Below are 54,960 nucleotides of genomic sequence, written 5' to 3'. Positions count from 1 at the left end.
GGCCGCGCCATCCTTGCCGCCCGGCGTCGCAAGGGCCGCGAGAAGCTGTCGGCCTGACGGCTCGCTGCGCCCGATTCGTCCGCCCGCCGGTGACCTTCGCCGGCGGGCGATAGGCGTCTTCAGTGCTATCCCCAAGCTCCCGGATGCGGCGGGGCGAGGACTTCGCCGCTGCGGTCAAGCGCGGCCAGCGTGCCGGTCGCCCCACTTTGGTGGCTCATCTGAGGGTTTCTGGTGAAGAAGAACCTCTGGTGGGTTTCGTGGTCAGTCGTGCGGTCGGCGGGGCTGTCGTGCGCAACAGGGTCAAGCGCCGCCTTCGACACCTGATGCGCGAGCGTCTCGACCGCCTCCCGCGAGGTAGCCTGCTGGTGATACGCGCCAACCCACCGGCGGCGTCAGCGCCAAGCGAGGTTCTCGCCGGAGAACTCGACACCGCGCTGAATCGTTTGCTGAAGAGGCGCGAGTCCGCGACGGATGGACACAGATGACGGAGCAGCCGCAGGGCGAGCCGAGCCTCCCGGCCCGGGTCCTAATCGCCCCGATCCGGTTCTATCGGGCCTTCATCAGCCCGATGCTGGGTCCGCGCTGCCGTTTCTACCCCTCATGCAGTGCCTATGGACTCGAGGCGATAGCCGTACACGGTGCTCTTCGGGGCATCTGGCTGACCGTCCGGCGCATCGGGCGTTGTCATCCGTTCAACCCCGGAGGACTGGATCCGGTCCCTCCACGCCCGGTCCGGTCACACGAAACGCAAGGGAGCTAGCTCGGTGGATTTCGCCTGGCTGAACTGGCTGTACACAGCCATCGCGCAAGTCATCACCTGGATTCACCAGGCTTACAGCACCTTCATCAACCCCGCAAGCGGCTTGAACTGGGCGCTGACCATCATCACGCTCACCGTCATCATGCGGATCCTGATCTTCCCGCTCTTCCTCAAGCAGATGCGCTCGTCGAAGAAGATGCAGGAGCTCGCGCCGAAGGTGCAAGAGCTGCGCAAGCGCTACAAGAACGACAAGCAGCGCATGAACCAGGAAGTCATGGCGCTGTACCAGGGAGCGGGCGCCAACCCCCTCGGCGGCTGCCTGCCGATCCTGGCCCAGTTCCCGATCTTCATCTCGATGTTCACGGTGCTCCAGGCGATCGCCAACGGCACGGCGACCAAGTACGGCATGACCCAGGCCGTCGTCGACAGCGCCAAGCAGGCGCACATCTTCAGCGCCGGCATCTCGGAGACCTTCTTCTCCGCCCAGGCTGTCACGAGCAAGGTCATCATCGGCGTCTTCGTCGCGGTCAGCTCGCTGACCACCTTCCTCACCGTCCGGCAGAGCGTCACCCGCTCCATGCAGCAGATGCCGGACAACCCCATGGCGCAGCAGCAGAAGATCCTGATGTACATCTCGCCGCTGTTCGCCTTCTTCAGCCTGAACTTCCCGCTCGGTCTGATCCTCTACTGGGTCACCACCAACCTGTGGACGCTCGGTCAGCAGCACTGGTTCTACAGCCGGCACCCGATGCCGGAGTTCGATGCCAAGGGCAACGTGATCCCCGAGAAGCCCAAGCCCGGACTGCTCGCCAGGTTCCGGAAGACCCCTCCCGTGGAGGTGGCTCCCGAACCGGAGCCCGAGCAGCCTAAGATCGTGCGGAACCAGCCCAGCCGGCAGTCTCGCAGCAAGCGCACCGGCAGCAAGAAGTCTTGATCATAAAGGAGACGCTCGCCATGACCGAGGCTGAGCAGGAGAAGGCTGCACCCGACATCAACGCCCTGGAGCAGGAGGGCGAGATCGCCGCCGACTACGTCGAGGGGCTGCTGGACATCGCCGACATCGACGGCGACATCGACATGGACGTCGAGGGCGACCGCGCGCTCGTCTCCGTCGTCGGGGTCAAGGGCGATGACTTGGTCGGGCCTGGGGGAGAGGTCCTGGAGGCCCTGCAGGAGCTGACCCGGCTGGCGGTGCATCGGCAGACGGGGGAGCGGTCGCGGCTGATGCTGGACGTCGCCGGGTACCGCGAGAAGCGCCGGGCGGAGCTCAGCAAGCTTGGCAACGAGATCGCGGCTCAGGTCAAGCGGAATGGCGAGCCTAAGTCGCTGCAGCCTATGACGCCGTTCGAGCGGAAGATCGTGCATGACGCGGTGGCGGCGGCTGGGCTGCGCAGCGAGTCCGAGGGGGAGGAACCGCTGCGCTTCGTAGTGGTTCTACCCGTTTAACCGGTTTCCGCCTCTAAAAGGCCGTCTGTCCCCCTGTGGACACGACGGCCTTTCCCTTGCCCTACGTCTCCTATCCACCCTTTTCTCGGGTACGGCTCCGCCTCCTCGGGGCTACAGCACCGCCTTCTCCCGCGTCCGACTCCGCCACGCCGTACCCCCCGTCCCGTGTTCCTCCGCCACCCGGCCTACCACCCTCCTTCCGGACCCGCCCATTCGACCTGCCACCCGCTACTCGCCCTCCAGCCGGCGCTCGGTGCTCGGCGCTCGGCCCCGCATCCTTGCCAGCGGTATGCGGCCCCGGTCGTGCAATCCGAGATTCCCGGCGACCACCCACATACCTGTGCCCACACAACCCTCGTGATGCCGTGGGCCGCGACGGGATCACGAGGCGGTAGGTGAGAACGCCGGGCGGTGCTGGGCGGTCCGCGACGTCGCACCCCTCTATGACCCCTAGCCTTGTATCCATCGACATCGGCGTTATTGGAAGGGCCACCAACCAGTGAGCGAAGAGCTACCGGCTCCGCCCGACATCGCACGGGAAGTCTTCACCGGAGAGGCATGGGATCGGGCGAGTGCTTTCGCTGAGATTCTGGCCGGGCCCGGTGTGGTGCGTGGGCTGCTCGGTCCGCGGGAGGTGCCGCGGATCTGGGATAGGCACCTGCTGAATTGCGCGGTGGTGGCGGAAGCCGTACCGGAGGATGTCAGGTTGGTGGACATCGGGTCGGGGGCGGGATTGCCCGGTTTGGTGCTGGCGATCGTGCGGCCGGACATCCGGGTGACGCTGCTGGAGCCGCTGCTGCGCCGTACCGTCTTCCTGGAGGAGAGCGTCGAGGCGCTCAAGCTGGACAACGTCGAGGTGTTGCGCGGGCGGGCGGAGGAGCTGGCCGGAAAGCGTGAGTTCGACGTGGCGAGCGCGCGGGCGGTGGCGCCCCTTGATCGGCTCTTGAAATGGGCGATGCCGCTTCTTCGTGAAGGCGGTGAGCTCATTGCCATGAAGGGGGAGCGCGCCGCCGAGGAACTTGCCGAAGCCAACGCGCAGTTGCAGGCGAGCGGGGCCCGAACGGCTGAGCTTGTGACCGTTGGGCACGGTAAGGTCGAGCCGCCTGCAACATTGGTTCGGGTGGTAGCAGGTCGCACGCCGGAACGTGGTAGGCGTCGACGAAGGAGGTGACCGTTGTGCCAGTGGCCGCATGTGGCCTTGGCTGGCCCGCCGTCCCTTCTTCGGACAGCCCAGCGGGGGTTGGTTGGCCCGAAATGGGCGTGTCGCGACAGCGAATTCCCGACACGACCGTGCCTCTGGTTGAAAGGATGGCCATCGTGACCCAGACCCCCCTTAACCCCGGTGATTCGCCGTTGGTACGAGAGGCGCTCAGCTCAGTGGTTTCACGTGAAACATCTGCTGTCCAATCGGCCCCCGCCGCGGGTGAGGCGCCCGGCGATGCCCGAGGCGCCTGGCCAAGACCGTCCAAAACCCGCGTGATCGCCGTGGCCAACCAGAAGGGTGGAGTCGGCAAAACGACCACATCGGTCAACATCGCCGCCGCCCTCTCCATGAACGGCCAGCGCGTCCTAGTCGTCGACCTCGACCCCCAGGGCAACGCCTCCACGGCCCTGGCCACCGAGCACCGGGGCGACATCCCCGACGTGTACCAGGTTCTGGTGGACGACCTCCCGATGGCGGACATCGTCAAGGAAGTGCCGGAAATGCCCGGCCTATACTGCGCCCCCGCCACCATCGACCTCGCCGGCGCCGAGATCGAACTCGTCTCACTCGTCGCCCGCGAAGCCCGCCTCCGCCGCGCCCTGGCCGCGTACGACGCCCTCGAGTTCGACTACATCATCATCGACTGCCCGCCGTCACTCGGCCTCCTGACCGTCAACGCGCTCGTGGCGGCGGACGAGGTGATGATCCCGATCCAGTGCGAGTACTACGCCCTGGAGGGCCTCGGCCAGTTGCTCCGCAACGTCGACCTCATCAAGGCCCACCTCAACCCGACGCTCAACCTCTCCACCATCCTCCTGACGATGTACGACGGCCGCACCCGCCTGGCTTCACAGGTGGCGGACGAGGTCCGCGCCCACTTCGGCGAAACGGTCCTCAACACCGTCATCCCACGCAGCGTCCGATTGTCCGAGGCGCCCAGCTATGGCCAGTCCGTCATGACGTACGACCCGGGCTCCAGCGGCGCGATGGCCTACATGGACGCCAGCCGCGAGATCGCCTACCGCGCCAGCAAGGTCTGAGCCCCCACCACGCCGCACGACCCCCCACGCCGCACGACCCCCTCGCTCGATCCTCCACGCACCATTCCCCGCGCACTCGCCCACGGCACCCCCCACCCCGCGCCACCCGAACCCGCGCCACCCCCCCGCACCCCCGGCCCGATATCGCTCCCGCTCCACGCCGCCCAACCCGCGGTCACTCCCACTCTCGCCGGCCTTCGGGCGCCGGTGCCCTCTCACCCACGACGGCCCTCTCTGCCGCGCAGCCTGGCTTGCCGTGCGCGCTCCGCCCATCGTGCACGCCCTATCCCCATCTCCCTACGGCGTCGGGACGTAAAGAGCCCGCTGGAGGGCGCGAGACGCATGCAGAGGACCGACCACGCCCATAAGGGCAAGTGAGTGTAGGGGAGTGAGCAGGATGCGTGAGGGGGTAGTGAGCGGGGGCGGACAGGGGAGTGGTGGAGGGAAATCTGGGGGCTTCGGGAGTAAATGCGGTGAAGCGCGTGTGGCGACGGGACACCGTGTGGCGTTCGCACCGGTAACCTCTCGTGGTGTGACCGGAAACGGCCGGGACGGTGAGGAGACGCAGTGAGTCAGCAGCGGCGGGGATTGGGCAAGGGGCTCGGGGCGCTGATCCCGACCGGTCCCATCGTTGACGGCACCGGAGCTGTGGCGGCCGACAACGGGACGGCTCCGGAGTCTGGTCCGAGGCCGATCGCGGGCGCGTACTTCAAGGAGATCGCTCTTACCGCCATCGTCCGCAACCCGCGTCAGCCGCGCGAGGTCTTCGACGAGGAGCGTCTGGAAGAGCTGGCCGCCTCCATCAAGGAGGTCGGACTTCTCCAGCCGATCGTGGTCCGTTCGGTCGGTGGTGGCCGTTACGAGCTGATCATGGGAGAACGGCGCTGGCGCGCATCCAAGCTGGCCGGTTTGGAGTTCGTCCCCGCCATCGTCCGGAACACCCAGGACAACGAGCTTCTCCGTGACGCCCTCATCGAGAACCTTCAGCGCGAGCAGCTGAACGCACTCGAAGAGGCCGCCGCCTACCAGCAGCTCCTGGACGACTTCCAGGCCACGCACGAACAGCTGGCCCAGAAGGTCGGCCGCTCCCGCTCCCACATCACCAACACCCTGCGCCTCCTGAACCTCCCGCCGGACGTTCAGCTGAAGGTCGCCGCCGGCACGGTCAGCGCGGGCCACGCGCGTGCTCTTCTCGGACTGGACAGCGCCGACGAACAGATCCAGCTGGCCAAGCGAATCGTGGCGGAGCTGCTGTCGGTCCGCGCGGTTGAAGAGATCGTCGCCCTGGGCGGTTCCAAGGGATCCGGCAAGGCTCCCCGTGAACGCCAGCCCAACAAGCCGACCGCCCCCGGCCTGACGCACCTGGCCGACCGCCTCTCCGATCACTTCGAGACCAAGGTCAAGGTGGACCTCGGGCGTCGGAAGGGGCGCATCGTGGTCGAGTTCGCCACGATCGACGACCTGGAGCGCATCATCGGCACGATGGCACCAGAAGCCGCCCGCGCCATCCGCGACCACGAGTCCTAACAGCCCCTCGCAATTCCCGGCCTCCACCTCGCGGCCAAGAACCAGCACGGCCAAGAACCAGCACGGCCAAGAACCAGCGCGACCAAGGGGTAGCGCGGGCAAGGACTTGCGTGAGCCGCCGATCGGCGCGCTCTCCGGGGTTGCGCGCCGACGCTCATGAAGATGTCGCCGCCGTCTGCGTGTGCCTGGGTCCGCTTGGGTCCGCCTGCCTCTGCCCGAGGCTAAGCAACGACGGGCCGCGAGGGCACATCCTCGCCGCCTTCACGCGCAATACGGAGAGCGTCTGTAGTTGGCGGCCTGCTGTGTTGGCGCGCTGTTTCACGTGAAACTACGAGCGAGGCTGGCGCTGAGTGGGCCGATGCCACTGAGCGAGCCGCATCCCTGGAAGGTGTTCTGCGAGGCCCTTGTGGCAGAACGCCGCCAGAGGGGGAGGCAAGACTTGGCGCTGGGGGGGTTGGTTTCACGTGAAACACGTCGAGGGGTCGACGCCTTACGAGGGCGTTTCACGTGAAACATGGAGTGGAGGACCGGCGCTGTTTCACGTGAAACGGAGAGCGGTAGAGGCGTCGCGTTGGCTGAGGGAGCGCCGGAGGCTAGCGGGAGACGGCTTTGCGGATGGCAGTTAGGAAGTCGTCCACGTGATCTGGTGTCGTGTCGAAGGCGGTCATCCAGCGAACGAGGTCGAGGTTCTCGTCCCAGTACTCGAAGCGGAAGCGCTCCTTGAGTGTCCGTACGGCGTCGCGGGGGAGTGTGGCGAAGACGGCGTTCGACTCTACGGGGAAGGCGATGCCGATCTCCGGGAGATCCCTGACGCCGTCGGCCAGGCGATGGGCCATCGTGTTCGCGTGGGTGGCGTTCCGGTGCCAGAGGTCGTCGGTCAAGAGAGCGGTTAGCTGGGCGGAGATGAAGCGCATCTTCGAGGCCAGTTGCAGGGACTGCCTTCGGAGGTACGGGACCGCCTTGCTCAGCGAAGGGTCGAGAAGGATGATCGCCTCGGCGGCCATCGCGCCGTTCTTGGTGCCGCCGAAGCTGAAGATGTCCACACCGGCGTCCGTGGTGATCGTGCGGAGGTCGCAGCCGAGGTGGGCGGCGGCGTTGGACAGGCGGGCGCCGTCTACGTGGAGGCGCAGGTTCGCGCTGTGTGCGGTTTCGGCCAGGGCGGCGATTTCGTCGGGGGTGTAGCACGTGCCCAGTTCGGTCACCTGGGAGATGGAGACGACTGTCGGCTGGACCTCGTGGTGGGCGCCGAGTACGTGGAGGCGGTCGGTGATGTCGTCCGGGCGGAGCTTGCCGTCGACTGTGGGTACGGGGGTTAGCTTGACGCCGAGGAGGCGTTCGGCGGCGCCGGTCTCGTGGGTGGCGATGTGGGCGCTCTCGGGACAGATGATGCTGTCGTACCGGCCCAGGGACAACGCCAGGCCGATCAGGTTGGCGCCCGCTCCGTTCAGCACGGCGAAGCCGTTCGCCTGCTCGCCGAAGATGTGTTTGATCTGACGCTCGAAGGCGGAGGTCCAGTCGTCGCCACCGTAGGCGGGGGCGTCGCCCGCGTTGGCGGCTGCCATCGCCTCCAGGACGGCCGGGTGGACGCCCGCGTGGTTGTCGCTGGCGAAACTCTTGGGGTAGGTCGTGTCGATCAGCACACGGCAAGGCTACTCAGACGGTCCTGGTGGGCTCGGCGCGCGTACCTGCGCGTGAGGGTTGACATCTGCGCTCCGGGGGTCGGCGCTTGTGCTCGCCGCTCCGGGGAGGTCCGCGTGGACTCCCTGGCTACGGTCGCCGGGCGTGGACGCGGGAGAGTACGGAGGTGACAGCCAGCGGGAGGCCACGGGGTACTTGGGCGCACTGCGCGGGGGAGCGGGACGGGCTGTCGCTGGGACTGGGAGAGCGAGCGCGAGCAGAACGGCTGGCAGAACGCCGGGGCGAAACGCGAGCAGGAAGGTGGGGCGAGTATGTCGGGGGAGGTGTGCTGCCTGTCGGGGTGGGGGTGTGTCGCGAAGGTTAGGTGGAGGAGTGGCGGGTGGCGGCTACTTCCAGGAGGCCGCGGCATAGGGTGCCGAGGTCGCGGCCGGCGGATTCGACGGCCATGGGGAGGAGGGAGGTCTCGGTCATGCCGGGGGCGACGTTCACTTCGAGGAAGTGGGGGGCGCCGGTGGCGTCGACGATCAGGTCGGTGCGGGAGATGTCGCGCAGGCCCAGGGCGGTGTGAGCGGTGACGGCGGTTTTCGCGCAGGCGGCGGCTGCCGCTTCTGACAGACGGGCCGGGGCGAAGAACTCGGTGTGGCCGGCGGTGTAGCGGGCGGCGTAATCGTAGACGCCCTCGTCTGGGACGATCTCTACGGCAGGGAGTGCCACCGGGCCGTCGCCGAGGTCCACCACGGAGACGGCCACTTCCACGCCTTCGATGCACCGCTCGATGAGCGCGGTGTCGCCGTAGGCGAAGCAGCCGACCATCGCCGCCGGCAATTCCTCGGCGGTACGCACGATCGAGGCGCCCAGCGCGGAACCGCCCCTTGCGGGCTTGACGAACAGGGGCAGACCGAGGCGGTCGACGATGCGTCCCAGGACTACCGAGGCGCCCAGGTCGTGGAAGGTCTCCTTGGGCAGCGTGATGGAGTCGGGGGTGCGCAGGCCGACGGAACGTACCACCGCTTTGGCCGTCGGCTTGTCGAACGCCACCCGGCACGCGTCAGGATCGGCGCCTACGTAAGGGACGTTCAGCAGTTCCAGGACAGAACGGATCGCGCCGTCCTCGCCGGCCCCGCCGTGCAGCGTGACGAACACTGCGTCCGGGCGGTCCGCCAGCACCGTCGGCACCAGCGAGGCATCGGTGTCACGGGTCTCGACGTCGACACCCGCCGCCCGCAGCACCTCACTCACCCGGCGACCGGAGCGCAGGGACACCTCCCGCTCATAGGAGAGCCCACCGGCCAGCACGAGCACGTGACCCAGTTCGCCCATCTCTTTCCCCTCTGCCGAAAAGCACGCCGTCCAACCGTACCGGTTCGGCTCCGCCATTCGTTTCCCTGCGACGGCGGGCCATCGCCTCTTTTCTGACGTGTTCGGCAGCTCGATCTCGTGTCAGCAGCACGCGCAGGGGCTCGCCGGGGCAGGGAGGGCGGGGGAGATGCGGCGCCAGGAGCGGGCAGCGAACAAATTCGACGAGACAGTCAGCGCTGCGGCAGAGGCGCTCAGGGGGAGACGCGGAGGGAGGAGGTGCGCAGGGAGGAGGCACGGGGAGCGGTGAGGAAGAGGCGCGCCGGGGGTGGCGGCAGGAAGGAAGACGGCAAGGACGGGAAGGGGGAGGGCGGCGTTGAGGTGGGAGGGTGGTGGAACCGAGGTGGGCGTGCGGAAGGGACAGCGCGGGGCCGAGCGCCTGGAAAAGGGTGGCTCGGCCCCGGTGACGTCAGGCGAGGTCCGGGCCCGGGGTGTCTACTCCGGGGTGGCCGGGTGGTGAGGTGGTGCCGAAGGTGTCGCGGAGCTGGAGTTCGCCTTCGATGACGCCGGCCAGCCGTCGCACCCCCTCCCGGATCCGATCCGGCTCCGGGTAGCAGTACGACAGCCGCATCTGACGGCTCCCGCTGCCATCGGAGAAGAAGCCGGTCCCGGGAACGAACGCCACCCGCTCCGCCACCGCCCTAGGCAGAATCGCCTTCGAGTCGAGGCCTTCGGGCAGGCTGGCCCAGACGAAGAAGCCGCCCGCGGGCCGGGTCCACGTGACGCCTGCGGGCATGAGGTCGGTCAGCGCGTTCAGGAGGGCGTCGCGGCGTTCGCGGTAGAGCTCCTTGAACGTCTTGATCTGCTCGCGCCACGGCTGGGTGGCCAGGTACTGCCCCACGGCGAGCTGGGTGAAGGAGGAGTGGGACAGAACGGCCGACTCCATGGCGAGGACCAGCTTGTCGCGGATGGCATGCGGAGCCAGGGCCCAGCCCACCCGGAAACCCGGGGCCAGCGTTTTGGAGAACGAGCCCAGGTACACGACCCCGTCGGGGTTGTCGGCGCGCAGGGCGCGCATGGGCTCGCCGTCGAAGCCGAGCAGTCCGTACGGGTTGTCCTCGACGATCAGCACCCCGGCGCGCTGGCAGATGTCGAGCACCTGCTGGCGGCGGGCGGCGTTGAGCGTGACGCCGCCGGGGTTGTGGAAGGTCGGGATCGTGTAGAGGAACTTGATCGTGTTGCCGGCGGCCTGGAGCGCGTAGATGGTCTGGGCCAGGGATTCGGGCACGAGCCCCTGATCATCCATGGTGATATGGACGACTTTCGCCTGGTATGCGCTGAATGTGCCCAGGGCGCCCACATACGAGGGCCCCTCGGCCAGCACCACGTCACCCGGGTCGATGAAGATGCGGGTGATCAGATCGAGGGCCTGCTGGGAGCCGACCGTGACGACCACGTCGTCCGCACCGGCCTCGATCCCCTCCAGGCGCATGACCTCGCAGATCTGCTCGCGCAGATGCGGATCGCCCTGGCCGGAGCCGTACTGGAGCGCGACCGGGCCACGCCTGGTGACCAGGTCGGAGACCAGCTCGCCGACCATGTCGAGCGGGAGGGCCGTGACGTACGGCATGCCGCCGGCCAGCGAGACCACCTCGGGCCTCGATGCGACGGCGAAAAGAGCTCGGATCTCGGAGGCGACCATCCCGGTAGCTCGCGCGGCGTACCGATCGACGTAGGCGTCGATGCGCGACCCTTGGGTCGCGGGCGTCTGACCGTGATCCGTCTCTTCTGTCACGGTCCACCTCCTAGGTGTCAAATGGAGCCGAGAGACCAGAGTACGTGACTGGCCACGATCGCCGTGCACCCGCTCCCCGCTTCGTCACTGGGCTACGATGCCAGCTGGGGACGCGGAATTCGCGCGTTTTTCCGGGTCAACGATTGGGGCCGTAGTTGTCGCGTCGGCTGGTCAACATCACCCTGGACAATCTCGACGATCTGCCGCGCCGTTGCCGGCGGTGTGTTTTCTGGGAGCTTGACCCGGTCAGCGGCGAGCGCGCGGCCGACGCGGGCGACCCCGGGCTTGAGAAAGAAGCGTGGATTTCCGGAACGCTCCTGGAGTGGGGCAGCTGCGGGAAGATTCTTTATGTCGACGGGGTTCCGGCGGGGTTCGTGCTCTACAGCCCGCCGCTCTACAGCCCGCGCTCCGTGGCCTTCCCCACCTCGCCGGTCAGCGCGGACGCGGTGTTGCTGATGACGGCCCACATCATTCCGGAGTTCTCCGGGGGCGGGCTGGGGCGCATGCTGATCCAGGGCGTCGCCAAGGACCTCACCCGGCGCGGGGTCAAGGCCATCGAGGCGTTCGGCGACCTGAAGTGGGAGAAGCCGGGCTGCGTGGTGCCCGCCGAGTATCTGCTTTCGGTCGGCTTCAAAACGGTACGGCCGCATCTCCGCTTTCCGCGGTTGCGGCTTGAGCTCAAGACTGCCGTCTCGTGGCGTGAGGACGTCGAGGTGGCGCTGGAGAGGCTCCTCGGGTCAATGAGCCCGGAAAGAGCATTGCGTCCCGTCTGAGGGCGTTCTAGGGCCCCGACAGACGCAGGCCCGGGAAACCAGGTCTCCCGGGCCGCGAAAACCGGCTAGATGATGCCGTCGAGCTCGCGCATCAGCATCGCCTTGGGCTTGGCGCCGATGATCTGCTTGACCACCTCACCGCCCTTGTAGACGTTCAGGGTCGGGATCTGCAGCACGCCGTAGTTGCGCGGGACCTCGGGGTTCTCGTCGATGTTCAGCTTGACGATCTCCAGCTTGTCGCCGTGCTCCTTGGCGATCTCCTCGAGGATGGGCGCGACCTGACGGCAAGGCCCGCACCACTCGGCCCAGAAGTCGACCAGCACCGGCTTGTCGCTCTTGAGGACTTCGGCCTCGAAGGTGGCGTCGGTTACAGCCTTCACGATTGCGCTCCTTAGTTCTCGTGGGTGGCCAGCCAGCGCTCGGAGTCCAGGGACGCCGAGCAACCGGTGCCGGCCGCGGTGATGGCCTGGCGGTAGATGTGGTCGACGACGTCGCCCGCGGCGAAGACGCCTTCGACGTTGGTCTCGGTCGTCGGCGCGGAGACCTGGACGTATCCGTCCTCGTCGAGGTCGATCTGGCCCTTGACCAGGTCGGTGCGCGGGTCGTGGCCGATCGCGAGGAACAGCGCGTCGGTCGCCAGCTCGCTCTCCTCGCCGGTCTTGACGTTGCGCAGCTTGACGGCTTCGACCTTGTCGGCGCCGAGCACGTCCACGACCTCGGTGTCCCAGATGAAGCGGATCTTGTCGTTGGCGAACGCGCGCTCCTGCATGATCTTGCTGGCGCGCAGCTCATCCCGACGGTGGACGACCGTGACCATCCGCCCGAACCGGGTCAGGAACGTGGCCTCCTCCATGGCGGTGTCACCGCCGCCGACGACCACGATGTCCTTCTGCCGGAAGAAGAACCCGTCACAGGTGGCGCACCACGACACGCCGCGTCCGGACAACCGCTTCTCGTTCTCCAGGCCGAGCTCGCGGTAACCGGAGCCCATCGCCAGGATGACCGACTTGGCGTAGTACGTGTCGGTGTAGGTCTTGATGACCTTGGGGTTGGCTTCGAGGTCGACCTCGATCACGTCGTCGGCGACCAGCTCGGCGCCGAAGCGTTCGGCCTGCTTGCGCAGGTTGTCCATGAGGTCGGGGCCCATGATGCCGTCAGGGAAGCCCGGGAAGTTCTCCACGTCGGTGGTGTTCATGAGCGCACCGCCCGCGGTGACGGACCCCTCGAAGACCAGCGGCTTGAGTTCGGCGCGTGCGGAGTAGACGGCCGCGGTGTATCCAGCGGGGCCGGACCCGATGATGATCACGTTACGGACGTCGCTCAACGCTCTCACGCCTTCCTCGTCTGCTGTTGCCTGTGGCGTCAACAGATCCTAGGCCCGCGTGATTCCCTTCCCTGCCCACAAAACGAAAGAGCCCACCGAAGTGGGCTCTGACGTGGGATTTCGCTTACCAGCGGCCGACTGTCGGCTTGCGAAGGTTCTTGCAGTTGAACGGGTCCACAACGTCGAGCCTGAGCTTGTTCTTCGGCTGGTTCTTCCAGGAGGCGACGATCAGCGCCTCCTGACCGTTGTACTGGCCCTGGTCGACCGCGAAGACCTTCAGCTTGGTGCGCGAGGAGACCTGGTTGACGCACTTGGAGACGCCGGTCGGCGTCTCACCGCCGCCCAGTACCTCGGCGTTGCCCATGAAACCCACCATCGGCTGGCGCAGGTTCTGGTCGCTGTAGTTGTGGTTGCTGTCGGTCAGCGCGTAGCCACGGCTCCTGATCTCGTTGCGCGTGGGCTCGGGGCTAGAAGGTTGCGCGGCCTGCAGGCCGCTGCTGCCGTTCCCGCCCGAAGCCGTGAGCATCCCACTAGACAGTACGGCGGTGCCGACCACCACAGCGGCCGCGGCCGAGGCGACCGCGGGCAGAGCCCACCGGCGCCGCCTGGAGGCCCTTTGCCGAGCAGGGACGATCGTGCCGTCATCGGCGACCACCCCGAGGCGAACCGGCGTCTCAGCGGCCGTTTCCCACGGCGCGTCCCGCATGAGCTCGTCCCAGTCGGGCGCTTCCGCCAGGCCGACTCCGCCTCTGGAGGCCTCGGCCGCCAGCGCCTTGTCGATGCGTAGCGCGACTCCCATCGGCATCGCCGGTGTGGGGGTCGCCGCGAGCACCTCGCGAACCGCCGCCAAGTCCGCCAGCTGCGCCCCGCAGGGGGTGCACACCGCGAGGTGTTCGCGTACTTGGCGCGCCGTGCCGACGTCTAGAAGACCCTCGGCCAGCTCGGCCAGGATCTCGAGGTCGTAGTGCGTATCACCCGTCACGAAGTTCTGCTCCCTTCGCGGATGAGACGCGACCGAGGTCCGAACGGTTCCGCAGATGCGAAAGAATTGGGGCAAGTTTCGCGCGTCCCCGCGCACAGCGGCTTTTCACCGTCCCGCTGGGGACTTCGAGCACTTGAGCTGCGTCTTCGACTGAATAGCCCATCATGTCGACCAGCACAAGAGCAGCTCGCTGATCGGCGGGCAGGAGTTTGAGAGCAGCCGAAACCTCCATGGAAACTTCACGTTCGAGTGTCTGGTCGGGCATCGGTGTGTCACGTTCGGCGGCTTCGATGAGCTCGTCGTCGGCGACCGGCCGGACCGATTTGCGGCGCATCCGGTCGAGGCACGCGTTGACCACGATGCGGTGGAGCCAGGTGGTGACCGCGGCCTCGCCGCGGAAGGTTGCGGCCTTGCGGTATGCGGAGACGAAGGCGTCCTGGACGGCGTCGGCCGCTTCGTCCGGGTCGCCCAGGGTGCGGAGGGCAACCGCCCACATGCGGTCCCGGTGCCTCTTGACTATCTCGCTGAACGCATGTGGATCCCCGTCGATGTGCGCGGCGAGCAGCTCCGCATCGGAATGCTCTGCGCCTGAGGGTGTCTCGGGTGGGGAGTTCACAAGGGGGTTCCTGATTATGCTGATCCGGGAGAATGCACTACTACGTCATAGATGGTGCCATGAAACCCGCCATCGTCCGCAGGAAGACGCGTAAACCAGATCAAAACGTACTGGCCGCTTGCGGGCTGCTCAGGCGTCAGAGTGATCTTTCCTGAGCCGTCCTTGTGACGTGCCACGGTCTTCAGCGAACCCAGCTCGCGCGAGTCGCCCACCTTCAGCTCGACGTCGCTGCCCGAGGCCCCGGACAGCGTGGCCACCACGTCGCTCACCTGGACCGGCTTGCCCATGTCGAGCAGCAGGCCGACGCCGTCCTTGAGCCCGCCGAGGTCGGCGTCGTTGTAGTTCTCGGTCTTCCAGAACGTGCTGGGCTTGCCGTCGATGGCCGCCGAGGCCCGGTCCGGCTTCTCCGAGCCGTCGCCGAGCGGGTCGAAGCCGTCGGCCTTGGCCGGCTTGACCGGCTGGATCTCGGCCGCGGCCGTCTTCGACGTGCTCGGCTCGCCGCCGCCCGCCTCGGGCTCTGACGGGCTGCCGAGGCTGCGGCCGATCGTCCACGCGCCCACGCCGACCGCCGCGATGACCAGGAGCACGACCACGGTCATCAGCAGCCGGTTGAGCATGCTGCCGCCGCCGTTCTGCGGGCGGTTGGAGATCACGGTCTGCTGGGGCGGAGGTTCGCGCCGGGTGTCCAGGCCCTCGGAACGGGAGGTCGTGGTGACCGACGGCGCGGGCGAGGCGTACGAGATGGAGATGGGCATGGGCCGCGGGACGCCGGACAGTTCCTCGGCGACCTCGGCCGGTGTGGTCAGCGCCGGATGGCCCTTGCGCGACTCGGGCAGCACCGCCCGGACGGTGATCGTGTCGAGGTAGCCGGGCAGGCCCGCGGTGACCTGCCGGGGCGTGGCGAAGTGGCCGTCGATCATGGGCGCTGCGGGCAGCCCGCCCTCGTCCTCGTCGCCCGGCCAGTGCCCGGTCAGACCGGCGTACAGCAGCCGGCCGAGGCCCTCGGCGTCCTCGTGGGCCGGATGGTCGGCGGTGAGCCCGGCCAGCGCGGCGTCGACCGCCACGCCGAGCACCTTGACCGTGTTGCCGGTGGTCCACACCAGGTGGGCGGGGCGCAGGCAGAGGTGGTAGAGGTCGGCCTCGTGCGCGTGGGCCAGGGCCTCGGCCGCCTCGGCGACCAGGCCGGCGGCGCGCTCCGGGTCCAGCGGCCCGGCGGCCAGCAGGTCCGACAGCGACTCGCCGGTCACCCACTCGCTCACCACGTACGCGTGGTCGTCGTCCTGGGCGGCGTCGAAGACCTGCGTCAGCCGGGGATCGGTGAGGCGGCTGGCGGCGCGGGCGGCGGTGACGACCTCGTGGACACGCGGGAAGTCGGGGGCGAAGGTCAGAACGGCCACGGGACGGGCGAGGATCTCGTCGATGGCTTTCCACAAGGTTGCACCGTCGGACTCGCTCACGCGGTCCTCCAGCCGGAAACGCTCAGCGAGGCGCGTGCCCGGTTCGACCGCCGACGTGCTCACTGACCTTCTCCGCTCCGCCGATCGGGCGAGTCCGTGCCTCGACACACCTTCGTGGAGGAATCCCACGTAGGCACGCTATGTCGGGTGGATCCGCCCACGCCCCTCCTGCTGCCATTCGCGCGTGTCCGCACCATCGTAGTGCCGCGCCGTGTACGCCCGCGTTCTTTACCGGCCTACCCGTCCCGCGACCATTCCAACGATTGAGTTGACCTCGGGGATGCGCATCTTATGGGCAATGGCCAAGTAGAGCAGCCCGCCGAGACCGCCGCCGACCGCCAGGATGATCAGAGAGTTGAGGAAGGCGAGCTCGCCGAACACCTGCTGGCTGACCCAGACCGAGGCGAGCGCGAGCACCGCGGTGGGCATCGCGGCCAGATACATGCGGGTCAGCGCGGTGCCGATGGTCCAGCCGCCCAGCCCGGCCGCGCGCCGCGAGGCCATCATCCAGGCGACCACCGCACCCAGCGCGTACGCGCACGCGTAGGCGAACGCGAGTCCCATCACCACGTAGGCCGGCGGCAGCAGCGCGTTGGCCACCAGCATCAGCACGGCGCCCGCGGCGGTGGTCCCGGCCCCGATGAAGACCGGCGTGCGGGTGTCGCCGAAGCTGTAGAAGACCCGGAGCAGGAGCTGGAAGACGGCGAAGGGCATGAGGGCCAGGCCGTACACCTGAAGGACGTTGCCGATGTAGACGGCGTCGGCGACGGCGGTCTCGCCGTGGGCGTAGATCGGCACGGTGATCGCGGGACCGAGCACCATGAGCAGGAGCGAGGCCGGAACCATCACGCACGAGATCAGCCGCACCCCGGAGCCGAACTCCGAGCGCAGGTCGTCCATGCGCCCGTCGGTGACCGCGCGGCTCATCTTGGGCAGCATCGCGGTGATCACCGAGACGCCGATGATGCCGTAGGGCAGCTGGAAGAGCTGGAAGGCGTAGGTGTACGGGCTGACGCCGTGGTTGGGCACCGCGTCGCCGGCGGCGCTGGCCAGGTTGGTGATCAGCATGAAGCCGAGCTGGGTGATGACGACGTAGCCGATCGTCCAGCCGCCCGCCTTGGCCATCTCGCCGAGCCGGGCGTTGCGTACGTCGAGGCGGGGCCGGAACTGGAAGCGCGCCCGCTTGAGCGCGATGACCAGGACGGTCGCCTGCGCGACGATGCCGGCGGTGGTGCCCAGGCCGAGCAGCGCGAGCTGGCCGTCGCTGACGGTCGCCAGGTTGTCGCCGCCGGAGTAGGCGAGGAACACGCCGATGACCACGATGTTGTTGAGCACCGGCGCCCACATCGGGGCGGCGAAGCGGTCACGGGTGTTGAGGATGGCGCCGGCCACCGCGCCGAGGCCGAAGAAGGCGAGCTGCGGCAGGATCAGCCGGGCCAGCAGGACCGCGACCTCGTACTGCCGGGATCCGGGCCGCCAGTTGGTGTAGAGGTCGATGAGCAGGGGGGCGGCCAGCACCGCGAGCGCCGCCACCACGATGAGCGCGAGCGTGGCCAGCGTCAGCAGCCGCTGCTCGAAGGCCCGCCCGCCGTCGGCGTCGCGCTGCTGCGCCTGCACGATCATCGGCACGATGACGCTGCTCAGCACGCCCAGCAGGAGCAGGTCGAGGATGGAGTACGGGATGGCGTAGGCGACGTTGTAGGCGTCGCCGAGCAGCGCGGTGCCGACCGCCGATGCCAGCACCATCGTGCGGACGAAGCCGGTGACGCGCGAGACCATCGTGCCGGCGGCCATGATCGCGCTCGCCCTCATCAGGCGGCTCATACCTTCTCACTCTCCCGGGCCTGCGCCGCTCGCGCCGGACGCTTCTGCGAGCGCCGCCGCAGGATGCGGGTGACCACGGCGGCGAGCATGACCGACAACGCGCCCCCCACGATGACGAGGGCGATGCCGGTGTAGCCGGTGGTCCTGATGGTCAGCTTGACGGGATCACCGTACGCCACGCCGTCGGCCGTCTCCAGCTGAACGGTGATGGTCGCGTCGCCGCTGGTCTTGACCGTCATGGGCACCGGCACGGTGCCGATCTCGCCCTTGCCTATCGTCATGCGTTTCTTGACGTACTTGGGGTCGATCTGCAGCAGCTCGAGGTTGTTGGAGGACACGTCGACCATCAGCGTGACCGACGTGCTCAGCCCGTTGCGCACGCTGATGGGCACCTGGCCGTCGACGCCGGCCAGCGTGCGCGGCTGGTCGCGGCTGGCCCCGCTGATCGTGATGAGGCCGAGCCGGTCGTCGAGCGACGAGACGACCTGCTTGGTGGCCGACCGTCCGGCCCGCGTGCTGTTGCGCCAGGCGGAGGAGGTCAGGCGGAGCACGGCGTTCTCGAACCCGGCCGAGCGCTTGTCGGTGGTGATCCGGGTGGCAAGATCGGCCTCGGCGGCGGCCTCCTTGACCGGTTCGAGGTACTTCTGGCTGAGCTCTTCCTTGCGGTCCTGCTCGGTGTAGACGAGTCCGGTACGCGGCGTCTGCACCTTGGCCGGCTTGATCGAGCCGAGCTCACCGGAGGCCAGCCACGGCAGCCGGGCCGCGGTCTTGAGCAGCGCCGAGACGAACGCCGGGTCCGGGGACCAGCGCCGCGACGGCGCCACGACCAGGTTCCTCGGCCTGACCTGGCCGGGCTCGGCGGCGATCATCGCCGTCTCGGCGATGAAACGCTGCTTGTTGAGTACGGCGGTGCGCCCGGCGGCCGAGTCGAGCTCGAACATGCGGCTCAGCTCCTCGTCCGGCAGGAGCGCGGTGACCGGGCCCGAGACGCTGTCGAGCGTGGTGGCCGCGTCGAGCGTGGTCGTGGCCGGCGTCTGGGGCGGCACGTTGGCCGGGTTGAGCAGGACGGTGCCGACCTTGCTGACCGACAGCAGGTCGAGGGCGTCGTCGTCGAGCTTGCCCGCCACCGGCCAGTTGGCCGAGGTGGGGATGTCGCGCTTGAAGTGCCGGGCGGCGGCCACGTCGGCGGCGGCGATCGCCGTGTTCACGCCGTTGTCGGGGCCGTGGTGGGCCAGCGCGGCCACGTCGGGGTCGCCGTACGGGATCGCCACGACGGGCGCGCCGGTCAGCGAGGTGCGCAGGGAGTCCAGCCACGGCGCGGCGGCCGGGTCGGCGGGCTGCTTCTTGCCGTTCTTGAGCGTGTAGCCCTTGGTCATCGCCTGGACGTCGTCGAGCAGGCCGGGCTCGACGAACCAGGTGACGTACTTCGGCGCCGTCTTGGCGAGGGCGGCGAGGTCGGCCAGGCGCCCGCCGGGCTTGAGCGCGGCGGCGAGCTTGTCGTCGGTGAACGTGGCGTCGTCGGAGCGGTGCGGCGCGTCGACGATCGGCAGCGCCACCGACAGCCGGTTGCGCGGCAGCTTGGGCGTGGTCGGCGGCATGTAGGTGAGGAAGGTGTGGGCCTTGGCCAGCGGCTGCCAGGACGCCGCGACCGGCACGACCTCGACCGTGATCGGGTAGACGCCGAAGGCGTTCATGCCGAGTTGCATGGGCGTGACCGTGAGACTCCAGTCGACGCTCGCGCCGGCGCCGATCGCCGGGATGTTCATGAGGGAGGTCGGTGAACGCCGGGGCAGCTGGTCCGCCTGGTCCTCGGCGAACGCCTTGATCGAGGCGCGGTCGGTGATGCGCTGGCTGGTGTAGCGCACGCCCACCTGCACGCCGGTCAGGGCGGCCCCTGTGCCGTTGCGGAGCGTGCCCGACAGCCTGATCTGGTCCGTGGGCTTGGTCGGCAGCTCGGGCGTGATCGCCTTGACGGTGAGGGTCAGCTCCTGTCTGGCCGTCATGGCGGCAGCCGTACCCGGCGTTGTCGCGACCACGGGGGCGAGCAACGCGGCGGAGAGGACTGCGAGAAGCGTGGCCTTTCCGATCACGCGTCAGTCCGGGGTGGAGTACGGCGCACGCCCGCAATGGTACGGGCTCAGTGCCGTAGCGCGACCGTCTGGCGGGAACCTCTGGGCCTTGGCGCCCGGAGGTCCATGGACTTGCCAGACATGAGTGACAGCAGGTCGTACGCGCGCAAGGTGAGGGCCGTGTGGCGTTCACCCGTGGCGAGGAAGACGGACTGATGATCGGGCTTGATGCGGTCGTCGATGAGGACGGCGAGGGTGGGCGGCAGCAGCAGCGGGCAGACCAGCCCGGCGGCGTAGTCGGTAACCTCGTTGACCACGAAGGCCGGGGCAGGGTGTACTTTCCTGGCCCCGAGCAGTCCCCCGACCACTCCAGGCCTGGGCGGTGCGGCGACGGTGGACACGACGGCGACGGCCTCCCGGCCCAGCCTGGTGACCGCCTCGAACATCGTCACGGCCACGCAGCGAGAAGGGGCTGCGGAGATCGTCTCGGGCAGCTCGTCCGCGCATGTCATGGGGCGCGGAAGGCGTACGATCTCATGATGGACCTGGTGTGCGAGGAGCCAGCGGTGGATCGCGAGGGCGTCCTTCATAGATGAGCTCCTAGCCTCGTTCCATGGCCCCCGACGGTCTCTGACCGACGGTAACCCGGACCTGGTGTGGCTCGGGGGATATGTTCCGTAATGCGTGAAGGACCTACCCAGCTTGCCGGACTCAAATCAGCACTTTCACAAGATCGCCCCGGTCGCCGACGAGCTCGGCGAGCTGTTCGCCGCCCGAGGGCACGAGCTGGCCCTGGTGGGCGGCTCGGTGCGCGACATCCTCCTCGGGCGCATCGGCAACGACCTCGACCTGACGACGGAGGCCCGGCCGGAGCGGGTGCTCGAACTCGTCAAGGACTGGGCCGACTCCGTCTGGACCATCGGGATCGACTTCGGCACGGTCGGCGTCCGCAAGGGCAACTGGCTGCTGGAGATCACCACCTACCGGAGCGAGTCCTACGACCCCAAGTCGCGCAAGCCCGAGGTCGTCTACGGCGACACGCTGGAGGCCGACCTGGAGCGCCGTGACTTCGCGATCAACGCGATGGCGGTGCGGCTGCCCGACCACGAGTTCGTCGACCCCTACGGCGGCGTCTCCGACCTGACCGCGAAGCTCCTGCGCACGCCGGGCACGCCCGAGCAGTCCTTCGACGACGACCCGCTGCGCATGCTGCGCGCCGCCCGCTTCGCCTCCCAGCTGGGGTTCACGGTGGCGCCCGAGGCGCTCAGGGCGATGACCGAGATGGCCGAGCGGATCGAGATCGTCTCCGCCGAACGCATCCGCGAAGAGCTCGACAAGCTGGTCTGCGGCGCGTACCCGCGTGAGGGGCTGGGGCTTCTGGTCGAGACGGGTCTGGCCGCGCACGTGCTGCCCGAGCTGCCCATGCTCCGCCTGGAGATCGACGAGCACCACCGGCACAAGGACGTCTACGAGCACTCGCTGACCGTCCTCGACCAGGCCATCGCCCAGGAGGAGGACGGCAAGGCCGACCGCATCCTGCGCTGGGCGGCGCTCCTGCACGACGTGGGCAAGCCCAAGACCAGGCGGCACGAGGCCGGCGGCCGGGTCTCTTTCCACCACCACGAGCTCGTCGGCGCGCAGATGACCAAGAAGCGCATGACCGAGCTCAGGTTCCCCAAGGACGTGGTGGCAGACGTGGCCCGCCTGGTCGAGCTCCACCTGCGTTTCCACGGCTACGGCTCGGGGGAGTGGACCGACAGTGCCGTACGCCGCTACGTACGCGACGCCGGTCACCTGCTCGACCGCCTCCACAAGCTGACCAGGGCTGACTGCACGACCCGCAACAAGCGGAAGGCGGCCCTCCTCTCGCGTACCTACGACCAGCTCGAAGAGCGCATCGCCCGGCTGGCCGACGAGGAGGAGCTGGCCAAGATCCGGCCGGAGCTCGACGGCAACGAGATCCAGCGGGTCCTCGGCATCGGCCCGGGTCCGATGGTGGGCAAGGCCTACAAGTTTCTGCTCGACCTCCGCCTCGACCGGGGCGTGCTCGGCAAGGAGGCGGCCACGGAGGCGTTGCTGACGTGGCTTCGGGAGCAGCAGAAGGGCTAGTGCCCGGCGCGTCCTCTCCTCAGTGCGCGGAGGGGACGCGCGACGGCGCCGTGACCAGCCGGTAGATCAGCGCGCTGACCAGGTAGCCGACGGCGATGATGCCGACGGCCAGGTACGACTTGCCGTTGGCGGGCAGGATCGCCGCCGAGAGCCCGGCGGCCAGCACGAACATGCCGTTGAACAACATGTCGTAGAGGGAGAAGGCCCGGCCCAGGTAGGCGTCCTCGACGTCGCGCTGGACGGAGGTGTCGGCGCAGATCTTGACGCTCTGCCCGGCCAGGCCCAGGACGAAGCCGGAGATCCACAGGCCCCACTCCTGGAAGGGCGTCACCAGGATCGCGGACAGGACGCCGGCTGTGACCAGCATCAGCGGCACCCAGCGCTCGACCGGCATACGTTCGGTGGCCAGGGGCGTGACGATCACCGCCAGGGCGTAGCCGACGGCGGAGGTGGCCACGACCACGCCGATGCCCTTCAGGGCCGCCTCGGAGTCGCCGTTGGTGAAGTAGTAGCGGTAGAGGATGATGCCGAGCGCGGTGGCCATGCCGTACATGAAGCGGTGCGCGGCCATGGCGCCCATCGCCGCGGCGGCCCTGCGGCGGTGCGCGAGGTGCTTGGCGCCCTCCACCAGGCCCTTGAGGACGTTGCGCACGGCCTCCTTGACCTGCGGCCGGTTGGGGTCGAAGTCGGGGCCGAGCAGGTCGCGGCGCATGGTCCTGGCGACCAGGGCGCTCAGGCTGAACAGCACGCCCGAGGTGACCAGCACGAGGGCGACGCCGGAGTCACCCGGTCCGAACACGCCGCGCATCAGCGTGGCGACGCCGACGCCGACGAAGGTGATGACCGTGCCGGAGGTCGGCGTGACCGCGTTGGCCGCCATCAGCTGGTCCCTGGGCACCACGTGTGGCAGGGAGGCGCCCAGCGCGGCCAGGAAGAAGCGGTTGACGCCGAGCACGCCCAGCGCGGCCGCGTAGAAGAACTCGTCGGGGGTGTCGAGGGCGACGAGGGCGGCGGCGATCAGCAGCAGCACCCCGCGGACCACCGGCGCGATCACCAGGATCTGGCGCCGCGACCACCTGTCGATGAAGACGCCGACGAACGGCCCCAGGATGCTGTACGGCAGGAACAGGACCGCCATGCCCGCCGCCACCTGCAGCGCGGTGGTCTGCTTCTCGGGGCTGAAGAAGGCGAATCCGGCCACGCCGAACTGGAAGATGCCGTCGGAGAATTGGGAGACCAGGCGGGTGCCGAACAACCGTCGGTAGTCCCGGCCCTGCAGGACCACACGGAGATCGGCGACAAATGACACGCAGCCAGCCTAGCCGCCGGCGGCTGCCGCGCTGCTTCTGGTTCTGCCCGTTCTCCGGGGAGACAGGTTCCCGTACGCTTCGTTCTGTGACGACTGAGGAACACGTGGTGTTGGTCGACGGCGAGGGAAACGCGATCGGCGCCGCCCCCAAAACGTCGGTACACGGCCGGGACACCCCTCTCCACCTGGCCTTCTCCAGCTACGTCTTCGACCCGGCCGGCCGGGTCCTGCTGACCAGGCGGGCCGGGCACAAGCTGACGTGGCCGGGAGTCTGGACCAACAGCTGCTGCGGCCACCCGCTGCCCGGCGAGGCCGTCGAGCACGCGGTGCTGCGCAGGCTCTCCTACGAGCTGGGCCTGGACGCCGAGCGTGCCGACCTGATGCTGCCGGCATTCTCCTACCGGGCGGTCATGCCCAACGGCGTCGTGGAGCACGAGCTGTGCCCGGTCTACCGGGTCACGGTGAAGGGGCCGGTCGACGCCAACCCCGACGAGGTGGGCGAGGTCCTGTGGATGCCGTGGAAGGAGTTCGCCGTGGGCGTGGGCAACGGCCTGCTGGCGATCTCGCCGTGGTGCAAGGAGCAGGTTCCGCTGCTCACGGCCCTGGGTGACGATCCGCTGGCGTGGGAGACGGCGCCGGAGGACGGGCTGCCTCCGGCCGCTCGGGTGGCTGGGCGCCGGCACGGCGCCCAGCCGTGACCTATCGGGACACCTCGCCGCGGATGAACTTCTCGACGTAGTCGCGCGCCTCGTCGTCGCTGTGCTGGACGGGCGGGGACTTCATGAAGTACGAGGAGGCGCTCAGGATCGGGCCGCCGATGCCCCGGTCAAGGGCGATCTTGGCGGCGCGGACGGCGTCGATGATGATGCCGGCCGAGTTGGGGGAGTCCCAGACCTCGAGCTTGTACTCCAGGTTCAGCGGCGTGTCGCCGAACGAGCGGCCCTCCAGGCGGACGTAGGCCCACTTGCGGTCGTCGAGCCACGGCACGTGGTCGGACGGGCCGATGTGCACGTCGGCCTTGCCCATCTCGTGCGGGATCTGCGAGGTGACCGACTGCGTCTTGGAGATCTTCTTGGACTGGAGGCGCTTGCGCTCCAGCATGTTCATGAAGTCCATGTTGCCGCCGAAGTTGAGCTGGTACGTGCGCAGCAGCTCGACCCCGCGGTCCTCGAAGAGCTTGGCCATGACGCGGTGCGTGATGGTGGCGCCGACCTGCGACTTGATGTCGTCGCCGATGATCGGGACGCCCGCCTCCTCGAACTTCTCCGCCCACTCGGGGTCGGAGGCGATGAAGACCGGCAGCGCGTTGACGAAGGCGACCTTGGCGTCGATGGCGCACTGCGCGTAGAAGCGGTCGGCCTCCTCCGAGCCGACCGGGAGGTAGGAGACGAGGACGTCCACCCGGTTCTCCTTGAGGACCTTCACGACGTCCACCGGAGCCTCGTCGGACTCCTCGATGATCTCGCGGTAGAACTCGCCGAGACCGTCGAAGGTGTGGCCCCTCTGCACGATCACACCCGTGGGCGGCACATCCGTAATCTTGATCGTGTTGTTCTCACTGGCCACGATCGCCTCGGACAGGTCGCGCCCGACCTTCTTGGCGTCCACGTCGAAGGCGGCGACGAACTCGACGTCACCGACGTGGTACTCGCCGAACTTGACGTGCATCAGGCCGGGGACCCTGGCGTCCGGGTCGGCGTCCTTGTAATAGTGCACGCCCTGGACCAGCGATGCCGCGCAGTTGCCGACACCGACAACGGCCACGCGAACCGAACCCATCGCACTCGCTCCCTTACTCATCTGTGTTATTTCTCGCGGGCTCCGAGGCCCGTCTCTCTGTCGCGATCAGCTCATTCAGCCAACGCACCTCGCGCTCGACTGATTCCAGACCGTGACGCTGCAACTCCAGGGTGTAAGCATCGAGCCTTTCCCTGGTACGCGCGAGCGCGGTGCGGACGGCGTCGAGTCGTTCCTCGAGCCGGCTGCGGCGGCCTTCGAGGATGCGCAGGCGCACCTCGGCCTCGGTATGGCGGAAGAAGGCGAAGTGGATGCCGAAGCTCTCGTCCTCCCACGCGGACGGCCCGGCCTGGGTGAGCAGCTCCTGGAGCCGCTCCTTGCCTTCGGCGGTGAGCTTGTAGACGATCTTCGATCTGCCGCTCACCCGAGTGGGTTGCTCTTCCACGATAAGACCCTGCTCCAGGAGCGACCTCAAGCAGGGGTACAGCGAACCGTAGGAGAACGCACGGAACATGCCGAGCAGCTCGTTGAGCCGTTTGCGCAGCTCGTAGCCATGAAGCGGCGTCTCGTGCAGCGACCCGAGCACGGCCAGTTCCAGCACTCTGCCCTGTCCGCTGACCATTGGAACCGCCCTCCTCTCGCGTCGATGTATCGGCTCGATACATCTTGAGGATACGTCGCTCCGCTATATGGCCGCAATTAATGACTTTCCCAAGGCGTTGGGAGGAATCGGTAAAAAGCCGTAGTCTGGCGCGCATGTGGTCACAGCGAAGGGTGGTGGATTACGGCCTCGCCAAGCGGGCCTTGGTCCGCTCGGTGCGCTCAGGGCGCACTGTGCCCCGTGACGTCTGTGACGCACAGCCGTACCTCCTCCGCGCGGCACGCCACCTAGGCGAGCCCACCGAACGCACCTGCCCGGTGTGCGAGAGGGAGAACGTCACCAACGTGACCTATGTCTATGGGGATTCCCTGGGTCGCCATGCTGGTCAAGCAAAGGCCACGTCAGAACTCGTCGACATGGCCCATGATTACGACGAGTTCAGGGTGTACGTCGTCGAGGTCTGCCAAGGTTGTTCCTGGAACCACCTGGCGGTCTCGTACGTCCTCGGCAACGGACCGCCTGACCTCGTCGGCCAACCGTGAGACCGAGGGCGGCGAGCAGCCTCACGCCCACCCGCCGTGCCATCCGACGACGATGCGAGGACGTGTGAGTTACAGCAGCAACGAGGGGACAGGACGCCAAGGAAGGCGCCGTCGCTCAAGCTCACCCCGTTCAGCTGCCTCTCAGGGGCAGACCCCCCAGACCGGTTCCTGGGGTACGGCGCAGCCGCCACGTCGTCCGGAGGCAGCCTACGAGCAGACCGGTGCGATGGCCGCGCAGCAGGGGCAGGGGCCGGGCTTCGACCCGCCGCAGCCCCGCCGCGCCCAGCCCGGTCAGCCCGGTCAGCCCGGACAGCAGGGCCAACCGGGTCAGCAGGGCCGGCCCGGTCCGCGCCCCGGACAGCCTGGACAACCCGGGCAACCGGGGCAGCCTGGTGCGTACCCGGGACAGCCCGGCGCGCACCCGGAGCAGGCCGGCACGGGACCGCAGCGCACCTCGCGCCGTCGCCCGCAGGAGCAGCAGGACACCGTCGTGAGCCAGGCGCCGCGCCGTGGACGCGGACGCGGCGGCCCGGAAGGCCCGCCGCCGCCCGCCGGGCCCGGCAGGGGCGACGGTGAGGGCCGCAACTGGCGCCGGTTCCTGCCGAGCTGGAAGATCGTCGTGGTCGGCATCGTGGTCGTGGCCGCCGGCGTGTTCGGCATGATCATGGTGGGCTACTCCCTCACGCCCATGCCCACGCAGGCACAGGTGCAGGACGGCGTCGACGACCAGGCCAGCATCATCCGCGACGCCAACAACAAGGTGATCGCCAGGCTCGGCACCAAGCGCAAAGAGGTGCAGATCCAGCAGGTCCCGCGGCACGTCCAGGACGCGGTGATCGCGGCGGAGAACAGCTCCTTCCGCGACGACGCCGGCATCTCCTTCTCCGGCATGGTCCGCTCGCTGTGGAGCACGGCCACCGGCCAGCAGGTCCAGGGCGCCTCGACCATCACCCAGCAGATGGCCCGCAACTACTACGACGGCCTGTCCCAGGAGCGCTCGCTTGAGCGCAAGGTCAAGGAGATCTTCGTCGCGGTCAAGCTGAACAAGTCGCTGCCGAAGGAACAGATCCTCTCCCAGTACCTCAACACCATCTACTTCGGCCGCGGGGCCTACGGCATCGGCGCCGCCGCCGAGGCCTTCTTCAAGAAGGACGTCAAGGACCTCACCCCCGAGCAGGGCGCCTACCTCGCCGGCCGCATCCAGAACCCCTCCTCCTTCGACCAGTCGGAGAAGTCGGGAGACAAGGGCCCCACCCAGTTCCGGTACAAGTACGTGCTCGAGCAGCTGGGCAAGCTCGACCCGGCCAACTACGGCAACCTGCTCAGCAAGTCGCCCACCGCGCCGAAGCTCACCAGCAGCCGCGAGAAGGACTACTTCAAGGGCGTCGAGGGCTACATGATCATGGCCGTGGTCAACGAGCTCGAACGTGACCACGGCATCGACATGGACGACCTGAAGACCGGCGGCTACAGGATCACGACCACCCTCGACACGGGCCTGATGGAGGCCGCGAAGAAGGCGGTCAACCAGCACACGGCGAACGCACCCGACGAGGTCATGTCCACCATGGCCGCGGTGGACCCGCGCGACGGCCGGATCAAGGCCTTCTACGGCGGTGACGACTACGCCAACGACCAGTGGATCGACGCGTTCATGTCGGTGAAGCAGGCAGCCTCCGCCTTCAAGCCCTATGTGCTGGCGGCCTGGCTGGACCAGGGCTACAGCCTGCGCAGCTACCTGCCCGCCAAGGGACCGATCACGCTTGAGGGCACCAAGCCCATCGACAACGACCACGCGTCGAAGGCGTCGGCGGTCGACGTCGTCAACGCCACCGCGAGCTCGGTCAACACCGCTTTCGCGAAGATGGGGGAGAAGGTCGGCCTCGACGCCGTCATCGACATCGCCTCCCGCGCCGGCATCAACAAGGAGCGCCTGGTGTCGACCAAGGAACGCCAGATGTACCAGCTCACGATCGGTTCGAGCGGGGTGACGGCGGTCGAGCAGGCCGGGGGCTACTCGATCTTCGCCAACGCCGGCATGCACTTCAAGAACCACGTCATCATGAAGGTCGTCAACCGGGACGGCCAGACCCTCTGGGACGACAAGAAGCGGATCAACCCCGTCAAGGTGATCACCCCTGAGGCCGCGGCGGACGCGACCGTGGCGCTCCAGGCCGTGGTCAAGAGCGGTACCGGCAGGAACGCCGCCCTCTACAACCGCCCGGTCGCCGGCAAGACCGGCACCAACAACGACAACAAGGACGTCTGGTTCGTCGGATTCACCCCGCAGATCTCCACCGCCGTGGGCATCTTCCGCCAGCAGTGCGTGACCAAGTCGGGAAAGATCGTCCGGCCGAGGTTCGACAACTGCCCGTGGTACCGGGGCAAGGACCCGGCCAAGGAGAAGAAGTACACGCCGCAGAAGCCGTACAGCACGGCGGCCGAGGCGCCGCTTCCGAGCGGATACCAGGGTGCCACGTACCCGGCCGCCATCTGGAAGACCTTCATGACCGAGGCCACCAAGAACGACAAGGTCGAGCAGTTCCCGCCGCGCGCGGACACCGGTGTGCCGGAGAACCTGGCGCCCAAGCCCACCCCGACGCCCACCCGCACGATCGACCCGGAGAACCCGTTCGAGGACCCGACCGACTGCCCGCTCCTCGACCCGGCCTGTGAGGACGACGGCAACGTCAACGTCGACCCCAACGAGCAGGGTTTCCCCGAGGGTGACGACGGCATGATGGGCGGCGGCGCGACGGTTCCCGATCCGATGCCGAGCCGCCGCGAGGACGGATGAAGCCGCCTGTCCACATAAGGGCGGCTTCGTACCTGCCCCTGGGGTTGTTCGCCGCCCTGGGGGCGACGCTGGCGTACCTGTTCAGGCTGCCGTGCCGTACCGGCGGGTGGAACGACCAGGTCACCACCTACACCAGCTTCTGCTACACCGACATCTACCCGCTCTACTTCGACCGGCAACTGTCGACCGAGAACCCCTACTTCGCCCAGGTCCCGTTCGACAAGCAGGTCGAGTACCCGGTCGTGCTGGGCGAGGTCATGCAGGTCATCGCCTGGCTGGTCAGGTCCGCGGAGGGCGTGGCCGCGCAGGGCGTGCGCTTCTACGACATCACCGTCGTCCTGCTCGGCGTCTGCCTGGTGATCGGCGTGCTGCTGATGGCCGCGGTGGCCGGCCCGACCCGTCGCTGGGACGCCCTCTGGTACGCGCTCGCGCCGTCGGTGATCCTGGCCGCCTACATCAACTGGGACCTGGTGGCCGGGGCCCTCTCGATGGGCATGCTGCTGGCCTGGGCCAGGAAACGGCAGGTCCTGGCCGGAGTTCTGCTCGGGCTGGCGATCGCCACCAAGTTCTACCCGCTGATGTTCCTGGGCGCGCTCTTCCTGCTCACGGTGCGCACCGCGCGATGGCGGCCGTTCATCGTCACGGTGGCCGGGGCGGTGACCGCCTGGCTCCTGGTCAACCTGCCGTTCATGATCTTCGCCTGGGACGGCTGGCGCCGCTTCTACGTCTTCTCCCAGGAACGCGGCGTCGACTGGGGCTCGCCCTGGCTGTTCTTCCAGAACAAGGGCTGGCCCGTGCTCGGCACCGCCGACGTCAGCCTGCTCGGCACCGCCTCGCTGGCCGTGCTCTGCCTCGGCATCGCCGTGCTCACGCTGGCCGCACCGCGCCGTCCCCGGCTGGCGCAGATCTGCTTCCTGGCGCTGGCCGCGTTCATGATGACGAACAAGGTGTGGTCGCCGCAGTTCGTGCTGTGGCTGGTGCCGTTCGCCGTGCTGGCCAGGCCCAACTGGAAGCCGCTGGCCCTGTGGCAGGTGGCCGAGGTCTGGTACTTCTTCGCCATCTGGCTCTACCTGCTCGCCCAGCCGCCGCTGGACCGGGCCGACCTGGGCATCGGTGACGACACGTACTTCACCGCGGTGTGGGGCCGTGTGATCACCATCGGCATCATGATGGCCTTCGTCGTGCGCGACATCCTCCGTCCCGACAAGGACGTGGTACGGCAGGGCGGCGTCGACGACCAGATCGGTGGCGTCTTCGACGAGGCCCGCGACCGCTACACCCTGCTGCCCGCCTCTCGATGATCACTCGTTCGGCCGATCGTGACGCGCTGCTGCTGTGGCTCGGCTCGCGCGCCGGACTGCTCGTGGCGACGCTGCTCGGCATCTCCCTTCAGGACTATCTGGGCAAGTGGCGGGCCTGGGACGCCGGGTTGTTCGTCATCATCGCCGAGCACGGCTACGACGGCGTACCCGGCCGGCCGCCGGACGCGGGGCTGCCCGCGTTCTTCCCCGGGCTGCCGATGGCGCTGCGGCTGGTGCACCTGGTCGTACCCGACTGGGCGCTGGCCGGGCTGCTGATCTCGCTGGTCGCGGGGGCGGTGGCGACGATCTTCCTGGCCCGGCTCGCGGTCTTCGAGGGCGGTACCGGCTGGGTGGCCGTGCTGGCGCTGCTGCTCTTCCCGACCGCCGTCTTCCTGGCCGCCGGTTACAGCGAGTCGCTCTTCCTGGCGTTCGCGGTGCCGGCGTGGCTGGCCGCCAGGCAGCGGCGCTGGCCGCTGGCCGTCGTGCTGGCCGCGGGCGCCTCGTGTGTGCGGATCACCGGGTTGTTCCTGGCGCTTGCCCTGTGGGTGGAGTTCGCCTCGTCGCGGCCCTCGCTCCGGCTGGCGCCTTGGCTGGCCGTACCGTTTCTGCCGTTGGTGGGGTATTCGTACTTCCACTACACGCGCTCGGGCGACTGGTTCGCGTGGAAGCACGCGCAGGAGGCCGGCTGGGGCCGGGAGATGGTGTGGCCCTGGGAGTCGTTCGCCAAGACGTGGGGCGCGGCCATGGGCGAGGACGAGTTCGCGGTCGCGTTCCGGATGGAGATCGCCGGGGTCGCCGTGGCCGTGCTGGGGCTGGTGTGGCTGCTCGCCCTGCGGCGCTGGAGCGAGGTCGTCTACTGCGGGTTGCAGGCCGGGGCGCTGATGACCTCGGCCTACTACCTGTCGATCCCGCGTTCGCTGCTGCTGTGGTTTCCCCTGTGGGTGGCGATCGCCCGGTTGCGGCACCGGTGGGTGATCGCCGCGTACGCCATGGTGTCGGGGCCGCTGATGGTGCTGAACGTCGTGCGGTTCCTCACGGGCGCGTGGGCGGGCTGACGCCCTTACCCACTTCCGCGGCTCGGTAATCCAGGGAAGTTATCCACAGGCTGTGTATCAGAGGTTCTTGCGGAGGAAGGCGATGTCGTCCGCCTGGCCCGCCGCGGGGGTCTCGACGATGACCGGCGCGCCGGCGGCCCGGCAGACCGCGAGGATCAGCTCAGGGTCGATCTTCCCCTCGCCGATGTTGGCGTGCCGGTCGGCGCCGGAGTCGAAGTCGTCGCGCGAGTCGTTGCAGTGGACCAGGTCGATGCGGCCGGTGATGGCCTTGACCCGGTCGACCAGGTCGACGAGCTCCTCGCCGCCGGCGTGGGCGTGGCAGGTGTCGAGGCAGAACCCCACGTCGAAGCCGTCGAGCGCCTCCCACAGCCGGGCGATGCGCTCCAGCTTGCGGGCCATCGCGTTGCCGCCGCCCGCGGTGTTCTCGATGAGGACGGGGATGCGCCGCTCCTCCAGGCGCTCGAACACCTTGCGCCAGTTGTCGAAGCCGACCTGGGGGTCGTCGCTGTTGTTGACGTGGCCGCCGTGCACGATCAGGCCCTTGGCGCCCAGGTCGGCGGCGGCCGTCAGATGCTGGGTGAGCAGCTTGCGGCTGGGAATCCTGATCTTGTTGTTGGTGGTGGCCACGTTGACCAGGTACGGGGCGTGGATGTAGATCTCCACACCCTCGACCGGCTTGTCCGGCAGCACCGGGCCCTTGTAGCCCTGGGGATCGCCGAGGAAGAACTGCACCACCTCGGCGCCGACCTCGGCGGCGTGGGCGGCGGGATCGTCCTGGTCGACATGAGCACCGATGAGCACCATGGCTTGAGGGTAGCCGTTTGGCCCGACGTTCTCAGGGCAGTCGCCAGGAGCCCCCCGACCACCTGAGGAGCGTGATGGCGCTGTATCGCAGAGGCGTGAGCCTGATATTCCTGATCTACGTACTCGTCGGCATCTACGTTGCGTGGATCCACGACTACATCACCCCGGCCCTGCTCAAAGACCTGGCCGAGGCGCTGCTGGCCATATTCCTGTGGTTCCTGATCCTGCTCGGTGTCGATCTGCACCTGGGCGGGTGAGTCTGCGGGGCCTTCGCGGCCCCTCAGACCATTTCTAGGGAAGGAAGCCGCCCCGGGCGATGCCGAGCGCCACGCCGACGAACGCCGCGACGATACCGATGATGTTGAGAACCCGCTCGCCCGTGGTCACCGAGACGTACTGCGAGTACAGGCCCATGCCGAATCCGAGCGCGCCGGCCCACGAGGCCACCCAGTGCCCGCCGGTGAAGAACGTCGCCACGAACGCCACGAGGCCGACGACCAGCGTCGCGACGGCCAGGGCGTTCTCACGCGGATGCGCGTGTCCATCACTGTTGAGGGCGAGCATGGAGCGTTCGCTGTCGGACGGTTCCAGCATGTGTGGCACGGTCACCACCCCCTTGTCCTTACAGGCCTTCCCATCCGTGAGCGGCTGGTAACCTGGTCAGGCTGCGTTGTGATTGACCTTTGGCGCCGAAAGGGGCGCCTGGGCAGAAACGTCAGCGTCCTCCTGTCACGACAGATCGTCGTGACCGCAAGAGTCCAGAGGAGGTTGGAGTCCCGCATGCGTCGTTACGAAGTAATGGTCATCCTGGACCCTTCGCTCGATGAGCGTACGGTGGCACCGTCCCTCGACCAGTTCCTCACCGTCGTCCGCAACGACGGCGGCACCGTGGAGAAGGTCGACGTCTGGGGCCGTCGCCGCCTCGCCTACGACATCGACAAGAAGTCGGAAGGCATCTACGCCGTCATCGACCTGTCCGCGGAGCCCGCGACGGTCAAGGAGCTCGACCGGCAGATGAACCTCAACGAGGGCATCATGCGCACCAAGGTTCTCCGCCCCGACGTGCACTAACCAAGCTTGTCTCCCGGCTTTTGTCGGGCGGCAGCCGTACTCTGAGCCGGTAACCCAAGAAGTTCAGGAAGGCTCCTAGCCATGGCAGCAGGCGACACCGTCATCACCATCGTCGGCAACCTTGTCGACGACCCGGAGCTGCGCTTCACCCCTACGGGTCAAGCCGTGGCTCGTTTCCGAGTCGCGTCCACTCCGCGGTTCATGGACCGCCAGACCAATGAGTGGAAGGACGGCGAAAGCCTCTTCCTGACCTGCAACGTGTGGCGTCAGGCGGCCGAGAACGCCGCCGAGTCGCTGCAGCGCGGCATGCGGGTCATCGTTCAGGGGCGGCTCAAGCAGCGGTCTTACGAGACCAAGGAAGGCGAGAAGCGCACGGTTTACGAGGTCGAGGTCGACGAGGTCGGCCCGTCCCTGCGCAACGCGACCGCCAAGGTCAACCGCACCTCCCGTCAGGGTGGCGGCGGTGGCGGCGGCTTCGGCGGCGGTCCCGCCGACGACCCGTGGGCCTCCGCGTCCCCGGCCCCGTCCCAGGGCGGCGGTTTCGGCGGCGGCGGTGGCGGCGGTCAGCAGCAGCAGGGCGGCGGCGGCTTCGGCGGCGGCGGCAACGACTTCAGCGACGAACCGCCTTTCTAATCACCAGTCCACAAGCCCGAGTCCATTCCCGCATCACAGCGGGGCTCTGAAAGGAGCACCACGATGGCTAAGCCGGCACTGCGCAAGCCCAAGAAGAAGGTTTGCCTGTTCTGCCACGACAAGATCTCCTACGTCGACTACAAGGACACGGCGCTGCTGCGGAAGTTCATCTCCGACCGCGGCAAGATCCGTGCCCGCCGGGTGACGGGCAACTGCACCCAGCACCAGCGCGACGTGGCGACCGCGATCAAGAACGCGCGTGAGGTGGCTCTGCTGCCTTACACGAGCACCGCGCGCTAAGGGAGGTTTCGTCGATATGAAGCTCATCCTCACCAACGAGGTCTCCGGCCTCGGCGCCCCCGGCGACGTCGTCGAGGTCAAGGACGGCTACGGCCGTAACTACCTGATCCCGCGCGGCTTCGCGATCCGCTGGTCGCGTGGCGGCGAGAAGCAGATCGAGTCCATCAAGAAGGCTCGTGACGCCCGCGAGATCCGCGACCTCGGCACCGCCAAGGAGGTCGCCGGCCAGCTCGGTGCCCTCAAGGTCAAGCTGGCCACCCGCGCCGGCGACAGCGGCCGCCTGTTCGGCTCGGTCACCACGGGCGACGTCGCCGACGCGGTCAAGGCCGCCGGCGGCCCGATCCTCGACCGCCGCCGCATCGAGATCGTCAACCCGATCAAGAGCCTCGGCAGCCACAAGGTCAGCGTCAAGCTGCACCCGGAGGTCTCCGCCTCCATCGACGTGGAGGTCATCGCCGGCTGACGGCCCCACGTTCCGCTCAGGCCCTCTTCCGCTTCTGTGGTCGAGGGCCTTTGGCGTCTCTTTCTGCTACAACGCCCGTGCCTCTTTCCGTCACAGCGTCCCTGTCCGTTACGGCTCCGCCCTCCCCACGCCACCCGCCGACGTCGGCGGGCGCCGATCGTGGGGGTCGCTTCTCACGTCGGACGTGGTCCCCACCGCAACGGCCCACCTTGCCCACCCGACACCCGGACATCACACCCCGTGCTAGCCCTCCGCCGTCGGCCACGTGGCGTCTGTCCGGGGCGCGGGGCTGGGCGGGTGGTGCCGGGCTTGGGGGGTGTTCTGGGGCGGGTGGTTGTTGTGTTTTCGGGGCGGATTGAGGGGTGGGGTTCCGGGTTGTCGGGACGCTTCCTGGGCGGTGATCGGGGTGGGCTATCGGGGGTGGTTGGGTTACGGGGTGTAAGGGCTGGTCGTGGCTTATTTCCTAGCTGAACTTAGTAGAATGTGGAACGTTCTTCCCCGTGTTCCCTGGAGGCTCAGCCATGGTCCGTCCCTCGATGCTGTTCGCGCTCGGAGCGCTCGCGGCCGCCGTAGTCGCCTGTGCCCCCGCAGACAACACCACGGGCGCCTCCGCCGCCCCCTCGGCCTCCACCGCCTGCACCAAGGACCAGCTCAAGCTCATCACCGCCGGCAAGCTGACCATCGGCACCGACAAGCCCGCCTACGACCCGTGGTTCAAGGACGACGACCCGGCCAACGGGCAGGGGTTTGAGAGCGCGGTGGCGTTCGCCGTAGCCGGTGAGCTGGGGTTTGACCGTGACGAGGTGCAGTGGAGCACGGTGAAGTTCGACTCGGCGTTCGCTCCGGGGCCGAAGAAGTTCGACTTCGACGTCAACCAGGTCTCCATCACGCCCGACCGCGCGAACGTCGTCGCCTTCTCCAAGGGCTACTACACGGTCAAGCAGGCGATCGTGGCCGTCGAGGGCGGTAAGTACGCCGGGGCGAAGAGCCTGGCCGAGCTCAAGGACGCCAAGATCGGCGTCCAGGTCGGCACCACCTCGCTGGACGCGGTGAAGGAGGTCATCCAGCCCGCCGCCGACCCCAACATCTACAACGAGCAGATCGACGCGGTCAACGCGCTGAAGAACAAGCAGGTCGACGCCCTCGTGGTGGACCTGCCGACCGCCTTCTACGTGACCGCCGCCCAGGTCGAGAAGTCCAAGATCGTCGGCCAGTTCAGCTCGACCGGCGGCGCGCCGGAGGAGTTCGGGCTGGTCATGGAGAAGGGCAGCGCGCTGAAGCCCTGTGTGGACAAGGCCGTCGAGACGCTGAAGTCCAAGGGTGAGCTGGCCAAGATCGAGCAGCAGTGGCTCGGCTCGGCCGCCGGGGCCCCGGAACTGAAGTGACCACCGCCTGGGTCAAGAGCGATCGGCAGGTCGAGCGCGAGCGGGTCCGCAAGTCGCGGGCCCGCCGGTCGGCGTCCGTGGCCACGGCGTCGACGATCATCTTCCTGCTGCTGATCGTGGGGGTGGTGGTCAACGCGCCGGGGTGGCCGCGGGTTCAGGAGACCTTCTTCAGCCCCGAGCACTTCGTCAGGGCGCTGCCGGACGTGCTCGAAGGCTTCCTGCTCAATGTGAAGATCTTCCTGATCGCCGAGCCGTTGATCCTGGTGATCGGTCTGCTGCTGGCGCTGGCGCGGGGGTTGAAGGCCCCGGTCTTCTTTCCGTTGCGGGCACTGGCGGTCTTCTACGTCGACTTCTTCCGCGGCGTCCCCACGCTGCTGCTGATCTACCTGGTCGGGTTCGGTCTGCCCGCGCTCAACCTGCAGGGGATTCCCGCCGACCCGGTGACGCTGGGCATCATCGCGCTGACGCTGTCCTACAGCGCGTACGTGGCCGAGGTGTTCAGGTCGGGCATCGAGTCCATCCATCCGAGCCAGGTGGCCTCGGCCAGGTCGCTGGGCCTGAGCCATGCGAAGACGATGCGGTTCGTGGTGGTTCCGCAGGCCACCCGGCGGGTCGTCCCGCCCCTGCTGAACGACTTCATCTCGTTGCAGAAGGACACGTCGCTGGTCGCGACCATCGGCGCCGTCGAGGCGCTGCGCGCCGCGCAGATCCACGCGGCCAAGACGTTCAACTACACCTCCTACCTGGTGGCGGCGCTGCTGTTCCTCCTGCTGACCATCCCGATGGCCAGGTTCACCGACTACCTGGCCGCCCGAACCCAGAGGCGGCGTGGGGCATGAGCGTGCTGACGATCGAGGGCGTCTGGAAGAACTTCGACGGCCACCACGTGCTGCGCGGCATCGACCTGGAGGTCCACTCGCACGAGGTGGTCTGCCTGATCGGGGCGTCGGGTTCCGGCAAGTCGACCCTGCTGCGCTGCGTGAACCTGCTGGAAACGGTCGACGACGGCGCCGTGTACCTGGAGGGGCAGGAGATCACCGATCTGCGGGTGGACGTCGACGACGTGCGTAAGCGGATCGGGACGGTGTTCCAGGCGTACAACCTGTTCCCGCACATGAGCGTGCTCGACAACATCACGCTCGCGCCCCGGCAGGTCCACGGGATCGGCCGGCGGGAGGCGGAGGAGCAGGCGCGGGGGCTGCTGGGCAGGTTCGGGCTGGCGGACAAGGCCGAGGCCTATCCCGACCGGCTCTCGGGCGGCCAGCAGCAGCGGGTGGCGATCATCCGGGCGCTGGCCACGCAGCCTCGGCTGATGCTGCTGGACGAGGTGACGTCGGCGCTGGACCCGGCCCTGGTCCGCGAGGTGCTGGGGGTCATCAGGGAGCTCAAGGACACGGGCATGACGATGATCCTCACCACGCACGAGATGGGCTTCTGCCGCGACATCGCCGACACGGTCTGCTTCCTGGACGACGGCGTGCTGGTGGAGAAGGGCCCGCCGGAGAAGATCTTCACCGATCCCGGACATCCGCGCACTCGTGAGTTTCTCAGCACCGTGCTGGAGTCGGGGCGGTTCTGAGCCGGTCTAGCGCCTGTGCCGGCCCCGGCCGACCTTGGCGTTGCCGGCCGCCAGGAGGCTGTGGCGCTTGCCGTACAGGAGATAGGCCACGAGGCCGAAGGCCATCCACAGCGCGAACCACCCCCAGGTGAGCACCTGGAGGTTCACCATCAGCCAGAGGGTCGCCACGATCGACAGGCCCGGCAGCCACGGCGAGAGCGGCACCGTGAAGCCGCGCTCCAGGTCGGGCAGGCGGCGGCGCATCACGATCACGCCCACCGCCACGAACAGATAGGCGAACAGCGCGCCCAGCACGACGAGTTCCTGCAGCGTGAACACCGGCACGAACTGGGTGAGCAGCATCGCGATCACGCCGATCACCCACGTCACCCGCGACGGGGTGTGGAAGCGGCGGCTGATCGTGGCCAGCCCGCGGGGGAGCAGGCCGTCGCGGGCCATGGAGAACATCACACGCGTCTGCCCGACCAGCAGGACCAGGATGACCGTGGTCAGCCCGAGTACCGCGCCGATGTCGATGACGTGCACCATCCAGTCGACGCCCGCGATCTTGAACGCTCCGGACAGGGGCGCGTCTACGTCGATGCGCTCGTACGGCACCATGCCGATCATCACGATCGCGACGCCGAGGTAGATGACCGTGGCGATCACCAGGCTCCTGATGACGCCTTTCGGTACGGCCCGCCGCGCGTTGACCGTCTCCTCAGCCGCCGTGGTCACCAGGTCGAAGCCGATGTAGGCGAAGGCGATCGCCGAGGCGGCGGCGAACACCCCGAACCAGCCGAACGTCTGGCTCTGCCCGAACACCACTTCCAGCACCGTGTCCGGCGGCGTCGGCGAGGGCTTGGCCTCGACGAAGAAGTCGCCGAAGTTGGCCACGTCGATGTGCAGCGCGCCCACGACCAGCACCGCCGCGATGGCCAGCAGTTTGGCGCTGACGATCACCCACAGCGCCCGCAACCCGACGTGCGCGCCCAAGGAGACGATGCCGGTCAGCAGCGCCAGGATGAACAGGGCGAACCCATTGGAGAACGCCTCCGGGTACGGCAGGCGGATCCCGAAGTCCGTCAGCAGCTGCGCCGCGTACAGGGACCACGCCTTGGCCACGACCGCCGAGGCGAGCTGCAGCTCCAGGATGAGCGCCCACCCGATGACCCACGCCCAGACCTCGCCGAAGATGACGTAGGCGAAGGTGTAGGCGGTGCCCGAGGTCGGCATCGTGGACGACAGCTCGGCGTAGCACAGGGCCGCGAGCAGGCAGGCGATCCCGGCGATCATGAAGGACAGCAGGACGCCCGGCCCGGCGGCGGTCGCCGCCTGTACGCCGGCGACGCTGAAGATGCCGGCACCGATCGTCGCGCCCAGGCCGAGGACCACGAGGTCGGCGGGGCGGTAAAGTTGCGCGAGGCGGTGCCGGGCACCGGTGCGTAACCCGGTGGCCTCGGACGGTGGTAAACGGCGCATGATCGTGGACAAAGGCAACCCACTCAGCTCTGTGAACCCGCTCACAGTGCCTTACCGTTCACCTGACGACAAGCACGGGACGGTTACGCCCCGGTCACCAGCCAGGCAGTGCCGGAGGCCCGCCGTACCAGCGTGATCAGTCGTGCAACCATCCACACCCCTAGCGCGCACCAAAGTGCAACGATGCCCCATCCGGCGGCGAACAGCGCGGCCGGAAGGTAGGCGAGCGTCGTCCACACCCCCGCCCACGCCAGGTACTTCTGGTCGCCCGCGCCGATGAGCACGCCGTCGAGGACGAACACGATCCCGCAGATCGGCTGGAAGAGCGCGACCGGCCACAACACGGCCAGCAACTCCGCGGTGACCTGCGGGTCGGCGGCGAACAGCCCCGGCACCCACGGCCTGGCCACCAGCACCAGCCCGCCCAGCACGACCCCCGACCACAGGCCCCAGCGCACCATCCGGGTGGTGGCCGCCCTGGCCGCGGCGACGTCCCCGGCGCCCAGCGCCCGTCCGGTGATCGCCTGCCCGGCGATGGCGATCGCGTCGAGGGCGAAGGCCAGCAGGGTCCAGACCTGGGTGGCGATGGCGTACGCGGCCAGTTCCGGGCGGCCCATGCGGGTGGCCACCACGGTCGCGACGACCAGCACCACGCGCAGGCAGACGGTCCGCACCAGGAGCGCGAACCCGGCCGTGCCCGCCTGCCCGATCCCCGCCCAGTCGGGGCGTAGCGAGACGCCGCGGGTCCGCGCACCTCTGACCACGATCACGAGGTAGACGGCGGCGCCCGCCGTCTGGGCGGCGACCGTTCCCCAGGCCGAACCGGCGATGCCCCAGTGGAGTCCGAGGACGAACCAGGCGTTGAGCGCGGCGTTCAGCGCGAAGGAGCCGATCGCGACGACGAGCGGGGCGAGCGTGTTCTGCAGGCCGCGCAGTACGCCGGTGCCGGCCAGCACCACGAGCATGCCCGGGGTGCCGAGCAGGCTGATGCGCAGATAGACGACGGCCTGCCCGGCCTGGTCCGGGGCCGCGCCGAACAGGCCGACCACGGTGGGCGCGAGCGGCCAGCCGACGAGGATCACGGCGAGGCCGATGCCGATCGCCAGCCACAGGCCGTCCACGCCGCTGCGCATGGCGCGGGCGTGCTGTCCGGCCCCGGTGAGGCGGGCGACGGAGGCGGTGGTGCCGTAGGCGAGGAAGACGCAGAGGTTCACCACGGTCGCGAGGACGGTGCCCGCGACGCCCAGCGCGCCGACCGCGGTGGTGCCCAGACCGTGGCCGACGATGGCGTAGTCGGCGAGCAGGAAGAGCGGTTCGGCGACCAGCGCGCCGAAGGCGGGCACGGCTAGTCGGAGAATCTCCCGATCCTGGGAGGTAATGGGCATTTGTCTAGTATGAGCCTTACACGGCGTGTCGCGGCAACTTTCTTTCCTCCACAGTCGGTGGACATTGTTTCCCCAGGTCAAGACGCTGTTTGAGGGTGCTGTCCAGAGTTATCCCCAGGGCTGTCCACAGTGCTCCCACACCCTGAGGCGCGTCGTGCACAGCTTGACCACAGCCTTGTCCACAGGCCGCGTTGCCGTACCTCGCGGAACCCGCGAAACTGTCAGACCGGTCGGCTACAAGTGGGGGTGGTGCGACCGCCTGCTAGTTCGAGGGGGCGCGGTAAGCATGGACGACGAAGAGCCGGGCGGCGGTGGCGGCCCGAGTTTCGAACGTACCCCGCCCCACAACATCGAGGCGGAGCAGTCGGTCCTGGGCGGCATGCTGCTGTCCAAGGACGCCATCGCCGACGTCATCGAGATCCTGCGTTCCGACGACTTCTACCGGCCCGCCCACCAGATCATCCACGACGTCATCACCGACCTCTACGGCAGAGGCGAGCCGGCCGACGCCGTCACCGTCTTCGACGAACTGCAGAAGCGCGGCGAGATGGCCAGGGTCGGCGGCGCCGCCTACCTCCACACGCTGACCGCGGTCGTCCCGACGGCCGCCAACGCGGGCTACTACGCGAAGATCGTCCGCGAACAGGCCATTTTGCGCCGTCTCATCGAGGCCGGCACCCGCATCGTCTCCTACGGCTACGGCGGCCAGAACGAAGAGGTCGACGACCTGGTCGACCGCGCCCAGGCCGAGATCTACAAGGTCACCGAGCGCCGCACCTCCGAGGACTACCGCCCCCTGTCGGAGATCATGCCCGGCGCCCTCGACGAGCTGGAGGCCATCGGCAGCCGCGGCGGCCACATGGTCGGCGTACCCACCGGTTTCCAGGACCTCGACCAGCTCACCAACGGACTCCACCCGGGCCAGATGATCGTCGTGGCCGCCCGCCCCGCCATGGGCAAGTCCACGCTCGGACTGGACTTCGCGCGCTCGGCGGCGATCAGGAACGGGATGACCACGGTCATCTTCTCGCTGGAAATGTCGCGCAACGAGATCACCATGCGCCTGCTCTCGGCCGAGGCCCGGGTCGCGCTGCACGCGATGCGCTCCGGCATGATGAGCGACGACGACTGGACCCGGCTGGCCCGGCGGATGAGCGAGGTGGCCGAGGCGCCGCTGTTCATCGACGACTCGCCCAACATGTCCATGATGGAGATCCGGGCCAAGTGCCGGCGCCTCAAACAGCGCCACGACCTGCGCTTCGTCATCATCGACTACCTCCAGCTGATGAGCTCGCCGAAGAAGACGGAAAGCCGCCAGAACGAGGTCTCGGAGATCTCGCGAGGCATCAAGCTGCTGGCGAAGGAGCTTGAGGTCCCGGTCATCGCGATGTCCCAGCTCAACCGCGGCCCCGAACAACGCACCGACAAACGCCCCCAGGTCAGCGACCTGCGCGAGTCCGGATCCATCGAGCAGGATGCGGACATGGTGATCCTCTTGCATCGTGAGGACGCCTACGAGAAGGAGTCGCCGCGGGCCGGCGAAGCCGACCTGATCGTGGGCAAGCATCGTAACGGTCCCACCGCCACGGTCACCGTGGCCTTCCAGGGCCATTACAGCCGGTTCGTCGACATGGCCCAGCACTGACGCGAAAAACCGGATGACGCCCCCGCCGCCGCGGAGTTAGCCTGCCTGGCGACCCCAGGAGGTGCCCATGCAGGTCAAGGACGTCATCCGGTTCCAGCGTCCCTTCTCCAGCCGAGGAGTCTCCTTTTGTATGCCCTGCCTGCCGAGCTCAGGCATGCCCTGACCGAAGAGCTCGAGTCCCACCGTGAGCACGACCTGGCCGCCTCGGCCGCCGAGCTCACGGCGCGTTACCACCGTCCCATCGACCGGCCCGCGCTGCGGTCGGCGACCGACGTGGCCGCCTACGCGGCGGTCCGCATGCCGGCCACCTTCGCCGCCGTCCGGTCCGCCCTGGCCCAGGCGGCGGCCGTGGCGCCGGGTTTCGGCCCGCGTACCCATCTGGATGTCGGGGGTGGCACCGGCGCGGCGGTCTGGGCGGCCGCCGACTGCTGGCCCGGCCTGCGCGAGGTGACCGTCCTTGAGCGCGACCGCGCGGCCGCCGGCCTCGGCCGTGCGCTGGCCGCCCGTTCCGCCCATCCCGCGGTACGGCAGGCCACCTGGCGCCAGGCCGATCTGGTGAAAGACATCACTACGGAACCGGCCGACCTGGTGACCGTGTCGTACGTGCTGGGGGAGTTGCCGGAGGCGGCCCGGCTGCCGCTGATCAGGAGGCTGGCCGGGCGGGCCGGGATGCTGGCCGTGGTCGAGCCGGGTTCGCCGGACGGGTTCGCGCGGGTGCTGGCCGTCCGTGACCTCCTGGTCGAGCTGGGCATGAACATCGCGGCTCCCTGTCCCCATGAGGAGGCGTGCCCGCTCGCGCCCGGCGACTGGTGCCATTTCGCCGCCCGGCTGCCGCGCGAGAGCCTGCACCGGCGGCTCAAGGCGGGCTCGCTGGGCTTCGAGGACGAGAAGTTCTCCTATGTCGTGGCGACGTCGGCGCCGGTCACGCCGCCGGCGGCGCGGGTGCTGCGCCATCCGCGTACCCGCAAGGGGCTGGTGACGCTGACGTTGTGCGGCGACGGCGTCAGCGACCAGAACGTCTCCAAGCGCGACGGCGAGCTTTACAGCGCGGCCCGCGACACCGCGTGGGGTGAGGCGTGGCCGCCGGTGTGACCCAGTAGACACGCGGCGGCGGAATCGGGCTGATCTTCGCGGTGCCTTAGCAGATGACTACAGCGAAGGGAAGAAGCCATGACCATCTTGATCGCCTATGACGGTTCCGCCGACGCGAAGGCGGCCATCGAGTTCGCGGGCGAGCACCTCGCCCGGGAGTCGACGGTCGTGATCACGGTGTGGGAGCCGCTGCTCGTGCAGCTGAAGCGGCACCCCATCGCCGGGCCCGCGCTGATTTCCGACCAGGGCGAGGAGTGGAAGGAACTGGCCGAGCAGCAGGCCAAGGAGGGTGCGGAGCTGGCGGTGAAGGCCGGTCTGAGCGACGTGACGGCACGCGCGGTGGCCGACCGCGAGTCGATCTGGAAGACCATCGTGGACGTGGCCGACGAGATCGACGCCTCGCTGATTGTGACCGGTTCGCGGGGGCTGGCCGGGGTGCGCTCGGTGTTGCTGGGCAGTGTGTCCAACCACGTGCTGCACCACGCGCACCGCCCGACTCTCATCGTGCCACCGGCGAAGAACTAGCAGGCCGCGCAGTTGGAGGCCGGGGAGAGCCGGGTGTCGATGCGCCTGGCTCCCGGCCCCTCGTCGCCCAGGCGGTCGAAGGGGTTGGCCAGTACGCACCGGTCGAGCGACAGGCACCCGCAGCCGATGCAGTCGGTCAGGTCGTCGCGCAGCCGTTGAAGCTGCTCGATGCGGTCGTCGAGCTCGGTACGCCACGCGGCGGAGAGCTTGGCCCAGTCCTCGCGGTTGGGCGTGCGCTCCTCGGGGAGCTGGGCGAGCGCGTCCTTGATGGTCTTGAGCGGGATGCCGATGCGCTGGGCCAGCCGGATGAAGGCGACCCTGCGCAGGGTGTCGCGCGAGTAGCGGCGCTGGTTGCCGGTGGTGCGGCGGCTGTCGATCAGGCCCTTGGCCTCGTAGAAGTGCAGCGCGGAGACCGCGACCCCGCTGCGCTCGGACAGCTGGCCGACGGTGAGCTCCTTGGAATTCCACGGCGCCTTGCTCATCTGCGCAGCCTATGTCACCTGTGTCGGGCGATCGAAGAGGGTCTCCAGCACGACGATGGTCTGGGTGCCGGTGACGCCGTCGATGTCGAAGATCTCGCGCAGCACCTCCTGGAGCTGCTCGGTGCCGGCCGTACGGACCTTGACCAGGACGGAGGCGGGACCGGCGATGATATGGGCCTCCTCGACGCCGTCGATGGCCTTGAGCGGCTCGGTTGTGCCGCCCATCCACACGCTGCCGTCGACCAGGACGTAGGCGAGCACGCCGCGTCCTGTGGCGACCGGGTCCACGTCGATGGTGGTGCGCCGGATGACGCCGCGTTCGCGTAGTTTGCGGACCCGCTCGTGGGCGGCGCCGCTGGACAGCCCCACCGCCTTGCCGAGCGCGGCGTACGACCGCGTGGCGTCCTCTTGGAGCTGACCGATCAGCATCCTGTCAATGTTGTCCACAACAGGATGGTAGTCGGCCATAGCCTTCCATTGCCGGATGAGGTTTGCTTCTGCTATGACGACCGTGATTCCCACCGAGTTCGAGCCGTTCGATCCGCGCGCCGCCGAGATCCGCGGGGACCTGTGGACGGAGGTGCTGCACACCGGCACCCGCTGGGCCGAGGGCCCGGTCTACTTCCCGGCCGGACGCTTCCTGGTCTGGAGCGACATCCCCAACGACCGCCTGCTGCGCTGGGACGAGATGACCGGCCACGTCGGCCCCTTCCGCGAGCCGGCCGACTACGTCAACGGCAACACCCTCGACCGGGTCGGGCGGCTGATCTCCTGCGAGCAGGGCACCCGCCGGGTCACCCGTACCGAGGCCGACGGGCGCGTGACCGTGATCGCCGACCGGTGGAAGGGCAAGCGCCTCAACAGTCCCAACGACGTGGTCGTACGCTCCGACGGCTCCATCTGGTTCACCGACCCGCCCTACGGCATCATCAGCGACTACGAGGGCCACCGGGCCGAGCAGGAGATCGACGGCTGCCACGTCTACCGCGTGGACCCGGGCACCGCCGAGGTACGCGTCGTGGCCGGCGACTTCGAACGCCCCAACGGCCTCGCGTTCTCCACCGACGAGAAGCAGCTGTACGTCGCCGACACCCAGGCCAACCACATCCGCCTGTTCGACGTGCACGAGGACGGCCGGCTGACCGGCGGGAAGGTCTTCGCCGACACCGAGCACGGCAGCTTCGACGGCCTGCGCCTGGACGACACCGGCCGGGTCTGGGCGGCGTGCGGCAAGGCGGTCAACTGCTACGACCCCGACGGCACCCTGCTGGGCCGCCTGAAGTTCCCCGAGCAGGTGGCGAACCTGGTCTTCGGCGGCCCCAAGCGCAACCGCCTGTTCGTCACCGCCACCTCGTCCCTGTACTCGATCCTGTCCGGGGTACGCGGCGCCCGCCCGGTCTGGGGCTGAGTCACTCCCACCGGAACAGCCGTACGGCCAGCCCGCCGAACACCAGCAGCCCACCGGCCATGACGGCCAGGTGCGGCAGCTGGGGCGCGTTGCCCGCCCAGGTGTCGCGCAGAGCCTGGGCGAATGGCCCGGCCACGGAGAAGTCGCCGATCGTGCGCAGGACCGGGGACATGAGCTCGCGCGGGATCCACATGCCCGCGACGAACATCAACGGGAACATGATCACCGATCCGACCGGCGCCGCCACCTTGCTGGTCTTCAGCATCGCCGCCACCACCAGGCCCATGGCCAGGAGCGCGGCCGTACCGAGGAGATAGACGAGGGCGAAGGAGACGAGGGCGCGCGGCGGCACGGTGCCGAGCACGAGACGGGCGCAGACGATGAGCAGCACCGTGGACAGCACGGCGATCGCGAGGTTGATGACGAGCTGGGCGGCCAGGACGCGGGCCGGGTGCACGGGCGTGGTCGACATCCTGCGCAGCACGCCGCGCTCGCGGTAGGCGGTCAGGGTCGAGGGCAGGACGGTGAAGGCCAGCGTGAGCAGCGCGAGCATGGTCATCATGGCCGGCATCTGGGTGTCGTTGAGCGACTGGCCGCTCAGCTCGGGCTTGCGTTCGGAGAAGCCCGGCATGCTGCCCAGGACGAGCAGCAACGCCAGCGGCAGCGCGACGGTGAACGCGATGCCCGGCCATTCGCGCAGCTGGAGCTTGGTCTCGACGGCGAGGATCTTCATCATGGGATGAGCTTCTTTCCGGTGATGGCGAGGAAGGCGTCGTCCAGGTTGGCCTGCTCGATGCGCAGGTCGGTGGGGACGATCCGGTGTTCAGCCAGCGCGAGCGTGACGGCGGGCGCGAGGTTGCCGGAGCCGGTGACGACGAGCCGGGCGCCGCTGCGCTCGACCGAGCGCACCTCGGGCAGGGCGAGCAGGATCGCCTCGTCCACGGGGGAGGAGGGCCGGAAGCTGACCTCCTGCTCACCGTCCACGGACGCCACCAGCCCGGCGGGGGTGTCGACCGCGGCCACCCTGCCCCCGTCGATGAGGGCCACGCGGTCGCAGAGCCGTTCGGCCTCTTCCATGAAGTGGGTGACCAGCAGGACCGTCACGCCGTCGGCGCGGATCCGCTCCACGAGCTCCCACACGTCGCGCCGCGCCTGCGGGTCGAGTCCGGTGGTCAGCTCGTCCAGTACGGCCACGCGCGGCCGCCCGACCAGTGCCAGCGCCACCGACAGCCGTTGCCGCTGGCCGCCGGAGAGCTTGGCGAACACGGCGTTCCGCTTGGCGGTCAGGCCGACCAGGTCGAGCAGTTCCGGCCAGTCGGCAGGATCGGGGTAGAAGGAGGCGTACAGGTCCATGGCCTCCCACACCTTGATGCGGTCGGGCAACTGGGAGCTCTGGAGCTGGGCGCCGAGGATGCGGCGCAGCCGGTCGCGGTCGCGGCCGGGGTCGACGCCGGCCACGCTGATCTGGCCGCCGTCGCGGCGGCGCAGGCCGGAGACGCACTCGACGGTGGTGGTCTTGCCGGCTCCGTTGGGCCCGAGGATGCCGAAGATCTCGCCTTCCTCGACGGAGAACGAGACGTCCTCGACGGCCACATGGTCTTTGTAGCTCTTGCGGAGGTTGGTGACTTCGATCAGGTCCATGCCTCAGACGCTAAGAACACCCGGTTCCCTGGGGAATCGCGCTAGCTCCCAGGCAAGGGTGTACTTAGATGCAGTGTCTGATTCGCCGGGTTCCTGCACACTGAAGGGCATGAGATTCGGTCGCGCGATGCTCCTGCTCGCGATGGCGTTCGTCGAGGTCGGCATGGTGCTGGTCGCGTTGCCGATGCTCACGCTGGCCTTCGCGTTCGGCATGGTGTTCCTCTATCCGCCGCAGGTCATGATGATCCGGTGGGCGGCCGAGCTGACGCGGCGCTGGGCTCGGGAGTGGGCCGGGGTCGAGATCGCCTCGCCGTACCTGCCGAAGCCGCCGCCGGCGCAGCCCCAGCCGGACGGCTGGTACCGCCACGACCGCACGCTCTACAAGACCCCGCGGATTCCCGACTGGAGCAACCGCTGGAAGTGGCTGATCAGCGACACGGCCTCCTGGCGGGATTCGCTGTGGCTGCTGTGGGACCCGGTGGTCAAGTTCACGCTCGCGCCGCTGCTCGTCTTCCTGCCGCGCGTGGGGGTCCGGCTGTACGCCCTGTGGGCGCGCGCCCTGCTGGCGCCCACCGCGGCGAGCCTGCTGGCGGGGCGCGTACGCCACCTGGACAGGGTGCGCAACCTGGCCAACGACACGCAGGCCGCCGAGATGCGCAGGATCGAGCGGGACCTGCACGACGGCACCCAGGCCAGGCTGGTGGCGCTCGGCATGACGCTCGGCGCCGTCGAGGAACTCGTCGAGAAGGACCCGGCGGCCGCCAAGGCCCTGCTGGCCAAGGCCCGCGACGCCTCGGCCGACACGCTGACCGAGCTGCGCCGCGTGGTGCGCGGCATCCATCCGCCCGTGCTGGCCGAGCGGGGGATCGGCGACGCCGTACGGGCGATGGCGATGGACAGCCCGCTGCGTGTCGAGGTGGATGTGGACCTGCCGCACCGCCCCGAGGCGCCGGTGGAGGCGGCCGCGTACTTCGCCGTCAGTGAGCTGCTGTCGAACGCCGCCCGCCACGGTCAGGCCGAGTGCGCCCGCGTCGACATCAGCCAGCACGACGGCGACCTGCGCATCACCGTCGAGGACGACGGCCTGGGCGGCGCCGACCCCGCCAAGGGCAGCGGACTGGCCGGGATCGAACGCAGGCTGGCCGCCTTCGACGGCGTCCTGGCCCTGCACAGCCCGCCCGGCGGCCCCACCACGGTCACGATGGAGCTGCCGCGCTCCCTGCCGGAGAAGTGGTCGTCCGGCGCTCTGCCGAAGATGCCGCTGTGGAAGACCTGCGTGGTCGTCTTCCTGTGGCTGACCGCCTGGTGCCCGTTCTTCCCGCAGGGCATGGTGGCCGCCATCTTCAAGGTCTTCTCCGTCGACGAGAAGGCCTGGTTCCTCGCCCTCTACCTGCCGGAGCAGTGGCAGTGGCCGGTCATCGCCCTGATGATGCTGGTCGGCGGCACCATGTACGTGGCGGCCGTCCTGATCCCCGCGACCCATTCCCACAAGGGCCAGTGGGCTCCGCCCCGCCTATCATTCAACCGATGCTGAACCGCGTTCTCATAGCAGAAGACCTGTACCTGCTCCGCGACGGGCTCGTCCGCCTTCTCCAGGCGCACGGCTTCACGGTCGTGGGCGCGGTGGAGACCGGTCCCGAGCTGCTGAAGGCCCTGATCGAGCTGCGCCCCGACGTCTCCGTCGTGGACGTACGGCTGCCGCCCACCCTCACCGACGAGGGCCTCAAGGCCTCCCTGGAGGCGCGCAGGAAGATCCCCGGCCTGCCGATCCTGGTGCTGTCCCAGCACGTCGAGCAGCTCTACGCCCGCGAACTCCTGGCCGACGGCTCCGGCGGCATCGGCTACCTGCTGAAGGACCGCGTCTTCAACGCCGACCAGTTCGTCGACGCGGTACGCCGCGTGGCGGCCGGCGGCACCGCCATGGACCCCGAGGTCATCTCCAAGCTGCTGGCCAGCAACGCCCGCAACGAACCCTTAACCGCCCTCACCCCGCGCGAACGCGAGGTCCTGGAGGTCATGGCCGAGGGGCGTTCCAACGCGGCGATCGCGCAGCGCCTGTACCTGAGCGAGAGCGCGGTGGCCAAGCACACGGCCAACATCTTCGCCAAGCTCGACCTGGCGCCGTCGGACGACGACAACCGCCGTGTCCTGGCCGTTCTCACCTACCTCAACAGCCGGTGACGGGCTGCTTTGTCGGTGGCACCGGATACCTTCTTAGGAGGCAGGTGACACGAAAGGGTAGATCAGGTGAAATTCCGGGTTAGCCGTGATGTGCTGGCAGACGCGGTGGCATGGGCGGCCAGGGTGTTGCCCAGCCGGCCTGTCGTCCCCGTGCTGTCCGGGCTGCTGATCGAGGCGAGCGACGAGCTGAGCCTGGCGGCGTTCGACTACGACGTCTCCGCCCAGGCCAGGGTCGAGGCCGACGTGGCCGAGCCCGGCAAGGTGCTCATCCCCGGCCGCCTGCTGGCCGAGATCAGCCGGAGCCTGCCCGCCGAGGACGTCCAGATCGTGACGGAGGGCGCCGAAGCCATCCTGACCTGCGGCAGCGCCGAGTTCGGCCTGATCACGATGCCCGTCGACGACTTCCCGACCCTGCCCACCATGCCGCCGGGCATCGGCGCCATCGGCGGGGGCGTGTTCGCCAGCGCGGTGACGCAGGTGGCGCCCGCCTCCAGCCGTGACGACACGCTGCCCATGCTGACCGGCATCCGCGTCGATATCGAGGGCGAGAACGTCGCGATGGCGGCCACCGACCGCTACCGGATCGCCGCCCGCGACTTCACCTGGCGCCCCGCCCGGCCCGACGTGGCGGTCTCCGCGATGGTGCCCGCGCGGGTGCTGGTCGAGGTGGCCAAGTCGTTGCGCGGCGGCGAGGTGCTGATCGCGATGGGCGACGGCGTGGCCGGCTTCGAGAGCGTGGGCCGGAGCACGACGGTCCGCCTGCTCGACGAGCAGTTCATCGACTACCGCACCCGCCTGACCGCCGACTGGTCCATCCGCGCCGACGTCCGCGTGACGCCGTTCGTGGAGGCGATCAAGCGCGTGGCGCTGGTGGCGGAGCGCAACACGGCGATCAGGCTGACGTTCAGCAAGAACCAGGTGCTGATCCAGGCGGGCGGCGGCGACATCGGCCGCGGCACCGAGGTCGTCGAATGCGAACTGCGCGGCGGCGACGACATCCAGATGGCCTTCCAGTCCCACTTCCTGCTCGACGGCCTGACCGGCGTGGAGACGGAGCTGGCCCGCATCAACATGGAATCCTCCACCCGCCCGGCTCTCATCCAGGACGTGCCCGGCGACGCGGAGCCGGATTTCCGCTATCTCGTGATGTCCCTTCGCCAGGGGTAAATCCTCATTTCCATTACGGCGCAGCCACCCCCACGCCACCCGCCGCCGTGCGCGGGCGCCGATCGGGGGGATCGCTTCTCACGTCGGACAGATGCCCCACCGCAACGGCCCTCCGATCCCAGCGCTGGGAACCCCGCCTCGTGTGGGCCGGCAGGTCAGGTGGTGATCTCGCGGAACACGCGTTTGAAGGCCGCCCACTCCGCGTCCCCCACCTTGGCCGCGTGGCGGTGTTCGATCTCTTCCACCAGCGCGTCCGCCTTGGCCATCTGGTCCAGTCCCAGCTCCGTCGGCACGATCAGCTTGGCCCGCCGGTCTTTAGGGTCCGGCCGCCGTTCCACGTACCCCAACCCCACCAGCTCGTCCACCAGCGTCCCGATGACCTGCTTGTGCTGCCCCGACTGCGCGGAAAGGTCGGTGGCGCGGCTGCCTTCGGGGTCCAGGTAGGCGAGGACGGCGCCGTGCCGGGGCCGGATGCGGCCGTGGCCCTGCTTGGCGATGGTGGCGAACAACTCCCGCTGGAAGGCGAACAACGTCCGGCTGGCGAGGATCCCCAGGTCAGGGTCGATCTTCTTGTGCTCGCTGCGCCGCACGGCAACCTCCATATAGTCACTAATCTTGACTATCATTAATCGTTACTATACTTTAGCCGCATGACGACCACTGTGGAACTCACCCGTTTCAAGGCGGCCAGAGCCGACGAACTCCTGGCTGCGCGCCCCGCCATGCTGGCCGACTTCGCGAAGGACCGCGCGGGGTTCCTGAACGCCCGCCTGGTGCGCCTGCCCGGCGACGAATGGCTGGACGTCGTCGAATGGCGATCGCCCGCCGACTTCGCCGCCTCGCGTGAGAAGGGCGCCAACCTGCCCGGGATCGCGGCCTTCTTCGCCGCGATCGACGCCCTTGTGGTGGCCGAGGAGGGTACCCGTGAAGACTGAGGAGGGTCAGCTCTCGTCGGTGAGGGCGATGAGAATGTGCTCCATGCACGCGTGCCCGGCGCGCTCCGCCGCGGCGGCGTCGCCGGCGGCGATGGCGCGGGCGATCGCGTCGTGCGGGATGTAGCTCTTGTTGAGCGAGGTGCCCGCGGCGGTGATGCTGGCCCGCAGCGCGGCCGAGAAGTCCTCGTACAGGTCGATGAGCACCAGGTTGTGCGTGGCATGCGCGACGGCCATGTGGAAGGCCAGGTCGGCCTCCACGAACGCGTCGGGGTCGTCGGCCTCCCAGGCGCGGTCGCGCTCGGCCAGACGGCTCTCGATGTTGAGGATGTCGGTGTCGGTGCGGCGGGTGGCGGCCAGGCGGGCCGACTCGACCTCCAGCGCGCGGCGTACTTCGAGGATCTCCAGCTGTTCCGCCTGACGCAGCCGGCGCAGCATGGCCCCGGACAGCTCGCTGGTGGCCCGTACGTAGGTGCCGTCGCCCTGGCGGCAGTCGAGCAGGCCGGCGTGAGTGAGCGCGCGTACGGCTTCCCTGACGGTGTTGCGACCGACCCCGAGCTGCTCGGCCAGAACGGTCTCCGTCGGGATCTTGCCGTTCAACGGCCACGACCCTGACGTGATCTGCTCCTTGAGCTGATCGATCACCTGGTCCACGAGCGATGCCCGCTGTGCCGTACGCAGACTCACAGTCTGCCTCCTCCGGGGAAACCAATCATCCTATGAGTCAATGACTGGTAGACCCTAATTATTCCTGCCTGAGAGGCGCAAGTCTAAGCCTGCCGGGCAGGTGCCATCACCAGGGCCTCCACCCGAAAGGCCCTGGTCAGCGGAGTCGGCTAACTACTGCCGTGCGTGATCTGGGCGTCGGTTGTAACCCCCGCCATGAACGAGCGTACGCCTGCCGCTTCGAGCGCCCTGCGGTAGGCCGCCGTCTGCTGGTCGGGCGCGTTCGCCTCGCCGTAGAGGTCACCGAGCTCACGCCAGGAACGCGCGGCCTGCCGGTCGGAGCCGTACATCGGACGGCCGAGCCCGGCGAGCACGTCGCGGGCGGCGTTCAGGTGTACGGAGGCGTCGCCGCCCAGCCCCATCGAGACCTTGGCGGTCACCAGGTGCGCCTCGGCCTTGATCGGAGAGCTCGCGAGCAGGTCGATCGCGGCTCCGGCCAGCTCGCCCGCCTTGGCGGACTCGCCGGCGCGCAGGCGTACCTGGGCGTGGGCGACCAGGCTCTCGCCGTGCTCGGCCGTCATGCCGGGCAGCCCGGCGAAGACGGTCGTCGCGGCGGCGGCGAGTGTCTCCGCCTCGTCGACCGGAGACGTCTCCAGCTTCGCCCACCGCATGGCGGTGACGGCGAGCTGGCGCCCGATCCGGCCGGCGCGACCGGCCATGATGGCATCGTCGGCCAGGCGGACCGCCAGAGCGGAGTCCTCGCCCGCGGCCGCGGCGATGCTCGCCTGCCACAGGGCGTGGATCTCTCCGGAACGGTCCAGAACAAGCGATACGCCGCTTACGTCCAGCACCTGCTTGACGAAGGTGATCGCCGCCGAGTCGCCCTCCCCCTGCGTCTCGATCAGCGCCGCGGCGAGGTCCACCGCGAGCTCACCCTGCATGATCGCCAGCCTCGACGCCTGCGCGAGCGCGTTCGCGGCCAGGTCGCGTGCCCTGAGCCGGTCGCCGGCCCGCTGGTAGCAGCGGCTCAGCGCGACGGTCAGCGGCAGGTCGGCCAGGCGCTCGGGGTGGGCGGCGGCCTCGCGGCGCAGCCGTTCGAACGCCTCGACGGCCTGCCCGAGGCGGCCCTGTGCTTCGAGTGCGCGCGCACGGCCGAAGCGGGCCTGCGCGGTGAGCATCGCGTTTTCCTCGTCCGCGGCCTTCACGATCTCGGTGAAGCGCTCGGCTGCCGTGGCCGCGTCGCCGTGCTGCAGCTCCAGCTCGGCGTGTCTCAGCCCGAGCTCGGTGTCGATGCGCTGCCTTGGCTCGATGCCGTGCAGAAGGAATTCGGTGGTGCAGCCCAGCCGTTCGGCGAGAAGGCGGGCCACGACAGGAGTCGGCGTACGCTTGCCTGACTCGATGAGTGAGACGTAACTGTCCGACAGGTCGGGCCCGGCCAACTGGGCCTGGGACATCCGCCTGTTCAGCCGCAGTCCTCGGACGCGGTCACCGATGGTTCCCTGACTCGGCATCTCATCTCTCAAGGCGGGGAAGGGTCAACAACACGCAAATGATTGCATGAAGTAGCCGAATCGGGTATCCCCGCCCGAAGAATTCCCTACGAGGAGATTAATCGTCCCCCTCGTCCTTGCTGGGGAAAAGCATCTGGCAGACCTCCAGATACAGGGTCTCGGGGTAGGGAATGTACTCCACGTTGGACAGGGCCTGGTCCTGGCCCGCCGACTCGAGGATGAACTCCCCGTAACCGAGCATGCGCCCCAGCAGGGACCGCTGGAAGCTCATGTCCGTGACCTTCTGCAGCGGCATCATCGCGACCTTACGGGTGATCAAACCCGTGGTCAGTAGCATCCGCTTCGAAGTAACCACAAAGTAGTCAACCGACCACTCCGCGACTTTCCATACAAAACGGATCAAGAGCAGCAGCCAGAGCCACCAGACGACAACGAGGGCCGTGCCGCCCCCCTTGTCGCCGAAGAACTTGCTCAGCAGTCCGGCGATGATCAGGCCGCCGAAGACCTCGGCGACCGGACGGAGCAGCACGGCTGGGTGACGCCGCACCATGATGACCTGGTGTTCGTGGGGGAGTAGGTAGCGGTTGACCGACGACGGAGCAGAGTCCCCGTGGGTCACAAGTCTCATGCGAGGCTGTTCACAAATTGAGCCAGCGAGTCGGCCGCGTTGAAGACCGTGTCGAACGCCCCTCTGACCGCGTCAGCGGCGTCCGCTGGTCGCGCGAACAGGTAGTACGCAACGAATGCGATACCACCGTAGGTGAGGACTTTTTTGACCTGCACTGTCGCCTCCGTACCACTTACCCACTACACCCGCCGTATACGTTACCCACTACCTAGCCGGGGTAAAGCGCAACTGCGCCGGTTAGTTGTGATCTTCTTAGCCGCGCTCGCTGGCCACGAGCGCCAGAACGTGAAGGTGCTTACGCGCGATCCGCTCGACGAGGCCCGCATGGGCGTAGCCGGTCACCTCTAGCGCACCGTAATGAGCGGCTTCGACGCAGCGTGTGACCGTGGTCGCGGAGTGGACGCCGGCGAACTCGTCGCGCAGCGCCGTCTCGACGTCCGCGTACGGACTCGGATCGGCTTCGGTGCGATCGCTCATCGTGCTCCCTCACGCCCGCATCCCGGAAAATGGGACGGCTTCCTTACTCTTCGTACCCACACAAACACAGTATGTAACGAAGAGCAGGTCCATGGAGAGGGAAAGAGGTTCTCAGACCACGCCGTAGAGACGGTCGCCGGCGTCCCCGAGGCCGGGCACGATGTAGCCGTTCTCGTTCAGCCGCTCGTCAAGAGCGGCCGTTACCAAGCGGATGGGCTTGCCGGAATTGGCGAACACCTTGTCCATGTGCGCCAGGCCCTCCGGCGCCGCCAGGAGGCAGAGCGCCGTCACGTCGACCGCGCCCCGGTCGAACAGAAACTGG

The 54,960-nt window shown here is 68.5% G+C and carries 61 protein-coding genes (2 of these 61 only partly in view); 31 read left to right on the top strand and 30 right to left on the bottom strand.

Annotated elements, in window-relative coordinates; translation table 11 throughout:
• From rpmH to ACFWYW_RS15005, 8 genes are all read left to right on the top strand, one after another.
• Positions 1-57, top strand: partial view of a 50S ribosomal protein L34 gene (rpmH, locus tag ACFWYW_RS15040; RefSeq protein ID WP_043614899.1) — the final stretch only. 81 nt of this gene lie to the left of the window's left edge; only the last 57 of its 138 coding nucleotides appear in the window; the start codon falls outside the window, past its left edge; the stop codon is at positions 55-57.
• Positions 58-122: 65 nt separating this feature from the next.
• The gene (rnpA, locus tag ACFWYW_RS15035) at positions 123-485 is read left to right on the top strand and encodes a ribonuclease P protein component (RefSeq protein WP_184959118.1); all 363 of its coding nucleotides are present in this window, start codon (positions 123-125) and stop codon (positions 483-485) included.
• Positions 482-760, top strand: coding sequence for a membrane protein insertion efficiency factor YidD (yidD, locus tag ACFWYW_RS15030; protein ID WP_184959119.1), 279 nt, complete (start codon positions 482-484; stop codon positions 758-760). Before rnpA ends, yidD begins: the two co-directional genes overlap by 4 nt.
• 4 nt (positions 761-764) lie before the next feature.
• A complete protein-coding gene (gene yidC, locus ACFWYW_RS15025) occupies positions 765-1,694 on the top strand; it encodes a membrane protein insertase YidC (RefSeq protein ID WP_379613052.1) in 930 nt (309 codons plus the stop codon).
• A gap of 20 nt (positions 1,695-1,714) precedes the next feature.
• Positions 1,715-2,206 (top strand): protein jag, encoded by a 492-nt coding sequence (locus ACFWYW_RS15020; protein ID WP_379613053.1) that lies wholly within the window; start codon positions 1,715-1,717, stop codon positions 2,204-2,206.
• A 499-nt stretch (positions 2,207-2,705) separates the two neighbouring features.
• The gene (gene rsmG / locus ACFWYW_RS15015; RefSeq protein ID WP_379613054.1) at positions 2,706-3,377 is read left to right on the top strand and encodes a 16S rRNA (guanine(527)-N(7))-methyltransferase RsmG; all 672 of its coding nucleotides are present in this window, start codon (positions 2,706-2,708) and stop codon (positions 3,375-3,377) included.
• 137 nt (positions 3,378-3,514) lie between these two features.
• Positions 3,515-4,450, top strand: coding sequence for a ParA family protein (locus ACFWYW_RS15010; protein ID WP_379613251.1), 936 nt, complete (start codon positions 3,515-3,517; stop codon positions 4,448-4,450).
• 567 nt (positions 4,451-5,017) lie between these two features.
• The gene (locus tag ACFWYW_RS15005; RefSeq protein ID WP_379613055.1) at positions 5,018-5,977 is read left to right on the top strand and encodes a ParB/RepB/Spo0J family partition protein; all 960 of its coding nucleotides are present in this window, start codon (positions 5,018-5,020) and stop codon (positions 5,975-5,977) included.
• A 593-nt stretch (positions 5,978-6,570) separates the two neighbouring features.
• On the opposite strand, the gene ACFWYW_RS15000 is transcribed toward ACFWYW_RS15005, so the two are convergent.
• The 3 genes from ACFWYW_RS15000 to ACFWYW_RS14990 form a co-directional block, all read right to left on the bottom strand.
• Complete coding sequence (locus tag ACFWYW_RS15000) at positions 6,571-7,617, bottom strand: threonine aldolase family protein (RefSeq protein ID WP_379613056.1); 1,047 nt, start codon at positions 7,615-7,617, stop codon at positions 6,571-6,573.
• Between the two features lie 358 nt (positions 7,618-7,975).
• On the bottom strand, positions 7,976-8,935 hold the full coding sequence (locus tag ACFWYW_RS14995) for a D-alanine--D-alanine ligase (RefSeq protein WP_379613057.1): 960 nt from the start codon (positions 8,933-8,935) through the stop codon (positions 7,976-7,978).
• Positions 8,936-9,380: 445 nt separating this feature from the next.
• Positions 9,381-10,613: a PLP-dependent aminotransferase family protein gene (locus tag ACFWYW_RS14990; protein ID WP_379613252.1), complete on the bottom strand. Its 1,233-nt coding sequence runs from the start codon at positions 10,611-10,613 to the stop codon at positions 9,381-9,383.
• A 248-nt stretch (positions 10,614-10,861) separates the two neighbouring features.
• Here ACFWYW_RS14990 and ACFWYW_RS14985 point away from each other — a divergent pair, with 248 nt between their 5' ends.
• The gene (locus ACFWYW_RS14985; protein ID WP_379613058.1) at positions 10,862-11,479 is read left to right on the top strand and encodes a GNAT family N-acetyltransferase; all 618 of its coding nucleotides are present in this window, start codon (positions 10,862-10,864) and stop codon (positions 11,477-11,479) included.
• Between the two features lie 65 nt (positions 11,480-11,544).
• Here ACFWYW_RS14985 and trxA read toward each other — a convergent pair whose 3' ends face one another.
• From trxA to ACFWYW_RS14945, 8 genes are all read right to left on the bottom strand, one after another.
• A complete protein-coding gene (trxA, locus tag ACFWYW_RS14980) occupies positions 11,545-11,859 on the bottom strand; it encodes a thioredoxin (protein ID WP_379613059.1) in 315 nt (104 codons plus the stop codon).
• A gap of 11 nt (positions 11,860-11,870) precedes the next feature.
• Complete coding sequence (gene trxB / locus ACFWYW_RS14975; protein WP_379613060.1) at positions 11,871-12,803, bottom strand: thioredoxin-disulfide reductase; 933 nt, start codon at positions 12,801-12,803, stop codon at positions 11,871-11,873.
• A gap of 124 nt (positions 12,804-12,927) precedes the next feature.
• Positions 12,928-13,785, bottom strand: a complete 858-nt coding sequence (locus ACFWYW_RS14970; protein ID WP_379613061.1) for an anti-sigma factor family protein — start codon at positions 13,783-13,785, stop codon at positions 12,928-12,930.
• A complete protein-coding gene (sigM, locus tag ACFWYW_RS14965) occupies positions 13,775-14,401 on the bottom strand; it encodes an RNA polymerase sigma factor SigM (protein ID WP_379613062.1) in 627 nt (208 codons plus the stop codon). The genes ACFWYW_RS14970 and sigM overlap by 11 nt, the downstream gene beginning before the upstream one ends.
• 14 nt (positions 14,402-14,415) lie before the next feature.
• Positions 14,416-15,921, bottom strand: coding sequence for a protein kinase family protein (locus ACFWYW_RS14960; RefSeq protein ID WP_379613063.1), 1,506 nt, complete (start codon positions 15,919-15,921; stop codon positions 14,416-14,418).
• A gap of 165 nt (positions 15,922-16,086) precedes the next feature.
• Positions 16,087-17,682, bottom strand: coding sequence for a murein biosynthesis integral membrane protein MurJ (gene murJ / locus ACFWYW_RS14955; protein ID WP_379613064.1), 1,596 nt, complete (start codon positions 17,680-17,682; stop codon positions 16,087-16,089).
• Positions 17,679-19,772 carry a DUF6049 family protein gene (locus ACFWYW_RS14950; protein WP_379613065.1) on the bottom strand — a complete coding sequence of 698 codons (2,094 nt, stop codon included), beginning with the start codon at positions 19,770-19,772 and terminating at the stop codon, positions 17,679-17,681. The genes murJ and ACFWYW_RS14950 overlap by 4 nt, the downstream gene beginning before the upstream one ends.
• A gap of 47 nt (positions 19,773-19,819) precedes the next feature.
• Positions 19,820-20,341 (bottom strand): aminoacyl-tRNA deacylase, encoded by a 522-nt coding sequence (locus ACFWYW_RS14945; protein WP_379613066.1) that lies wholly within the window; start codon positions 20,339-20,341, stop codon positions 19,820-19,822.
• A 112-nt stretch (positions 20,342-20,453) separates the two neighbouring features.
• Between ACFWYW_RS14945 and ACFWYW_RS14940 the strand changes: the two genes are divergently transcribed.
• Positions 20,454-21,860: a CCA tRNA nucleotidyltransferase gene (locus tag ACFWYW_RS14940; protein ID WP_379613067.1), complete on the top strand. Its 1,407-nt coding sequence runs from the start codon at positions 20,454-20,456 to the stop codon at positions 21,858-21,860.
• Between the two features lie 19 nt (positions 21,861-21,879).
• Here the strand turns inward: ACFWYW_RS14940 and ACFWYW_RS14935 are convergent, their stop codons facing one another.
• Complete coding sequence (locus ACFWYW_RS14935) at positions 21,880-23,169, bottom strand: MFS transporter (protein WP_379613068.1); 1,290 nt, start codon at positions 23,167-23,169, stop codon at positions 21,880-21,882.
• Positions 23,170-23,255: 86 nt separating this feature from the next.
• Between ACFWYW_RS14935 and idi the strand changes: the two genes are divergently transcribed.
• Entirely contained in the window at positions 23,256-23,867 is a 612-nt protein-coding gene (idi, locus tag ACFWYW_RS14930; protein ID WP_379613069.1) for an isopentenyl-diphosphate Delta-isomerase, read from the top strand.
• Position 23,868: 1 nt separating this feature from the next.
• On the opposite strand, the gene ACFWYW_RS14925 is transcribed toward idi, so the two are convergent.
• Positions 23,869-24,948, bottom strand: a complete 1,080-nt coding sequence (locus ACFWYW_RS14925; RefSeq protein WP_379613070.1) for an inositol-3-phosphate synthase — start codon at positions 24,946-24,948, stop codon at positions 23,869-23,871.
• Positions 24,949-24,961: 13 nt separating this feature from the next.
• Entirely contained in the window at positions 24,962-25,528 is a 567-nt protein-coding gene (locus ACFWYW_RS14920; RefSeq protein WP_379613071.1) for a helix-turn-helix transcriptional regulator, read from the bottom strand.
• Between the two features lie 80 nt (positions 25,529-25,608).
• On the opposite strand from ACFWYW_RS14920, the gene ACFWYW_RS14915 reads away from it, so the two are divergent.
• Positions 25,609-26,049, top strand: coding sequence for a DUF5318 family protein (locus tag ACFWYW_RS14915; protein ID WP_379640984.1), 441 nt, complete (start codon positions 25,609-25,611; stop codon positions 26,047-26,049).
• 130 nt (positions 26,050-26,179) lie between these two features.
• Here ACFWYW_RS14915 and ACFWYW_RS14910 read toward each other — a convergent pair whose 3' ends face one another.
• A complete protein-coding gene (locus ACFWYW_RS14910; protein ID WP_379613073.1) occupies positions 26,180-26,470 on the bottom strand; it encodes a hypothetical protein in 291 nt (96 codons plus the stop codon).
• Positions 26,471-26,539: 69 nt separating this feature from the next.
• Between ACFWYW_RS14910 and ACFWYW_RS14905 the strand changes: the two genes are divergently transcribed.
• The 3 genes from ACFWYW_RS14905 to ACFWYW_RS14895 are packed head-to-tail and all read left to right on the top strand — an operon-like array spanning position 26,540 to position 31,202.
• A complete protein-coding gene (locus ACFWYW_RS14905; RefSeq protein ID WP_379613074.1) occupies positions 26,540-28,846 on the top strand; it encodes a transglycosylase domain-containing protein in 2,307 nt (768 codons plus the stop codon).
• Positions 28,843-30,147, top strand: coding sequence for a glycosyltransferase family 87 protein (locus ACFWYW_RS14900; RefSeq protein ID WP_379613075.1), 1,305 nt, complete (start codon positions 28,843-28,845; stop codon positions 30,145-30,147). Before ACFWYW_RS14905 ends, ACFWYW_RS14900 begins: the two co-directional genes overlap by 4 nt.
• The gene (locus ACFWYW_RS14895; protein ID WP_379613076.1) at positions 30,144-31,202 is read left to right on the top strand and encodes a mannosyltransferase family protein; all 1,059 of its coding nucleotides are present in this window, start codon (positions 30,144-30,146) and stop codon (positions 31,200-31,202) included. The genes ACFWYW_RS14900 and ACFWYW_RS14895 overlap by 4 nt, the downstream gene beginning before the upstream one ends.
• 57 nt (positions 31,203-31,259) lie before the next feature.
• Here the strand turns inward: ACFWYW_RS14895 and ACFWYW_RS14890 are convergent, their stop codons facing one another.
• On the bottom strand, positions 31,260-32,006 hold the full coding sequence (locus ACFWYW_RS14890) for a deoxyribonuclease IV (protein ID WP_379613077.1): 747 nt from the start codon (positions 32,004-32,006) through the stop codon (positions 31,260-31,262).
• Between the two features lie 95 nt (positions 32,007-32,101).
• Here ACFWYW_RS14890 and ACFWYW_RS14885 point away from each other — a divergent pair, with 95 nt between their 5' ends.
• The gene (locus ACFWYW_RS14885; RefSeq protein ID WP_379613078.1) at positions 32,102-32,263 is read left to right on the top strand and encodes a hypothetical protein; all 162 of its coding nucleotides are present in this window, start codon (positions 32,102-32,104) and stop codon (positions 32,261-32,263) included.
• A 34-nt stretch (positions 32,264-32,297) separates the two neighbouring features.
• Here ACFWYW_RS14885 and ACFWYW_RS14880 read toward each other — a convergent pair whose 3' ends face one another.
• Positions 32,298-32,600: a hypothetical protein gene (locus ACFWYW_RS14880; protein ID WP_379613079.1), complete on the bottom strand. Its 303-nt coding sequence runs from the start codon at positions 32,598-32,600 to the stop codon at positions 32,298-32,300.
• Between the two features lie 186 nt (positions 32,601-32,786).
• On the opposite strand from ACFWYW_RS14880, the gene rpsF reads away from it, so the two are divergent.
• The 7 genes from rpsF to ACFWYW_RS14845 all read left to right on the top strand — a co-directional run bounded on the left by rpsF (position 32,787) and on the right by ACFWYW_RS14845 (position 37,437).
• Entirely contained in the window at positions 32,787-33,077 is a 291-nt protein-coding gene (rpsF, locus tag ACFWYW_RS14875) for a 30S ribosomal protein S6 (protein ID WP_184959149.1), read from the top strand.
• Positions 33,078-33,158: 81 nt separating this feature from the next.
• Complete coding sequence (locus ACFWYW_RS14870) at positions 33,159-33,710, top strand: single-stranded DNA-binding protein (RefSeq protein WP_379613080.1); 552 nt, start codon at positions 33,159-33,161, stop codon at positions 33,708-33,710.
• Positions 33,711-33,773: 63 nt separating this feature from the next.
• Complete coding sequence (rpsR, locus tag ACFWYW_RS14865) at positions 33,774-34,010, top strand: 30S ribosomal protein S18 (protein WP_020543048.1); 237 nt, start codon at positions 33,774-33,776, stop codon at positions 34,008-34,010.
• Positions 34,011-34,026: 16 nt separating this feature from the next.
• Positions 34,027-34,473, top strand: a complete 447-nt coding sequence (rplI, locus tag ACFWYW_RS14860) for a 50S ribosomal protein L9 (protein ID WP_184959151.1) — start codon at positions 34,027-34,029, stop codon at positions 34,471-34,473.
• 521 nt (positions 34,474-34,994) lie between these two features.
• Positions 34,995-35,858 carry an ABC transporter substrate-binding protein gene (locus ACFWYW_RS14855; RefSeq protein WP_379613081.1) on the top strand — a complete coding sequence of 288 codons (864 nt, stop codon included), beginning with the start codon at positions 34,995-34,997 and terminating at the stop codon, positions 35,856-35,858.
• Positions 35,855-36,697 carry an amino acid ABC transporter permease gene (locus ACFWYW_RS14850; RefSeq protein ID WP_379613082.1) on the top strand — a complete coding sequence of 281 codons (843 nt, stop codon included), beginning with the start codon at positions 35,855-35,857 and terminating at the stop codon, positions 36,695-36,697. The genes ACFWYW_RS14855 and ACFWYW_RS14850 overlap by 4 nt, the downstream gene beginning before the upstream one ends.
• The gene (locus ACFWYW_RS14845; RefSeq protein WP_379613083.1) at positions 36,694-37,437 is read left to right on the top strand and encodes an amino acid ABC transporter ATP-binding protein; all 744 of its coding nucleotides are present in this window, start codon (positions 36,694-36,696) and stop codon (positions 37,435-37,437) included. The genes ACFWYW_RS14850 and ACFWYW_RS14845 overlap by 4 nt, the downstream gene beginning before the upstream one ends.
• Before the next feature lie 6 nt (positions 37,438-37,443).
• On the opposite strand, the gene ACFWYW_RS14840 is transcribed toward ACFWYW_RS14845, so the two are convergent.
• Together ACFWYW_RS14840 and ACFWYW_RS14835 are read right to left on the bottom strand one after the other, a co-directional pair.
• The gene (locus ACFWYW_RS14840) at positions 37,444-38,898 is read right to left on the bottom strand and encodes an APC family permease (RefSeq protein WP_379613084.1); all 1,455 of its coding nucleotides are present in this window, start codon (positions 38,896-38,898) and stop codon (positions 37,444-37,446) included.
• Positions 38,899-38,981: 83 nt separating this feature from the next.
• The gene (locus ACFWYW_RS14835; RefSeq protein ID WP_379613085.1) at positions 38,982-40,283 is read right to left on the bottom strand and encodes an MATE family efflux transporter; all 1,302 of its coding nucleotides are present in this window, start codon (positions 40,281-40,283) and stop codon (positions 38,982-38,984) included.
• A 286-nt stretch (positions 40,284-40,569) separates the two neighbouring features.
• Here ACFWYW_RS14835 and dnaB point away from each other — a divergent pair, with 286 nt between their 5' ends.
• The 3 genes from dnaB to ACFWYW_RS14820 all read left to right on the top strand — a co-directional run bounded on the left by dnaB (position 40,570) and on the right by ACFWYW_RS14820 (position 43,545).
• Positions 40,570-41,928, top strand: a complete 1,359-nt coding sequence (gene dnaB, locus ACFWYW_RS14830; RefSeq protein ID WP_379613086.1) for a replicative DNA helicase — start codon at positions 40,570-40,572, stop codon at positions 41,926-41,928.
• Between the two features lie 126 nt (positions 41,929-42,054).
• The gene (locus ACFWYW_RS14825) at positions 42,055-43,020 is read left to right on the top strand and encodes a small ribosomal subunit Rsm22 family protein (RefSeq protein WP_379613087.1); all 966 of its coding nucleotides are present in this window, start codon (positions 42,055-42,057) and stop codon (positions 43,018-43,020) included.
• Between the two features lie 78 nt (positions 43,021-43,098).
• Positions 43,099-43,545 carry a universal stress protein gene (locus ACFWYW_RS14820; RefSeq protein ID WP_379613088.1) on the top strand — a complete coding sequence of 149 codons (447 nt, stop codon included), beginning with the start codon at positions 43,099-43,101 and terminating at the stop codon, positions 43,543-43,545.
• On the opposite strand, the gene soxR is transcribed toward ACFWYW_RS14820, so the two are convergent.
• Both soxR and ACFWYW_RS14810 read right to left on the bottom strand, forming a co-directional pair.
• A complete protein-coding gene (gene soxR, locus ACFWYW_RS14815) occupies positions 43,542-44,027 on the bottom strand; it encodes a redox-sensitive transcriptional activator SoxR (RefSeq protein ID WP_379613089.1) in 486 nt (161 codons plus the stop codon). The genes ACFWYW_RS14820 and soxR overlap by 4 nt on opposite strands.
• Positions 44,028-44,036: 9 nt before the next feature.
• Positions 44,037-44,474: an Lrp/AsnC family transcriptional regulator gene (locus tag ACFWYW_RS14810; protein ID WP_379613090.1), complete on the bottom strand. Its 438-nt coding sequence runs from the start codon at positions 44,472-44,474 to the stop codon at positions 44,037-44,039.
• Positions 44,475-44,529: 55 nt separating this feature from the next.
• On the opposite strand from ACFWYW_RS14810, the gene ACFWYW_RS14805 reads away from it, so the two are divergent.
• Positions 44,530-45,435: an SMP-30/gluconolactonase/LRE family protein gene (locus ACFWYW_RS14805; RefSeq protein WP_379613091.1), complete on the top strand. Its 906-nt coding sequence runs from the start codon at positions 44,530-44,532 to the stop codon at positions 45,433-45,435.
• A 1-nt stretch (position 45,436) separates the two neighbouring features.
• On the opposite strand, the gene ACFWYW_RS14800 is transcribed toward ACFWYW_RS14805, so the two are convergent.
• Positions 45,437-46,171 (bottom strand): ABC transporter permease, encoded by a 735-nt coding sequence (locus tag ACFWYW_RS14800; RefSeq protein ID WP_379613092.1) that lies wholly within the window; start codon positions 46,169-46,171, stop codon positions 45,437-45,439.
• Positions 46,168-47,076 (bottom strand): ABC transporter ATP-binding protein, encoded by a 909-nt coding sequence (locus tag ACFWYW_RS14795; protein ID WP_379613093.1) that lies wholly within the window; start codon positions 47,074-47,076, stop codon positions 46,168-46,170. Before ACFWYW_RS14795 ends, ACFWYW_RS14800 begins: the two co-directional genes overlap by 4 nt.
• Before the next feature lie 109 nt (positions 47,077-47,185).
• Between ACFWYW_RS14795 and ACFWYW_RS14790 the strand changes: the two genes are divergently transcribed.
• From ACFWYW_RS14790 to dnaN, 3 genes are all read left to right on the top strand, one after another.
• A complete protein-coding gene (locus tag ACFWYW_RS14790; RefSeq protein ID WP_379613094.1) occupies positions 47,186-48,610 on the top strand; it encodes a sensor histidine kinase in 1,425 nt (474 codons plus the stop codon).
• A complete protein-coding gene (locus ACFWYW_RS14785; RefSeq protein ID WP_379613095.1) occupies positions 48,604-49,257 on the top strand; it encodes a LuxR C-terminal-related transcriptional regulator in 654 nt (217 codons plus the stop codon). The genes ACFWYW_RS14790 and ACFWYW_RS14785 overlap by 7 nt, the downstream gene beginning before the upstream one ends.
• Before the next feature lie 66 nt (positions 49,258-49,323).
• Positions 49,324-50,424 carry a DNA polymerase III subunit beta gene (dnaN, locus tag ACFWYW_RS14780; RefSeq protein WP_379613096.1) on the top strand — a complete coding sequence of 367 codons (1,101 nt, stop codon included), beginning with the start codon at positions 49,324-49,326 and terminating at the stop codon, positions 50,422-50,424.
• Positions 50,425-50,579: 155 nt separating this feature from the next.
• On the opposite strand, the gene ACFWYW_RS14775 is transcribed toward dnaN, so the two are convergent.
• Positions 50,580-51,014, bottom strand: coding sequence for a MarR family winged helix-turn-helix transcriptional regulator (locus ACFWYW_RS14775; RefSeq protein ID WP_379613097.1), 435 nt, complete (start codon positions 51,012-51,014; stop codon positions 50,580-50,582).
• A gap of 60 nt (positions 51,015-51,074) precedes the next feature.
• Here ACFWYW_RS14775 and ACFWYW_RS14770 point away from each other — a divergent pair, with 60 nt between their 5' ends.
• The gene (locus tag ACFWYW_RS14770) at positions 51,075-51,359 is read left to right on the top strand and encodes a hypothetical protein (RefSeq protein ID WP_379613098.1); all 285 of its coding nucleotides are present in this window, start codon (positions 51,075-51,077) and stop codon (positions 51,357-51,359) included.
• A 6-nt stretch (positions 51,360-51,365) separates the two neighbouring features.
• On the opposite strand, the gene ACFWYW_RS14765 is transcribed toward ACFWYW_RS14770, so the two are convergent.
• The 6 genes from ACFWYW_RS14765 to upp all read right to left on the bottom strand — a co-directional run.
• Positions 51,366-52,043, bottom strand: coding sequence for a FadR/GntR family transcriptional regulator (locus ACFWYW_RS14765; RefSeq protein ID WP_379613099.1), 678 nt, complete (start codon positions 52,041-52,043; stop codon positions 51,366-51,368).
• Positions 52,044-52,192: 149 nt separating this feature from the next.
• The gene (locus ACFWYW_RS14760) at positions 52,193-53,533 is read right to left on the bottom strand and encodes a helix-turn-helix domain-containing protein (protein WP_379613100.1); all 1,341 of its coding nucleotides are present in this window, start codon (positions 53,531-53,533) and stop codon (positions 52,193-52,195) included.
• 97 nt (positions 53,534-53,630) lie between these two features.
• On the bottom strand, positions 53,631-54,161 hold the full coding sequence (locus ACFWYW_RS14755) for a PH domain-containing protein (RefSeq protein WP_379613101.1): 531 nt from the start codon (positions 54,159-54,161) through the stop codon (positions 53,631-53,633).
• Positions 54,158-54,316 carry a hypothetical protein gene (locus ACFWYW_RS14750; RefSeq protein ID WP_165977494.1) on the bottom strand — a complete coding sequence of 53 codons (159 nt, stop codon included), beginning with the start codon at positions 54,314-54,316 and terminating at the stop codon, positions 54,158-54,160. Before ACFWYW_RS14750 ends, ACFWYW_RS14755 begins: the two co-directional genes overlap by 4 nt.
• 97 nt (positions 54,317-54,413) lie before the next feature.
• A complete protein-coding gene (locus ACFWYW_RS14745; RefSeq protein WP_184959181.1) occupies positions 54,414-54,638 on the bottom strand; it encodes a hypothetical protein in 225 nt (74 codons plus the stop codon).
• A gap of 111 nt (positions 54,639-54,749) precedes the next feature.
• On the bottom strand, positions 54,750-54,960 hold the final stretch of the coding sequence (gene upp, locus ACFWYW_RS14740) for a uracil phosphoribosyltransferase (protein ID WP_379613102.1). 428 nt of this gene lie beyond the right edge of the window; only the last 211 of its 639 coding nucleotides appear in the window; its start codon lies off the right edge, out of view; its stop codon occupies positions 54,750-54,752.

The organism is Nonomuraea sp. NPDC059023 (assembly GCF_042740095.1).
Classification (GTDB): domain Bacteria; phylum Actinomycetota; class Actinomycetes; order Streptosporangiales; family Streptosporangiaceae; genus Nonomuraea.
The sequence above is the reverse complement of the archived record's forward strand: the minus strand, read 5'-3'. Positions and strand labels throughout refer to the sequence as shown.

Excerpts from the sequence above, each read along its gene's own strand:
- yidD (WP_184959119.1), top strand. The coding sequence starts at position 482 with ATGACGGAGCAGCCGCAGGGCGAGCCGAGCCTCCCGGCCCGGGTCCTA.
- ACFWYW_RS15020 (WP_379613053.1), top strand. The coding sequence starts at position 1,715 with ATGACCGAGGCTGAGCAGGAGAAGGCTGCACCCGACATCAACGCCCTG.
- ACFWYW_RS15010 (WP_379613251.1), top strand. The coding sequence starts at position 3,515 with ATGGCCATCGTGACCCAGACCCCCCTTAACCCCGGTGATTCGCCGTTG.
- ACFWYW_RS14995 (WP_379613057.1), bottom strand. The coding sequence starts at position 8,935 with ATGGGCGAACTGGGTCACGTGCTCGTGCTGGCCGGTGGGCTCTCCTAT.
- ACFWYW_RS14990 (WP_379613252.1), bottom strand. The coding sequence starts at position 10,613 with ATGGTCGCCTCCGAGATCCGAGCTCTTTTCGCCGTCGCATCGAGGCCC.
- murJ (WP_379613064.1), bottom strand. The coding sequence starts at position 17,682 with ATGAGCCGCCTGATGAGGGCGAGCGCGATCATGGCCGCCGGCACGATG.
- ACFWYW_RS14945 (WP_379613066.1), bottom strand. The coding sequence starts at position 20,341 with ATGAAGGACGCCCTCGCGATCCACCGCTGGCTCCTCGCACACCAGGTC.
- ACFWYW_RS14925 (WP_379613070.1), bottom strand. The coding sequence starts at position 24,948 with ATGGGTTCGGTTCGCGTGGCCGTTGTCGGTGTCGGCAACTGCGCGGCA.
- ACFWYW_RS14920 (WP_379613071.1), bottom strand. The coding sequence starts at position 25,528 with ATGGTCAGCGGACAGGGCAGAGTGCTGGAACTGGCCGTGCTCGGGTCG.
- ACFWYW_RS14915 (WP_379640984.1), top strand. The coding sequence starts at position 25,609 with ATGACTTTCCCAAGGCGTTGGGAGGAATCGGTAAAAAGCCGTAGTCTG.
- ACFWYW_RS14900 (WP_379613075.1), top strand. The coding sequence starts at position 28,843 with ATGAAGCCGCCTGTCCACATAAGGGCGGCTTCGTACCTGCCCCTGGGG.
- ACFWYW_RS14895 (WP_379613076.1), top strand. The coding sequence starts at position 30,144 with ATGATCACTCGTTCGGCCGATCGTGACGCGCTGCTGCTGTGGCTCGGC.
- ACFWYW_RS14890 (WP_379613077.1), bottom strand. The coding sequence starts at position 32,006 with ATGGTGCTCATCGGTGCTCATGTCGACCAGGACGATCCCGCCGCCCAC.
- ACFWYW_RS14880 (WP_379613079.1), bottom strand. The coding sequence starts at position 32,600 with ATGCTGGAACCGTCCGACAGCGAACGCTCCATGCTCGCCCTCAACAGT.
- rpsF (WP_184959149.1), top strand. The coding sequence starts at position 32,787 with ATGCGTCGTTACGAAGTAATGGTCATCCTGGACCCTTCGCTCGATGAG.
- ACFWYW_RS14870 (WP_379613080.1), top strand. The coding sequence starts at position 33,159 with ATGGCAGCAGGCGACACCGTCATCACCATCGTCGGCAACCTTGTCGAC.
- rpsR (WP_020543048.1), top strand. The coding sequence starts at position 33,774 with ATGGCTAAGCCGGCACTGCGCAAGCCCAAGAAGAAGGTTTGCCTGTTC.
- rplI (WP_184959151.1), top strand. The coding sequence starts at position 34,027 with ATGAAGCTCATCCTCACCAACGAGGTCTCCGGCCTCGGCGCCCCCGGC.
- ACFWYW_RS14855 (WP_379613081.1), top strand. The coding sequence starts at position 34,995 with ATGGTCCGTCCCTCGATGCTGTTCGCGCTCGGAGCGCTCGCGGCCGCC.
- ACFWYW_RS14845 (WP_379613083.1), top strand. The coding sequence starts at position 36,694 with ATGAGCGTGCTGACGATCGAGGGCGTCTGGAAGAACTTCGACGGCCAC.
- ACFWYW_RS14840 (WP_379613084.1), bottom strand. The coding sequence starts at position 38,898 with ATGCGCCGTTTACCACCGTCCGAGGCCACCGGGTTACGCACCGGTGCC.
- ACFWYW_RS14835 (WP_379613085.1), bottom strand. The coding sequence starts at position 40,283 with ATGCCCATTACCTCCCAGGATCGGGAGATTCTCCGACTAGCCGTGCCC.
- dnaB (WP_379613086.1), top strand. The coding sequence starts at position 40,570 with ATGGACGACGAAGAGCCGGGCGGCGGTGGCGGCCCGAGTTTCGAACGT.
- ACFWYW_RS14820 (WP_379613088.1), top strand. The coding sequence starts at position 43,099 with ATGACCATCTTGATCGCCTATGACGGTTCCGCCGACGCGAAGGCGGCC.
- soxR (WP_379613089.1), bottom strand. The coding sequence starts at position 44,027 with ATGAGCAAGGCGCCGTGGAATTCCAAGGAGCTCACCGTCGGCCAGCTG.
- ACFWYW_RS14805 (WP_379613091.1), top strand. The coding sequence starts at position 44,530 with ATGACGACCGTGATTCCCACCGAGTTCGAGCCGTTCGATCCGCGCGCC.
- ACFWYW_RS14800 (WP_379613092.1), bottom strand. The coding sequence starts at position 46,171 with ATGATGAAGATCCTCGCCGTCGAGACCAAGCTCCAGCTGCGCGAATGG.
- ACFWYW_RS14795 (WP_379613093.1), bottom strand. The coding sequence starts at position 47,076 with ATGGACCTGATCGAAGTCACCAACCTCCGCAAGAGCTACAAAGACCAT.
- ACFWYW_RS14790 (WP_379613094.1), top strand. The coding sequence starts at position 47,186 with ATGAGATTCGGTCGCGCGATGCTCCTGCTCGCGATGGCGTTCGTCGAG.
- ACFWYW_RS14785 (WP_379613095.1), top strand. The coding sequence starts at position 48,604 with ATGCTGAACCGCGTTCTCATAGCAGAAGACCTGTACCTGCTCCGCGAC.
- ACFWYW_RS14770 (WP_379613098.1), top strand. The coding sequence starts at position 51,075 with ATGACGACCACTGTGGAACTCACCCGTTTCAAGGCGGCCAGAGCCGAC.
- ACFWYW_RS14760 (WP_379613100.1), bottom strand. The coding sequence starts at position 53,533 with ATGCCGAGTCAGGGAACCATCGGTGACCGCGTCCGAGGACTGCGGCTG.
- ACFWYW_RS14755 (WP_379613101.1), bottom strand. The coding sequence starts at position 54,161 with ATGAGACTTGTGACCCACGGGGACTCTGCTCCGTCGTCGGTCAACCGC.
- ACFWYW_RS14745 (WP_184959181.1), bottom strand. The coding sequence starts at position 54,638 with ATGAGCGATCGCACCGAAGCCGATCCGAGTCCGTACGCGGACGTCGAG.